Source organism: Streptomyces sp. NPDC005791 (genome assembly GCF_042871485.1).
In the GTDB taxonomy this organism is placed as follows: domain Bacteria; phylum Actinomycetota; class Actinomycetes; order Streptomycetales; family Streptomycetaceae; genus Streptomyces.
The window spans coordinates 1-54956 of record NZ_JBIAIP010000022.1; the positions used below are offsets into that span (position 1 = coordinate 1).

A 54956-nucleotide genomic window follows, 5' to 3' on the forward strand; every position below is an offset into this window, starting at 1 on the left:
GGCTGCACACCTACAATCACCACCGCGGACACACCGCGCTCGCAGGCAAACCACCCGCCAGCCGCGTCCCCAACCTCACAGGGCAATACACCTAGCCGTAGACGGGACCGGTGTACTTCTCGCCCGGGCCCTGACCGGGCTCGTCCGGTACGAGCGAGGCCTCGCGGAAGGCCAGCTGCAGCGACTTCAGGCCGTCGCGCAGCGGCGAGGCGTGGAACGTGCTGATCTCGGTGGCGCTCGCGTCGAGCAGCCCGGCCAGTGCCTGGACCAGCTTGCGGGCCTCGTCGAGGTCCTTGTGCTGCTCGCCCTCCTCGGTCAGGCCGAGCTTCACGGCTGCCGCGCTCATCAGGTTGACGGCGACGGTCACGATCACCTCGACCGCGGGAACCTCCGCGATGTCGCGGGCCATGTCGTCGAAGCCGGGGTTCTCGGTGCTGGGAGTGGTCGCGTCGCTCATGCCCCACACGATAAGGCCACGTCGGGGCGGCTCCGCCTGTGGGAGCCGCCCCGGCAGCGGGTTAGCCGTGGGCCCGGGGAGCTGCTAACCTTGTGTAACGACCGGCCGGACACCTATGTGCTCGGCCCACAAGTGGAGGCTCCGATCTCCCACCTGACCGTCCTCAGGGACGGCGGGTCACCGGTCAGGTGGCAGCCATCGTTCCGTACGGACGATGGGGCCGCCCGATTGCGCCCCGCGGTTGCACGCGGCGGTGCTCCGGTAGTTCCAGGAGCCCCGCCTGTGTCCCGTCCGGGGCATTTCTGCTTTCCCGGCACGGTTGGTCTCAAGAGAAGACGTTACGCGGCTGTCCGCCAGGCGGTCGCGTGGTGCTACCGAGGAGGATCCATCAGCGCCGAGCCCCGCATCAACGACCGGATTCGCGTTCCCGAGGTGCGACTTGTCGGTCCCAGCGGCGAGCAGGTCGGGATTGTTCCGCTTGCCAAGGCCCTGGAGCTCGCACAGGAGTACGACCTCGACCTGGTCGAGGTGGCGGCGACAGCCCGTCCCCCCGTGTGCAAGCTCATGGACTACGGGAAGTTCAAGTACGAGTCGGCCATGAAGGCCCGTGAGGCGCGCAAGAACCAGGCGCACACGGTCATCAAGGAAATGAAGCTCCGGCCGAAGATCGACCCGCACGACTACGACACCAAGAAGGGTCACGTCGTCCGGTTCCTCAAGCAGGGGGACAAGGTCAAGATCACGATCATGTTCCGCGGTCGTGAGCAGTCCCGTCCCGAGCTGGGCTTCCGACTGCTTCAGCGTCTCGCTTCGGACGTCGAGGACCTCGGCTTCATCGAGTCGAACCCGAAGCAGGACGGCCGGAACATGATCATGGTTCTGGGCCCGCACAAGAAGAAGACCGAAGCCATGGCCGAAGCCCGCGAGGCCCAGGCCGCCCGCAAGGCGGAGCGTCAGGGGTTCGCCCCCGACGCCGAGTCCGAGGGTGAGACCGCTGAGGCCCCCGCCGCAGCGGCCGAGGCTCCGGCCGAGACACCTTCCGAGGCGTGACCTCCGGGGGTCGCCATCCAGGCGCCCCCGGGTCCCCCGGAAGCCACCCAAAGATCTGACGCCCCTGCAGTCCGGTGCCCGCACCGTGAGGGGCGCCACTGACGAGGAGATAACGGCGCGATGCCGAAGAACAAGACGCACAGCGGTGCCAGCAAGCGCTTCAAGATCACCGGCTCCGGCAAGGTGCTGCGCGAGAAGGCCGGCAAGCGCCACCTGCTCGAGCACAAGTCGTCCAAGAAGACCCGCTCGCTGACCGGCACGGTCGTCGTGGCTCCGGCCGACGCCAAGAAGGTCAAGAAGCTTCTCGGCAAGTGAGGCGCCGCCTCCGGTGAACCCGGAGGCGCGACCTCGATCCGACCGGGACCAATTCGTTTCCGGGCCGGGTGCGTTCCACTGCGACCACCCGTCCCCGCTGCAAGGAGTTAAAAGTGGCACGCGTCAAGCGGGCAGTAAACGCCCACAAGAAGCGCCGGGCGATCCTCGAGGCCGCCAGCGGTTACCGCGGTCAGCGTTCGCGCCTGTACCGCAAGGCCAAGGAGCAGGTCACCCACTCCCTGGTCTACAACTACAACGACCGCAAGAAGCGCAAGGGCGACTTCCGTCAGCTCTGGATCCAGCGCATCAACGCGGCTGCCCGCCAGAACGGCATGACGTACAACCGCCTCATCCAGGGTCTGAAGGCCGCCAACATCGAGGTGGACCGCAAGATCCTGGCCGAGCTCGCGGTCAACGACGCCAACGCGTTCGCCGCCCTCGTCGAGGTTGCCCAGAAGGCCCTCCCGAGCGACGTCAACGCCCCGAAGGCCGCCTGATCCAGGCAGTACTTCCGTCGTTCCAGCGTTTCGAGCCGGACCCGCAGGCGTGTGCCGTCTGCGGGTCCGGTGCGTTGCACCACGTGTCGCGTACGTAGTCAGCCGTACGCGGAGAAACGTACGCAGAGAAGCTGACTTACGCAGAGAGGCTCGCCGCCGACCATGGGCACCCCCGAACTGATCTCCGCGCGGTCGCCGCGAATCGCCGCCGCACGGCGGCTGGCCAGGCGTAATTTCCGCGGCAAGGAGCGCAGGTTCATCGCCGAGGGGCCGCAGGCCGTGCGGGAGGCCGCCGCGCACCGGGGCGGCGACGGCGAACCCACGCTGACCGAGCTCTTCGCCACCGTCGAGGCGGCCGACCGGTACGCCGACATCATCGAGGCCGCCGGTGCCGCGGGCGCCCGCGTGCACCTCGCGGACGGCGACGTGCTCGCCGACGTCTCGCAGACCGTCACCCCCCAGGGACTGATCGGTGTCTGCCGCTTCCTGGACTCGCCCTTCGAGGACATCCTCGCGGCGAAACCCACCCTGGTCGCCGTCCTCGCCCATGTACGCGACCCGGGGAACGCGGGCACGGTGCTGCGCTGCGCGGACGCCGCGGGAGCGGACGCGGTCGTGCTCACCGACGCCTCCGTGGACCTCTACAACCCCAAGTCGGTCCGGGCATCCGTCGGCTCGCTCTTCCACCTGCCGGTGGCCGTCGGCGTACCCGTGGAGCAGGCCGTGCGGGGGCTGAGGGACGCCGGTGTGCGCATCCTGGCGGCCGACGGCGCCGGCGAGGACGACCTCGACGACGAACTCGACGCCGGCACCATGGGCGGTCCCACCGCCTGGGTGTTCGGCAACGAGGCATGGGGCCTCCCGGAGGAGACGCGTGCCCTGGCCGACGCCGTGGTCCGGGTCCCGATCCACGGCCGGGCCGAGAGCCTCAACCTCGCCACCGCCGCGGCCGTGTGCCTCTATGCCTCCGCGCGGGCCCAACGCCCGCGGCGCACCGGCTGATCCCGGCGACCGCCCCACCGATCGATACGCGCCACAGGCCGCCGGTGCCCGCCCGGAGGGTGTCGCCCGGCCTCCGGCGCCTAGTAGGGTGACGGACTCGGGGGCCCACTGCACCGGTGCGAGAGGTGGGGTACGGGAAGATGGCTGTCGGCATGAGCAGGCCGCGAGCGACAGACACGGCCGCCGTGCGCGCCCTTTCCGCCGGAGCCGGCGCGAGCCGCACCGTCGGGGACCCCGCGACGGGTATCGACCCGGACGATCTGCCCGACGGCCTCGTCGTCGCCGACGAGGACGGCACGGTCATCTGCTTCAACGCGGCCGCGGCCCGGATCACCGCTACGCCCGGGGCGGCCGCACTCGGCCACCCCCTGCACCAGGCACTGCCCCTCGAGGACCTCAAAGGGCGACGCTGGTGGGAGCTGACCGACCCCTACGGCGGGCTCGCCACCCGGGTCGGCCAGCCCGAGCGGAACCTGCTGCTGCCCGGCGGCCGTGAGGTCCTGGTCTCCGCCCGGTACGTTCGGGAGACCCCTACCGGGCCGGTCCGCCGGCTCGTCGTCTCGCTGCGCGGCACCGAGGCCCGCCGCCGCACCGAACTGAGCCACGCCGAACTGATCGCCACGGTCGCCCATGAGCTGCGCTCCCCGCTGACCTCGGTCAAGGGCTTCACCGCCACGCTCCTGGCGAAGTGGGAGAGGTTCACCGACGACCAGAAACGGCTGATGCTGGAGACCGTCGACGCCGACGCCAACCGCGTCAACCGGCTCATCGCCGAGCTGCTCGACATCTCCCGCATCGACTCGGGGCGGCTGGAGCTGCGGCGCCAGCCCGTGGACATCTCCGCCGCCGTCGAACGCCACGTCCAGGCCCTCACCGCGAACGGCCAGGCGCCCGACCGCTTCCTCGTCCGCACCCGGCAGCCACTGCCCGACCTCTGGGCCGACCCGGACAAGGTCGACCAGGTCCTCGGCAACCTCCTGGAAAACGCGGTGCGCCACGGCGAGGGAACCGTCACCATTGAGATCGGCCCCGCGCCCGCACCGGGCAAGAGCGACGAGATCGGAACGGCAGTCACCGTGAGCGACGAAGGTCCCGGCATCCCCGAGGAGTCGATGGCCCGCGTCTTCACCCGTTTCTGGCGGGGCAGCAAGCGCGGCGGGACCGGACTGGGCCTGTACATCGTCAAGGGCATCGTCGAGGCGCACGGCGGTACCATCACGGTCGACCGCGCATCGGGCGGCGGCGCCGAGTTCCGATTTATCCTGCCCGTGAGCGCGCCTGCCTATCTGGCCTAGGCGGCCCACGGGCTTCTTCGTCCACCGGCGGCCCGTAGACTCGACTTTTGGCACCTTTGCGTCCTCAGTCGTCGAACCAGGGTCGCCACCAGCCAATCGGAAGCACGGGAAGAGATGTCGGCACCGAACAAGTCGTACGACCCAGTCGAGGTCGAGGCACTGAAACCGGAAGAGATCGAGCGCATGCGGGACGAGGCGTTCGCCGCCTTCGCCGCCGCCGGCGACCTCGACGCGCTCGCCCAGGCGAAGACCGCGCACACCGGTGGTACCTCGCCCCTGTCGCTCGCCAACCGGGAGATCGGCGCACTGCCGCCGCAGGCCAAGGCCGAGGCGGGCAAGCGCGTGGGCCAGGCCCGCGGGGCCGTGTCCAAGGCGCTCGCCGCCCGGCAGGCCGAGCTGGAGGCCGAGCGTGACGCCCGGGTACTGGTCGAGGAGGCGGTGGACGTCACCCTGCCCTACGACCGCATCCCGGCCGGTGCGCGCCACCCCCTGACGACCATCATGGAGCGCGTCGCCGACGTCTTCGTCGCCATGGGTTACGAGATCGCCGAGGGCCCCGAGGTCGAGGCGGAGTGGTTCAACTTCGACGCCCTGAACTTCGTGCCCGACCACCCGGCGCGCCAGATGCAGGACACCTTCTTCGTCCAGGGCGCCGACGGCGCCAAGGGCGACGAGTCCGGTGTCGTGCTGCGGACGCACACCTCGCCGGTCCAGGCCCGCTCGCTGCTCAGCCGCAAGCCCCCCGTCTACGTGGTCTGCCCCGGCCGGGTCTACCGCACCGACGAGCTCGACGCCACGCACACCCCGGTCTTCCACCAGATCGAGCTGCTCGCCGTCGACGAGGGCCTCACCATGGCCGACCTCAAGGGCACCCTCGACCACATGGTCCAGGCGCTCTTCGGCCCGGACATGAAGACCCGGCTGCGGCCGAACTTCTTCCCGTTCACCGAGCCGTCCGCCGAGATGGACATGGTCTGCTACGTCTGCCGCGGCGCGTCCGTCGGCAACCCGGACCGCCCCTGCCGCACCTGCGGCAGCGAGGGCTGGATCGAACTCGGCGGCTGCGGCATGGTCAACCCGAAGGTGCTCGTCGCCTGCGGTGTGGACCCCGAGAAGTACAGCGGATTCGCCTTCGGATTCGGTATCGAGCGGATGCTGATGTTCCGCCACAACGTCGAGGACATGCGAGACATGGTCGAGGGCGACGTCCGGTTCACCCGGCCGTTCGGGATGGAGATCTGATGCGCGTCCCGCTTTCCTGGCTACGGGAATACGTCGACCTGCCGGCGACGGAGACCGGCCGTGACGTACAGGCCAAGCTCGTCTCCGTCGGCCTCGAGGTCGAGACCGTGGAGCAGACCGGCGCCGGCCTCAAGGGCCCGCTGGTCGTCGGACAGGTGCTGACCATCGAGGAGCTGGAGGGCTTCAAGAAGCCCATCCGCTTCTGCACCGTCGACGTCGGCTCCGCCAACGGCACCGGTGAGCCGCAGGAGATCGTCTGCGGCGCCCGTAACTTCGCCGTGGGCGACAAGGTCGTCGTGGTCCTCCCGGGCGCCGTGCTGCCCGGAGACTTCGCGATCGCCGCGCGCAAGACGTACGGCAAGACCTCGCACGGCATGATCTGCTCCACCGACGAGCTCGGCATGGGCGACGACGGCACGCACGGCATCATCGTGCTCCCGCCGGAGTTCGAGCCGGGCACCGACGCGATCGAGCTCCTGGAACTCGTCGACGAGGTCCTCGACATCGCCGTCACACCGGACCGGGGCTACTGCCTCTCGATGCGTGGCGTCGCCCGCGAGACCGCCATCGCGTACGGGCTGCCGCTGCGTGACCCGGCGCTCCTGGACGTGCCGCCGCCCAACGCGCACGGCTACCCGGTGAAGGTGTCCGACCCGATCGGATGCAGCAACTTCACCGCGCGTACGGTCACCGGCCTGCGGCCCGAGGCGCGCTCCCCGATCTGGATGCAGCGCAGGCTGCAGAAGGCCGGGATGCGCACCGTCTCGCTGGCCGTCGACATCACCAACTACGTGATGCTGGAGCTCGGGCAGCCGCTGCACGCCTACGACCGCACCCGAGTCACGGGGACGATCGGGGTGCGCCGCGCCGAGCAGGGTGAGAAGCTCACCACGCTCGACGGAGCCAAGCGGGTCCTGGACGCCCAGGACCTCGTCATCACCGACGACCGCGGGCCGATCGGCCTCGCGGGCGTCATGGGCGGCGCCGACACCGAGATCGCCGACCACGCCGAGGACGCCGGGACCACCGAGGTCGTCATCGAGGCCGCGCACTTCGACGCGATCGCCATCGCTCGGACAGCGCGCCGCCACAAGCTGAGCTCCGAGGCGTCCAAGCGCTTCGAGCGCGGTGTCGACCCGCAGGCCGCCGCTGCCGCAGCGCAGCGCACGGTCGACCTGCTGGTCCTCCTCGCGGGCGGCACGGCCGAGGCCGGCGTCACGGAGATCACCGCCCCGTCCGCACCCCGCAGCATCGCGATGCCCGCGAACCACCCGGACCGGGTGGCCGGTGTCGCGTACGGCCGCGAGACCGTCGTACGCCGCCTGCAGCAGGTCGGCTGCGACGTCTACGGGCAGGACGAGCTGATCGTCACGGTGCCGTCCTGGCGCCCCGACCTCGCCGAGCCGAACGACCTGGCCGAGGAGGTCATCCGGCTGGAGGGGTACGAGAACCTCCCCTCCACCCTGCCGACGCCGCCGTCCGGACGCGGGCTCACCGACCGTCAGCGGCTGCACCGCCGCATCGGCCGGACCCTCGCAGGCGCCGGTTACGTCGAGGCGCTCAGCTACCCGTTCATCGGTGACGCCGTCCTCGACCAGCTCGGCCTGGACAAGGACGACGCCCGCCGCCGTACGGTCACCCTCGTCAACCCGATCTCCGACGAGGAACCCGCACTGCGCACCACGCTGCTGCCGGGTCTGCTCGGCACGCTGCGGCGCAACGACGGCCGTGGCAGCCACGACCTGGCGCTCTTCGAGACCGGTCTGGTCTTCAGGCCGACCGGCGAGGAGACGAAGGCCGTGCGCCTGCCCGTCGACCGCCGGCCCACGGACGAGGAGATCGCCGCACTGGACGCGGCCCTCCCGCGCCAGCCGCGCCGCGCCGCCGTCGTCCTCGCGGGCGCCCGCGAGCAGGCCGGCTGGTGGGGCAAGGGCCGCCCCGCCGACTGGGCGGACTCCGTCGAGGCGGCACGCTCCATCGCCCGTGAGGCAGGCGTCGAGGTGACGGTCCGCGCCGACCGTCACGCCCCGTGGCACCCCGGACGGTGTGCGGCGCTCTACGTCACGGTCGCCGGCGAGGAGATCCTCTTCGGACACGCGGGCGAACTCCACCCGCGGGTGGTGAAGGAGCTCCACCTGCCCGAGCGGACCTGCGCCATGGAGGTCGAGCTCGACGTCCTGGAGCAGGCCGTCGACGGTGCGCTCCAGGCGCCCCGGATCTCCACCTTCCCGGTGGCGACCCAGGACGTCGCGCTCGTCGTGGCCTCGGACGTGTCCGCCGACGTGGTGGAGAAGGCGCTGCGCGAAGGCGCCGGCGACCTGCTCGAATCACTGCGGCTGTTCGACGTCTTCACCGGCGAGCAGGTCGGTGAGGGCAGCAAGTCCCTCGCGTACGCGCTGCGGTTCCGTGCCCCGGACCGCACGCTGACCGTCGAGGAGGCCTCCGCGGCCCGCGACACCGCGGTCGCCCTGGCCGCCGAGCGCACCGGCGCGGTGCTGCGCGGAGCGTAGTACCCGAGCGGTGGGAAGGGGCGTATCCGGCCACCGGATACGCCCCTTCCTGTGCTCGCCGGACGGCCCGGGGCCGCACACACGCCCTCCTGCCATCGGGGCAGCGGGCCGTGCGCGAGCCGGCGCCGCCCGCCCCGCCACGGAGTGTCGGGCAGGCCGGCGGGACGGACGGCGCGGGTGCGGGTCGTCGGACTGTTACGAGGGGGAGCCGACGACCCGGCCGCCTCTTGCGAGGCACTCATTCAACCGGGTGGTGCCCCGGCGCGGCAGCGCGCACAGCAGGATGGTTCGGGCATTCCGTTCACACCCCGTGTGAACCGTGCTCCACTAGGGTCATCGCGACGCGCACATGGGGGGGCAATGGAGCCCAACGTCCTGCTCGAATCCCTGATCGACGAGGCGGGTGTGTCCCGTGCGGGGCTCGCCGGCCACGTCAACCAGGCCGGCCGCGCCCGGGGACTGGGGCTGCGCTACGAACACACGGCGGTCGCCCGCTGGCTCAAGGGGCAGCGTCCGCGCGGGCAGGTCCCCGACCTGATCTGCGAAGTCCTCGGCGGCCGGCTGGGCCGGCCCGTCACCCTCGACGACATCGGCATGGGAATCCCCGGGATGACGCGCACAGCCGCCCCGGGCGCCGGCCTCTCCGGGTTCGTCGAGCACGCGACGGCCCTGTGGCGCTCCGACGAACAGCAGCGCCCGCACCTCGCCGCCGTGCCCGCTGTCACGGGCACGACAGCCGTGATGCCGGTCTGGGAGTGGGAGAACCCGCCCGAGGACGCCGATGTCTCCCGCGCCGGGCCGTCCCGCGTGAGCACGGCGGACATAGCGATGCTCCGCGCGGCCCGCGCGCACTACGAGCAGATGTACCGCAAGGCGGGCGGTGTCGCGACCAGGCCCCGCATCGTCGGCTTCCTCAACGCCGAGGCCGCGCCACTGCTGCGCGGCGGGTACGGCGACGCGACAGGGCGCAGGCTCCACCGCGCGACCGCCGGGCTGGTGGCCGTGGCGGGCATCTGCGCCTACGACTCCGACGCCCATGGACTGGCCCAGCGCTACTTCCACCAGGCACTGCGTCTGGCCAAGGCCAGCGGGGACCGGGGGCTCGGCGGCTATGTGATCGCGCTGCTCGTGAATCAGTCGCTGCACCTGGCCGAATTCCGTGCGGCCGTCGCCTTCGCCGAGGCGGCGCTGCGCGCGGCGGGCCCGCACATCACCCCGGCGCTGGCCACCGATCTGCACGCGATGCAGGCCAAGGCCTACGCCCAGCTCGGCGATCACCGTGGCGCACTGGACAGCATCGGCCGTGCCGAAGCCCAGGCCGGCCGCATCCGCAGCGGAGGCGAACCGGACGAGACGGGGTACGTCCAGCCGGGCCTGGTCAACGTGCAGGTGGCGGAGGCACTGCTGTGTCTGGGGGACCTGGCCGGCGCCCGGGAGCACGCGGCGGCGGCCGTACGCTCCCCGGCGCACGACCGTGGGACCGTGCACCGGCTCGCCATGCTCACCCACCTCGAACTGCTCCAGGGGGAGGCGGACAAGGCGGCCGGTACGGCCTCGGACATGGCGGAACGCGCCCGGGGCATGGAGTCACGACGGCTGAGGGACCGGCTGCGCGCCGTACGCGACCATCTCGCCACCAGCGGCAGCGCCGACGCCGCGGCGGCGGCCGGTGTCATCGACGGAGCGCTGCGCGTGCCCCTGTGAGCCTCGCCCCAGGAGCCTTCACGCGTTCCCCTGCTGGGCGGACCCTGTTCCGATGTTGCCTTCGACCAGTCGGAAGGTGGCAGAACTGTGCAGTGGACGAACCTGAGCGAACAGACTGTGTACGAGAATCACTGGTTCCGGGTCAACCTGGCGGATGTGGTGCTCCCCGACGGCCGGCATCTGGACCACTTCGTCATCCGCCTCAGGGCCGTCGCCGCGGCGACCGTCGTCAATGAGGCGAACGAGGTGCTGCTCCTGTGGCGGCACCGTTTCATCACCGACAGCTGGGGCTGGGAACTCGCCGCGGGCGTGGTCGAGGACGGCGAGGACGTCGCCGCCGCGGCGGCGCGGGAGATGGAGGAGGAGACCGGGTGGCGCCCCGGCGAGCTGCACCCGCTGATGACCGTGGAACCGGCCAACGGTCTCGTCGACGCCCGGCACCACCTCTTCTGGTCCCGCGAGGCCACGTACACCGGCCATCCGGCGGACGACTTCGAGTCCTCGCGCCGTGAGTGGGTCCCGCTGAAGCTCGTGCCGGACATGATCGCCCGTGGTGAGATCCCGGCGGCGAACATGGCGGCCGGTCTGCTGATGCTCCATCACATGCGGCTGGGCTGATCCCACGTGCCGGTGCGGCGGGCCGTCCGGGACCTCCCGGGCGTACCGCCGCGCAGGCGGGGACCGCTCACTCGTACGGGTAGAACCCCGAGCCCGTCCTGCGGCCGAGCCGGCCCGCGTCAGGCAGGAGTTTGGCCGCTGCCCGTCGACCAGGACGGTGCAGGCGCCGCAGGCACCGGCGTTGCAGCCCTTCTTGGACCCGGTGAGGCCGAGGTGCTCGCGCAGCAGGTCAAGGAGCGAGGTGCGGTTGTCGGCCGACACCGTGCGGCGGGTGCCGTTGACAGTCAGGGAGACGCGGCTGGAGGGCGCCGCGCCGACGGCGGCGGCCTCCCCGGGGCCGGCGAGGAAGGTCCCGCCGATCACGCCACCGGCGACGACGGTGCCTCCGGCCGCGGCGGTGGTGGCTATGAAGGTCCGTCGGCTTGGTGACGTGGAGGACGTGGTGGCTGAGGAAGGAGGCGGGACCGCAGGTTCAGGGGACATGTGTACGCCTTCGCATCGATGATGGATCAGGGCCACGCAAGGGAACAGCTGAGGCAGGTGGCTCCGGTCAGCGTTCGAGGAGCCGCATGCCGGCTTCTTTCAAGTCACCCAGCTCGGTGTGCTTCACGTTCGTCTCTCCGGTTGCCATCGCTGCCCGGTGTTCGCTGGGACACTGCTGCCGGGCCGCGCACCGCTGGAGACCGCTTCGTCAAGGTGGCGGGCAGGACCGGAGCCGCGGTCGCCGGCCTGTTCGCCTCCCGTGATCCCCGGCAGTCCCTCCCCGCCCAGGTAGCCGGCTGCCGGGGCGGGGAGGGAAGGCGCATGTGGATCAGAAGGTGAGGAGGACCTTGGTGGCGCGCCGCTCGTCCATCGCCTTGTAGCCCTCGGCCGCCTGTTCCAGGGGCAGGGTGAGGTCGAAGACCTTGCCGGGGTCGATCGTGCGGTCCCAGATGAGCTGGATCAGGTCGGGCAGGAACCGGCGTACGGGGGCGGGGCCGCCGAGGGTGTGGATACCTGCGAAGAACAGCTCGATGCCGGGAATCTTCACGTCGTAGTTCACGCCCACGTAGCCCAGGTGCCCGCCGCCGCGGGTGGCGCCGACGGCCTGCATGAACGACTCCTGGGTGCCGACCGCCTCGATGACCGAGTGCGCGCCGTACCCGCCGGTGAGGTCCTTGATCCTCGCGACGCCCTCGTCGCCGCGCTCCTCGACGATGTCGGTCGCGCCGTAGTAGCGGGCCAGCTCCTGCCGCTCGGGATGGCGGGACATGGCGATGATCCGCTCGGCGCCGAGCTGCTTGGCGGCCAGGACGGCCATCAGGCCGACCGCGCCGTCGCCGACGACCGCGACCGTCTTGCCGGGGCCGGCCTCGGCGGCGACTGCGGCGTACCAGCCGGTGCCCAGTACGTCGGAGGCGGCAAGAAGGGCGGGGATGAGCTCAGGGTCGGGCTGCCCCGGGGTGGCGACGAGAGTGCCGTCGGCCAGCGGGATGCGGGCCTTCTCGGCCTGGGTGCCGATCCCTGCGTGGACGAACTCGGCGTGCACGCACTTGGACTGGAAGCCGGCCTGGCAGATCTCGCAGGTGTTGTCGGAGATGACGAACGAACCGACGACGAAGTCTCCCGGCTTGACGGTCTTGACCGCGGAGCCGATCTCTTCGACGACGCCCACGTACTCATGGCCCATGAGCGTGTGGTCGGCGGGCTCGATCCCGCGGTACGGCCACAGGTCCGAGCCGCAGATGCAGGTCGCGGTCAGCTTCACGATCGCGTCGGTGGGTTCGATGATCTTCGGGTCGTCACGGTCCTCGACTCGGACGTCGCCGGCCGTGTGCATCACTACTCCACGCATGGGTGGATCTCCTTGATCTTTGCATATCAGGTATATCAGGTGGTTTTGTGCGTATTTGTGCGCTAGAGCCTATAGCGCCGTGCTGCGCCGCTGGGTGAGCGCAATGGTGATCGTGGGGATCAGCGTCAGTGCGGCGATGACGGTGCCGACCGCGGCCGGACCCGTCGTACCCAGCGACGATTCGAGGGCGATTCCGGCGATCCAGGAACCGACGGCGGTGCCAAGGTTGAACGCCGACACCGTCAGCACGGACCCCAGGGTGGGGGCCTTGCCCGCGAAGCGGACGCCCAGGGCGATGAGCACCGGGTTCGCGCCGAGTCCGAAAAGACCCAGCAGGACGACCAGCACGATCGTGGGCGCGGCCTGTCCTGACAGCAGGCAGAGCGCCAGCAGCAGGAGCGTGGTCACCGCGGGGGCCACGATCGTCGTCATGTACGGACGCCTGTCGCCGAGGCGGCCTCCCACCAGGAAGCCCGCCAGGGCGCCGACGCCGAAGCCGGCCAGGACCAACGGCACGATGCCGGCGGCCAAGTGGGCCCGGTCGGTCAGCAGCGGCGAGATGTAGGTGTACGTCGACATCACACCACCGGCCGTGGTCACACACGCGGCCAGCGCCAGCCACAGGCGGCCCGAGCGCACGGCGGACAGCTCGGAGCGGACCGAGACTGCCTGGCTGCCGTCGCCCGTGTCGCGCGGGACTTTTCTGGCGATGAGAACCGTGGCCGCCGCGCTGAGGACGGCGAGTGCCCAGAAGGGGCCCCGCCAGCCCATGAGCTGACCGGCGAAGGATCCCAGCGGTACGCCGACGACGTTGGCGAGCATCGCCCCCGCCCCCACGACGCCCAGCGCGCGGGAACTCGCGGCGGGACCGGCGGCACGCGCTGCCACCACGTTGGCCACCGCCCAGAACGCGCCGGTCGCCAGCGCGGTCACGAACCGCGCCACCAGCAGCAGCGCGAAGCTGGATCCGAGCGCGAGGATGACGTGCCCGACAGCGAAGATGCCCAGTGCGAGGACCAGCGTCCACCGCTTCGGCAGCCGCAGAGTGAGCATCGCCATCAGCGGCGCGCCGATGATCATTCCGACCGCGAAGACCGTGATCAGCAACCCGGCCCGGGCCACGCTCACCTGCACGTCGCTCGCGATCTCCGGGAGCAGACCCGCCACCACGAATTCGGTCGTGCCCATCAGGAACGTGCCCAGTGCGAGAACGTACACGACGGCCGGAAGCCGGGACGGTTTCGGTTGCCCAAGGGCATCGACGCGTACGTCGGCGGGGGCGTGGAGGGCTTCTCCTCGCGTGGTCATTGAAAGGCTCCGTGGGGGGTCGGGTTCGTGGTGCGTATCCCAGGAAACCGCCTTCGACGCGTGCGCGGGAGGCTGCGTTTATAGGGGGTACAAGCTCACCCCCCCAGCACCATGACCTGCGCCGTAACGTGGAAAACATGGAACGCAGCCCTGACAACCGTGCCGACATCCGCGACTTCCTCGCCCGTCGGCGCGCCCAGCTCACGCCCGAGCAGGTCGGCCTGCCCACCAGCGGGCGACGCCGGGTGCCGGGGCTGCGCCGCGAGGAGGTCGCCGTCCTCGCCGGCGTGAGCACCGAGTGGTACACGCGCCTCGAGAAGGGACACATCAGCGGCGTTTCCGAGGACGTCCTGGACGCGGTGGCCCGCACACTGCAGCTCAGTGAGGACGAACGCACCTACCTGTTCGACCTGGCCAGAGCCGCCCGCCCCAGCGCCGCGCCCCGGCGCCGCCGCAAGGCCACCGCCCTTCCGCCCCACGTCCAGTGGCTGCTCGACTCCATGACACTTTCCGCGGCCTTCGTCACCAACGGACGCCTGGACATCGTGGCCACCAACGCACTCACCAGAGCCCTCTTCTCCCCGCTGCTCGACAGCCACACCACCGACCAGCGCGGCCGCCCGAACTTCGCCCGGTACTGGTTCCTCGACGACACCTCAGCCGACTTCGCCGACGACTGGGACGGCGCCGCCACCATGACCACCGCGCTGCTGCGCGCCGAGGCCGGCCGGTACCCGGAGGACAAGGGGCTGCGCGAGCTGATCGGCGAACTGTCCACGGTCAGCGCCGATTTCCGCACCCGTTGGGCCGCCCACGACGTACGCATCCACCACGGCGGCGTCAAACGCTTCCACCACCCCGCCGCCGGCCCCCTGACCCTCACCTACCAGCCGCTCGACCTGCCTGTGTCCGTCCAGGAAGCGCACTCCCTCACCATCTACACCGCCGAACCGAACACCCCCGACGAGGACCGTCTCAAGCTCCTCGCCAGCTGGTCGGCGACTCGATCCCTGAAAACAGAGCCCACCAGCAAGGATTCCTGACCCGGGCCTCGATCCGAGCTTCTCGCCGCAATCAGCGTCAAAGGAGCGTCACGAGCATCGAGGTATCGCCCATAACGCACACACCGCACATGATGCGCATGCGCAATCTGCAGGCCAGGTCCCTTTGCGACAGGTGCAAGGATCGTGACGCACTCCACGTGGTGCGTCATCGGGAACACGCCAACGACGTGGAGGGGGAGCTTCAGCGGCATCTCGCAGGCCCCCTGTGCCCAGCCGTACATGAGGGAAAGCCCTTCAGAGCCTCTACGATGACCAGAGCGAATGCGGTGGATGGAGAGTGGCGCGAGCCATGCGACGGCTGGGGGATCTCGAGGCCGAGATCATGGACTGCCTGTGGACATGGGGCAGACCGGCCACGGTTCGCGACGTCGTCGATGACATCAACATCCGCCGTCCTGCGGCGTACACCACGGTCATGACGGTGGCCACGATCCTGTTCAACAAAGGGTGGCTGACCCGGGAGAAGCAGGGGCAGGCATGGCTCTACACGCCGGTGCGCAGCCGCGAGGCGTACGCGGCGGCCTTGATGGAGGACGCCCTCGGGGTCAGGGAGGACCGTCCGGCGGCTCTGGCTCATTTCATCGAGCGGATGAATGGGGACGAGGTGGCCGCGTTGCACGAGGCGCTGCGGGCCGTAGGACGGCGTACGGCGCCGTGAACGCGGCTCCTGCTCTGCTGGAGTATGCGGCCACTGTGGGAATGGTTGCGCCGCCGATCTTGGCCCGGGCCCGTTGGCCGCACCGGTCACCGCGCCTGGCTGCGGCTGTGTGGTCGGCCCTGGCCGTGTCGTTTTCCTTGTGCGTTGCGCTGGCCGTCGTCCATGCGCTGACTCCCGACGCACACGTCGGTGTGCTGTATTCCTGTCAGGTTGCGCTTGGTATCAGTCCTGGTCAGGGGGCGGTGGCCAGGTGGGGGATCACCGCACTTGCTGTCGTGGCCGGAGCGCACGTCGGTGTGTTCGCCTTCCACGCACTGCGGGCCCGTGGCGCGCGCAACCGCCACCGCACTGTGCTGGACATGATCGGGCGCCGAACGCCTGCCCTGCGGGCCATCGTGCTCGAACACCCGGGGAGTCCTGCAGGTCGGCTACCTGCTTCTTGCGCTTGTCCGCGCTCTCTTTGGCCCGTTGTACTTCTCGGTCGCCTGGGTCGCCTCCTCGTAGAGGCGGTCGACCTGCGCCTGCACGCCCTTCTTGGTCGGGTCCGGCAGCGGGTCGGCGGACGCCGACTGCGTCGAAATCGCCACTGCCGCAGCGGTGGCGGCCGTGAGCACAGTGGCGTATGCGGCATTCGACTGCTTGGGACGACGGTGGGACGCCACTGAGGCGAGCTCCTTCTCCTAGGCCGTCGCACCCCAGACGCACCCGGTCTGGTTTCGCGCAGGCGGCGCGATGCGACGCGTCCTGGCTGCCGCCCCCGGTGGGCGGTCGACCATGCGAAGACTCGACGCTCGACCTCGTTCCAAGCCTGGGCGTTGCTGAGCCGTTTGGTGTGGCACGCGCTGGGTCCCCCGAGGGCGATGCGTGCCTCATAGAGAGTGTGCGTTGTCGGTTGCGTCAGACGAGAGCCGCGATGACCCGGTCCATCTGGCTCGCCGGTTCGGGAGCGCCTGGCCAACTGGCCATCAGTAGATGGTGAGCGGTGGCGACCAGGGCGAGAGCGCAGGCCCTGGCGTCCGTGGTGGCGGCTACCCGGCCCAGGTGCTGCTCGGCTTCCAGGTAGGAGGCGATTGCTGTCTCGATGGTGGTGAAACCGGGTGCGCCGGCGGTCAGCGCCTCACGAAAGCGCGTGGCCGCCCCAGGGCGTGTGAGGGCCAGGCCGGCCATCGCCGGGCCGGCTGAGGTGAGCAGCGCTCTGGCCACCACGGAAAGGTTCTCCGTCACGGTGTCCTGCCCCACTCGGTCCGGCAGGCCGGTGGCCAGTTCGGCTGTGCGGGCGAAGCGGTCAAGCACGAGTTCGGCGACGAACTCGTCCAGGCCGCCCGCGAAGTGCGCATGCAGCATCCCCTTCGCGCAGCCAGCCTCGGTCGTGACTGCACGGCTGGTCAGGGCGCCGGGGCCGTCATGTGCGACGACGCGTTCGGCGGCAGTGAAAAGCAGTTCGCGGACGTCGGGGACGGCTACTCCACGGGGGGACATCAAACACCTTCCGGTCGCGGGTGGGTACGGGTAGACAGTATGGGCAAGTGCCCATACTGTTTGGGCGTACGCCCATTCTAGGCGAGGAGGCCCGTCATGCGGCAGAGCGTCAACGTCCAGCAGGAGCAGGCGTGGAACGGCTACGAGGGTGCGCACTGGGCCCGTAATCAGGACCGCTGGGACGCTGTCAACGAAGGCTTCAACGCGCCCTTGCTCGACGTCGCCTCGATCCAGTCCGCCGACGCGGTCCTGGACATCGGCTGCGGGGCGGGAGCCACCACTCGCCTCGCCGCCCGCAGAGCTGCCGAGGGGCGGGCCACGGGAGTCGACCTGTCAGGGCCCATGCTGGATCGCGCCCGAGCCACAACGCACGCCGAGCGCCTCGGAAACGTGACGTTCGAGCAGGGTGACGCCCAGGTGCATCCGTTGTTCGGGCGGAACTTCGACGTGGCGATCAGCCGCTACGGCGTCATGTTCTTCGCCGACCCCGTGGCCGCCTTCACCAATATCGGCGGCGGTCTGCGTCCTGGGGGCCGGATCGCGTTCATCTGCGCAGCCGGCGCCGAAGGCAACGAATGGCTCCACGCGCTCGCCACACTGCGGGACTGGCTTCCAGTCGGCGAATTCGGGGCGACCGGCGGGCCGGGCATGTTCTCGCTCGCCGATCCTGACCGGGTGGAAGAGGTGCTCGAGGCGGCTGCATTCACTCGCATACGCACACGGCACGTAGAAGCACACGGCAGGTGGGGAGAAGGCGCAAGGGATGCTGCGGACTTCCTGCTCGGCTCAGGTCCCGGCCGCCACCTGCTGCAGCAGGTCGACGCAGAGACCGGCGACCGAGCGCGGCGTCGACTCACTGAAGAGCTACGCCCCTACGAAGACGCCCAAGGAGTGGTCCGAATGCGCAGCTCGGCTTGGTTGGTCACAGCCGAACGGCCGTAACCAAGCCACGATACTCACACCCGCCGGCGGCGCCACGCCGCATGGCAGAGTCCAGGTCGCGGGCTTCACGGCTGCTTCATGGACGCGGACAGTGGCGGTGAGCCAGCGGTCGATGTGCGGGGGAGCCCGTACGATGGGCCGCATGACCAGGAGTACGCTCACAAGCCACCGCCCTGCAGGGCGGTGGCTTGTGCTGCTGGTGATGGCGGTCCTGGCCGGCGTGCTGGGCATGCACGCTCTGGCTCCCGGCGGAGCGCCCGCGGTACACGCGAAAGCCGGCCACGAGATGGTTCAGGCGGTGAACGCTTCGCACGCGAGTGCGGGCTGCTCGCACGCACACCACGAACCAGGTCACCTCGACCACGCCGACGGGACATGTTCCGCAGCTGGCGTCGGCTCCCCGTACGCCCCGCCCGCGCTGACCGTCGCCGCAGTCGACGCACCCGCCGCGTCCCCGCTCTCGGAGACAGCACCGGTGTCGGCCGAGGCCGGCCGGGCACCGCCAGATCTGTCCGAACTGCAACTCCTTCGGATTTAGAGCGCCCCGCACGGCACCCCCTTGTCCCGGCCCGGCCGGGAACTGGTGCCGCGCTTCGGCATACCTCATTTCCGTGAATTCAGCGCGCGTCGTCGCGCTCGAAGGAGTTGCGCCACCATGAACAGCAAGCGTTCCCTCGTCCGCCGTACCGTTGCCGTGGCAGCCGCCGGTGCGGCCGCTGTCGTCCTCGCCGCCTGTGGCGGCAACGGCGACAGCACCGCGTCCGGGCACGACGGCCACAACAGCACGAAGTCGCCGTCGGCCTCGGCTTCCCAGACACCGCAAAACGCCGCGGACGTGATGTTCGCCCATGGCATGATCCCGCACCACCGCCAGGCGGTCGAGATGGCCGATCTGGCACCCACTCGTGCCCAGTCGGCGCAGGTCAAGACACTCGCCGAAGACATCAAGAAGGCCCAGGATCCGGAGATCAAGACGCTGTCCGGCTGGCTCACCTCCTGGGGCGAGGAAGTGCCCGCCGAGGGCGCCATGGACCACTCCATGCACGAGTCGGGCGGGATGATGACCGCCGAGGACATGGACAAGCTGGAAAATGCTTCAGGTAAGGCGTTCGACACCGCCTTCCTGGAGATGATGATCAAGCATCACGAGGGTGCGGTGGCCATGGCCAAGAGCGAGCAGGCCGACGGTGCCTATGGGCCTGCCAAGAAGATGGCCGATGCCATCGTCACCTCGCAGAGCGCCGAGATCACCCAGATGGACACCTTGCTCGCCAAGAGCTGACCGGTTGCCGGTGCGGGGGCGTGCGCTGCGCGCCCCCGCACCGGACGCCGGCCTCCTTCGTCCAGAGACCCTTCGGTCCCGACGTGATGGCTCCGACCCGCAGATTTCGGCGCCACGGGGGCGCCGTTGTTCGCCTGGCAGTCGATGGGCCCCGGCCGTAACGCAATCCCCGACACCGACCGGTGCATCTCCGCCTGGCCCCATGACGGCCATCTGCATCAAGTCGGCGTGATGCTGAATCGCCGTCCACCTCACGAGCGGTTCGTCGGCGGGATCAACACACTCAGTGAGATCGCCCGCGCCGCCGGGGTCGGCCGGGTGACTCTGTACGCACACTTCGCGTCCCGTGCCGAGGTTGTCGACGCGGCGATGACACTGGTCGTTGACCAGGGCAACCGGGCGCTGGACTCGGTTGATCTGGTGGGTGATCCGTCTCTGGCCCGCGGCGGCATGGAGCGGCCGCCAGAACTTCAGACGCGCGACGACGCCGGCCGCTGAGCGCCGGCATGGTCTTCCGAATCGTCCGGGCCGCGCCTGGGCAGTGCCGCGCCGACCTTGTCGGAGCGGACACCTCTTGAGGGGTACCCCTGGGGGGTATATGGTTTGCTATGTAGGGAAGAGCAGGGACGGGATCCGCGTGCACTGAACGGAAACGGGGATGAAGATCATGGACCACACCGCTCACCACACCAGCGGAGATGCGCACGACCACACCGGCCACGGCGGACACGTGGGAGCGTCCTGGGGTACGGCGGCGAAGGCGACCCTGCACTGCCTGACCGGGTGCGCCATCGGCGAGATCCTCGGCATGGTGATCGGCACGGCCCTGATGTGGGGCAACGTCCAGACAATGGTCCTGGCCATCGCCCTGGCATTCGTCTTCGGCTACTCGTTCACGCTGTTCGCCGTACGACGGGCCGGTCTGAGCTTGAGGGCCGCGATCAAGGTTGCGCTGGCCGCCGACACGGTCTCGATCGCCGTGATGGAACTGGTCGACAACGGCATCATCGCCGCGGTCCCGGGCGCGATGGACGCCCACCTGAGCGACGGCCTGTTCTGGGGCGCACTGCTGGGCGGGTTCGCGGTCGCTTTCCTGATCACCACCCCGATCAACAAGTGGATGATCGGCCGTGGCAAGGGCCACGCCGTCGTCCACGCATACCACTGAACCCTTTGTGGTTATGACCTGGGGTTTCGTGGTGGTCAGGTAGCAGAAGAAGAGGCTCTTCGCGGCCGCACACGGTCCTGACCTCGGAGAACGTGCCCCCGCGGGCCCGGCGGCGTGCGCGCCGGGCCCGCCGGTCGGCGGTCAGTCGTACGGGTAGAACCCCGACCCCGTCTTGCGGCCGAGCCGGCCCGCGTCGACCATCCGCTGGAGCAGCGGGGGAGCGGCGTACAGCGGCTCCTTGTACTCGGCGTACATCGAGTCGGCGACCGAGGCCACGGTGTCCAGGCCGATCAGGTCGGCGAGCTTGAGCGGACCCATCGGGTGGGCGCAGCCCATCTCCATGCCGTTGTCGATGTCCTCGCGGCTGGCGATGCCCGACTCGAACATCCGGATCGCCGAGAGCAGATACGGGATCAGCAGGGCGTTGACGACGAACCCCGAGCGGTCCTGGGCGCGGATCGCGTGCTTGTCGAGCACGTTCTGCACGACGGCTTCGGCACGCTTTATGGTCTCGTCGGACGTCGTCAGCGCGGGGATCAGCTCGACGAGCCGCTGTACCGGGGCCGGGTTGAAGAAGTGGATCCCGATGACCTGGTCCGGCCGGGAGGTCGCCACGGCCAGCTTCACCAGCGGGATGGAGGAGGTGTTCGAGGCGAGGATCGCGTCCGGCCGCGTCACCACCTGATCGAGCACCTGGAAGATCTCGGTCTTGACCTGCTCGTTCTCCACGACGGCCTCGATCACGAGATCGCGGTCGGCGAACTCACCGAGGTCGGTGGTGAAGCTGAGGCGGCCGAGGGTCTCGTCGCGCTCCTCCGCGGTGATCTTGCCGCGCTCGGCGGCCTTGGAGAGGGAGTTGTGGAGCCGGGTACGCCCTATCTCCAGCGCCTCGCCCGTGGTCTCGGCCACCCTGACATCGAGGCCGCTGCGAGCGCACACCTCCGCGATGCCTGCGCCCATCTGGCCACAGCCCACCACTCCGACGCGTGCAATGTCGGCCATAGAGTCCGTCACCTCGTGCCTTTCGCTGATCCCGTGCGGCAGTTCCCGTTTGATTCCGGTGGCCGCCTCGACCCCACGACGTTACTCCGCGATCCGGCTTCGGTGAGCTGCGGGTCGTGCGGTGCGCAGGGGGCATGATCTGCGTCACGCACTGCCGTCGTGACGTACGGAACAGCGAAACGAAAGGTGCACAGATGCGTCGTATGAGCCGGAGGTCGCTGGTGATGGGCGCGGCGAGCACGGTCGCCGCTCTGCTGACGGCGGGTGATGCCGTCGCCGTGCGTGGACCGGGTCACGCCCGGCACGGAAGCCGGGGCCGCAGAGCGGGCACGGGCGAGCTGAGGGGTGTGTGGATCGCCACGGTCGCCAACCTGGACTGGCCCTCGAAGCCGGGCCTGAGCGCCGCGGCCCAGGAGGCCGAGCTGATCGCACACCTCGACCGCGCGGTCGCCCTGCGGCTGAACGCCGTGGTTCTCCAGGTCCGGCCGAGCGCCGACGCCTTGTGGCCCTCGCCGCACGAGCCGTGGGCCCAGTGCCTCACCGGTGTCCAGGGCAAGGACCCGGGCTGGGACCCGCTGGGCACCGCCGTGCGCGAGGCCCACGCGCGCGGTCTGGAACTGCACGCCTGGTTCAACCCGTACCGGGTGGCGAACCACACGGACCCCTCCCGCCTCAGTGCCTCCCACCCCGCCCGGCTGCACCCGGACTGGATCCTGCCGTACGGCGGGAAGCTCTACTACAACCCGGGTCTGCCCGAGGTCAGGAAGTTCGTCCAGGACGCCATGCTGGACGCGGTGAGCCGGTACGCCGTCGACGCGGTGCACTGGGACGACTACTTCTACCCCTACCCGGTGGCGGGCCAGGTCTTCGACGACGACGCCGCGTACGAGCGTCACGGCGGGGCATTCGCGGACAAGGCGGCCTGGCGCCGTGACAACATCGACCGGCTGGTGCGTGAGACGGCCGCGCGGGTCAAGGAGGTCAGGAGCGGCGTCCGGTTCGGGATCAGCCCCTTCGCGGTGTGGCGCAACAAGGCGACCGACGCCCTGGGGTCGGACACCAGGGCCGGCGTACAGACCTACGACGACCTGCACGCCGATACCCGTACGTGGGTGAAGGAGGGCTGGATCGACTACATCTGTCCTCAGATCTACTGGAACATCGGCTTCTCCGCCGCCGACTACGCGAAGCTGCTGCCGTGGTGGGCCGAGACGGTCCGTGGCACCGGTGTGGACCTGTACGTGGGCGAGGCCCTCTACAAGGCCGGTGATCCCGCGCAACCCGCCGCCTGGCAGGACCCGGCCGAACTCTCCCGGCACCTCGATCTCGCCGCGGACCATCCTGAGGTGGGCGGCCACGTCTACTTCTCCGCGAAGCACGTGAAGTCCGATCCCGTCGGGGCGATGGCCCGGGTGGTGGCCGACCACTACCGGACCCGGGCCCGCGCACCCCGCTGACCGGACCGGCCGCGTGTGCCGGGGGCCACTCGTGTCCCCGGCACACGCGCGCTCTACCGCTTCCGGTCCTCCGGGGCGGTGTGCTGGACGACGCTGTCGGGGCCCGGGGACCTGATCGATTCGTGCCCGTCCTCGAAGCGCAGGCGGTACGGGGGACTGCCCCCGTCGCCGAGCACCTCGATGATCTCTGCGACCCGGTCGTGCTGTCCCACGGTCCTGCCGTGCGTCAGCAGCCGGTCGCCCGTGTGTGCCTCCATCGGGGTGACCTCCTCACGGATGGCGGTCCATGTCGACAAGTCTATGACCGGACCGGCGCGTCGGCTCTCGTACGTCCGCTCTAGCGGCTCCCCGCGCGCTGGGTGACGGCGATGCAGACCAGCACGGCCACCGCCGCCACCGGGGCGGCGGCGGACACCTCCTCGCCGAGGGCGAGGAACGACCAGACCAGGGTGAGCAACGGCTGGGCCAGCTGGAGCTGACTGGCCCGGGGGACGCCGATCTCCGCCATGCCCCGGTACCAGACGTACAGCCCGAGGAAGGTGGACACGGCGGCGACCCAGACGAGTCCGATCACCCCGCGCGCCGTCAGGTGCACCGGTTCGAAGGCCAGTCCCACGGCCGCGCCCGCCACAGCGAGTGGCAGGGAGAAGACGAGAGCCCAGCCGATCACCTGCCAGCCCGGCATCACCTTGGCCAGCCTGCCGCCCTCCGTGTAACCCGCCGCGCAGACCAGCAGCGCCCCGAACAGATACAGATCGCCGCCGGACAGCTTCCCGCCGCTCTGCTGGACCGTGAAGGCGATCACCACGGCCGCCCCGGCCAGCGCCGCGGCCCAGAAGGCGCGCGGCGGACGCGAGCCGGTGCGCACGGTCGCCAGGAGCGCGGTCGTCAGCGGCAGCAGCCCCACCACCACCGCCGCGTGCGAACTCGTGGAGGTCTGCAGAGCCAGCGAGGTCAGCAACGGGAATCCCACCACCACGCCGCCGGCCACGACCGCGAGACCGGCCCGATGGCGGCGCGCGGGCAACGGCACCCGGCCCGCCAGCAGGGCGCATCCCGCGATCAGTGCCGCGAGCATGCTGCGCAGGGCGACGAGGGACCAGGGGCCGAAACTCTCCAGACCCCAGACCGTCGAGGGAAAGGTCAGCGAGAAGGCGAGGACGCCGAGCCCCGCGAGCAGGAGGCCGCCTCCGGGGCTGCGGCGCACCGTCGGGTCCTCGTGTCCGGCGTCAACCGCTATCGCTGTCTCTCCGATAGCGCTATTCTGTGCTGTCATGCATGAGCGTAGCAGTGTGTCGGAACTGGTGACATGCCTGAAAGGTGAGCTTGACCGCTACTCTCCGGGTGGAAAGCTGCCGTCCAGTCGGGCACTCGTCGAGCGGTTCAAGGTCAGTCCGGTCACCGTCTCCCGGGCCGTCGCCCAGCTCGCCGCCGAGGGGCTGGTCGTCACCCGCCCCGGCTCCGGAGCCTTCCGCGCCGAGGCCCGCGTCGCCGTGCCCGTTCCTGGCGACACCTCCTGGCAGGAGGTGTCGCTCAGCGGGGCCGGCGGGCCCGAGGTCGTGCCGCGTACCGTCGACGCCTCGGGTGTCCTCGTCACGCTCGCCGCACCTCCGTCCGGTGTCATCGAATTCAACGGCGGCTACCTTCATTCCGGCCTCCAGCCCGAGCGGGCCCTCGCCGCCGCACTGGCCCGGGCAGGCCGCAGGCCGGGCGCCTGGGGCAGGCCGCCCACCTGCGGGCTGGCCGACCTGCGGGCCTGGTTCGCCCGGGAGATCGGCGGCACGCTCACCGGGCCCGACGTCCTGGTCACGGCGGGCGGGCAGAGTGCCCTGGCCACCGCGTTGCGTGCCCTCGCCCCGCCCGGCGCCCCGGTCCTCGTCGAATCGCCCACCTACCCGGGCATGCTGGCGGCCGCCCGCGCCACCGGTCTGCGGCCGGTGCCTGTGCCGATGGACGCCGACGGGGTGCGGCCCGATCTGCTGGAAGCCGCGTTCCGTGCCACCGGGGCCAAGGTCTTCGTCTGTCAGCCGCTCTTCCACAACCCGACAGGTGTGGTCCTGGCCCCCGAACGGCGTGAGCGCGTCGTGCGGGCGGCCCGGCAGGCGGGTGCTTTCGTCGTCGAGGACGATTTCGCCCGCCACCTCGCCCACGACGACGCCGGCCCGCTGCCCGAGCCCCTGGCCGCCGACGACCCGGACGGCGTCGTGATCCATGTGCGCTCCCTCACCAAGATCACGTCACCCAGTCTCCGTGTCGGGGCGCTGGCCGCCCGTGGGCCCGTGAGGGAGCGACTGCGCGCGATCCAGGTCGTCGACAGCTTCTTCGTGCCGCGCCCGCTCCAGGAGGCCGCGCTCGAACTCGTCGGCTCCCCGGCCTGGGAGCGCCACCGGCGTACCGTGGCCGCCGAACTCGGCAGCCGCCGTACCGCGATGACGGCCGCCGTGCGCAGTCGGCTGCCCGGACTCGTCCTGGCGCACGTGCCGTCGGGCGGAGGCAGCATCTGGCTCCGGCTCCCGGGGCCGGGAGCCGAGGAGCCCGCCCTGGTCGCCGCCGCCCTGCGGGCCGGCGTCGCCGTCGCGCCCGGGCGCCCCTACCACTGCGCCGAACCGCCCGCCGGACACATCAGGCTGAGCTTCGCAGCGGTCTCGGGCTCCACCGAGATCGCCGAGGGGGTGGGAAGGCTGCGCACCGCCGTGGACGAGGTGGGAACGATGGGCGGGTAACCTCCCCGGATGAACGACCACGACACCTCCGCCGCACAGCGCTACGAGATCTCCGACGACCCCACGCGGCTGGATGCGGCCCGCATCCACCACTGGTTGTCCACGGACGCCTACTGGGCCCTGGGGCGCACCCGTGAACAGCAGGACCGGATGATCGCGGGATCGCTCAACTTCGGGGTCTACGACCTGTCTTCGGGCAGGCAGGACGCCTATGCGCGCGTGGTCACCGACCGCGCCTCATTCGCGTGGATATGCGATGTCTACGTCGATCGCGCGGCCCGAGGCCAGGGACTCGGCACCCGGCTCGTCACCACCGTCCGCGACGAGCTGGCCCCTTCGGGGGTGCGCAGGTTCCTGCTCGCCACCAAGGACGCCCACGGGGTGTACGCGAGACTCGGATTCGCCCCGCTCACCGAACCGGACATGTGGATGTGCCTCCAGGCGGGCTGAGCGAGGTGTACGCGTGCGGCTGTCATGCCTCTTGACCGGCAGGGCGCCCGGCCCCACGATCGCGCCCATGAGTGTTCGGGTGTCCCTGGTCGCCGCAGCACGCAGCTCCGCCCTTCTCGCCGAGCGTTTCGACGACGACCGGCCGCTCGACCACGACGGCTGGCGCGAGGTCGAGCTCGCCGCGCACGCACTGGTGCCGCTCGGCGCCGCCGAGCTGCGCTACTGCTCGCCCACGCCGCGCAGCCGTGCCACCGGTGACGCCCTCGGCTTCGCCCCTCTCGTCCAGCCCGCGCTGCGCGACTGCGACATGGGCCGCTGGCGGGGCCTGACCCTGTCCGAGGTGGCCGCCCACGAGCCGGCCGGTGTCGACGCCTGGCTCGCCGATCCGCGATCGGCCCCGCACGGCGGCGAATCCCTGCTCGCTTTCATATCCCGGGTAGGGGGCTGGCTCGACACCCGACCGGTCCGCGAGGGCGCCGTCGTCGCCGTCGCCGAACCCGCCGTCGTCCGCGCGGCGCTGGTGTACGCCCTCAAGGCGCCGCCGTCGACGTACTGGAACGTCGACGTCCGTCCACTGTCCACGGTGACGATCACCGGACTGCCCGGCCGCTGGAGCCTCAGCCTGGGAGCGCTTCCGCGCTGACCGGATCACCTGGTCGCAGTAACTGTGCGCACGGCGTCTTCACGCCAGTCCGACCAGTCGGTATGGTGCGTGGCACCGAGACGAGGAGAGACCTGTGCCGCAGATCCAAGGCCACTGTGACGACCGGTTCGCCGCGGTACGCGACGCGTTCGCGGCGAACTTCGCCGAGCGCGACGAACTGGGCGCGGCGGTCACCGTCCTGCTCGACGGCCACCCCGTGGTCGACCTCTGGGGCGGCTGGGCCGACGGGGAGCGGACCCGCCCGTGGGAGCGGGACACCGTGGTCAACGTCTGGTCCACGACGAAGGGCCCGACCGCGCTCTGCGCCCACATCCTGGTGGACCGCGGTCTTCTGGACCTGGACGCCCCGGTGGCGGCGTACTGGCCCGAATTCGCCGCCGCGGGCAAGGAAGCCGTCCGCGTACGCCACCTCCTCTCGCACCGCTCCGGGGTCGCGGGCCTGCGCGACCCGCACACGCTGGCCGAACTCTACGACTGGGAACTGACCACGGCCCGCCTCGCGGCCACCGAGCCCTGGTGGGAACCGGGCACCCGCTCCGGCTACCACGCGATCTCGTACGGCTTCCTCGTCGGTGAGGTCATCCGCAGGGTTACCGGCCTGCTGCCCGGGGAGTTCCTGCGGAAGGAGATCACCGGACCGCTCTCCATCGACTTCCATGTGGGCCTCCCGGAGAAGGACGCCGGCCGGGTGGCCGAACTGGTCCAGTCGAAGGCCGTCTCCCGTGAACAGGCCGCCCTGTTCGCCGCGATGGAGCCGGTGGCCATCGCCTCGCTGCTCAACCCCGGCACGGGCATCGCCGCCGCCAACACCCCTCAGTGGCGCGCCGCGGAGATTCCCGCCGCCAACGGCCACGGCACCGCCCGCGCGATCGCCTCCCTCTACGGCATCCTCGCCGGGCGGGGCACCCTCGACGGCCGGCGGATCCTGTCGGAGGAAGCGGCCGAGCGCGTCCGCGAGGGCCAGGGCAGCTGCCGCGACCTGGTGCTCGGAGCGGGCTTCGCCCACGAGACCGAGCTGGGCCTCGGCCTCTGGCTGAGCGGCCCCAACTCCTCCTACGGCCCCAACCCGCGTGCCGTGGGCCACGACGGGGCGGGCGGCTCCTGCGGTCTCGCCGACCCGGAGGCCGGGATCGCGCTCGGCTACGTGATGAACCGTATGGGCCCGCACATCGCCGACGACCCCCGCAAGATGGCGCTGATCGGCGCGGTGTACGGGGCCCTGTGAGCCGCGCTCAGTAGCCTGCCGGGCGCACCAGTCCCGACTCGTACGCGTACACCGCGGCCTGGGTCCGGTCGCGCAGGCCCAGCTTCACCAGGATCCGGCTCACATGGGTCTTCACGGTCTGCTCCGCCACCACCAGGCGCACCGCGATCTCGGCGTTCGACAGACCCTGTGCGACGAGGGACAGGACCTCCGTCTCGCGTTCGGTGAGAGCGCCGACACGCTCCCGGCTGGGAGCGCGGGGGCCGGTGCTCACCCGGGAGAACTCGGCGATCAGGCGCTTGGTGATGTTGGGGGCGAGCAGGGCGTCACCGGCCGCCACCACACGTACCGCCTGGGCGAGTTCGTCGGCCGAGGCGTCCTTCAGCAGGAAGCCGGAGGCCCCTGAGCGCAGCGCCTCGTACACGTACTCGTCGAGGTCGAAGGTGGTCAGGACGAGGACCCGGACGGTGGGGCCGGGCGCCTCGGTGAGGCGTCGCGTCGCGTCGATTCCGCCGAGGCGGGGCATCCGTATGTCCATCAGCACGACGTCCGGGGCGAGTCGGGCCGCCTTCTCCAGTGCGTCCAGGCCGTCCACCGCCTGTCCGACGACCTCGATGCCGGGCTCGGCGTTCAGCAGCACCGTGAAGCCCTGGCGGACCATCATCTGGTCGTCGGCGATCAGTACGCGGATGGTCATGCGGGGTCCTCCAGGGGGAGCGTCGCCACTACTTCGAAACCCCCGCCGGGGGTCCGGCCATGGGTGAGGTCGCCGCCCAGCATGGCGGCGCGTTCGCGCATGCCGAGCAGCCCGTGCCCGACGCCCCGGGCGGGTGTCGCGGGTGTGTCGGGGGCGGTGTTGGTGATCCGGACGAAGACGGCGGCGGAGTGGTAGCCGACCTCCACGCGGGCCCGCGCCCCCGGGGCGTGCCGCAGTACGTTGCTCAGCGCCTCCTGCACGATGCGGTAGGCCGTCAGTTCGACCCCTGGCGGCAGCGGGCGGCGGTTGCCGGTGCTCTCCGCCGTGACGGTGAGGCCCGCGCCCCTGACCTTGCCGATCAGTTCGTCCAAGCGGTCCAGGGTGGGCTGCGGGGCGTGCCGCAGCCCGTCCGCCACGGCGTCCTCCGAGCGCAGCACGCCGAGCACCCGGCGCAGCTCGGCCAGCGCCTCCACGGCGTTCTCCCGTATGCCGGCGAGGTTCTCCCGGAGTTCGTCCGACGGATCGTCGACCAGGTGCGGGGCGACCTGCGCCTGGATGGAGATCACCGACATGTGGTGGGCGACCACGTCGTGCAGCTCGCGCGCGATACGGTTGCGTTCCTCCAGGAGGGTGCGCCGGGACCGCTCCTCCTCGGTCAGCCCGGACTGTACGACGAGCTGGGTGCGGGCCACCCGCAGGGCGCGCAGCGCGGCCCCGATGACCACGGCCGCGAGCAGGACCGGCGCGGCGATGCCCAGCGAGTAGTGGTGGGGCCTGGTGGTGACGCCGGCCGCCAGCCCCGCCAGCAGGCTCAGCGCGAGCGCGAGTGCTGCCCGGCGCGGACGCACCCGAAGCGTCAGCAGGTACAGCGCCCCGCTCTGCAGCACCATCTCGGGGCCGGTCCAGGGGAACAGCTCGCCGGGCGTCATCACGGACGCCGTGATGCGCACGCTGACGACCATCAGGACCAGCGAGCCCCACCACGCGTACAGGGGCTGCCACAACCCGGCGAGCAGAGCCAGGGCCTGGCCCGTGACGAGCAGCACCGCGTACTCGGGGACGGCGGCGCCGTGCGGGACCAGATCGGGTACGTGCCACACGGCGACGACCGTCACCCCGAGCGTCAGCAGCATCCCGAACACCGGCTGCCAGACCGGCGATCCGGGCGCACCCATGGGCGGCACCGGATCGACGGGGGACGTCCACAGGTCCTCGCGCAACCTGTGCGGCAGCCCGCGCAGCGCCGCCGTGATCCGCCCCCCAGCCCCCGTCATGCCGCTCAGCTTAGACATGGCGCGACTCCGGGGCAGGGGGAGGGGAACCCGGCCGTACGACGGTCGAACGGCCGCCGCCCCGCTGCTCGTACGCCCCGAACGCGGCCCGGCACACCAGCAGCACCAGGGCGAACACCGGGAGCCAGGCCGGCCGGGCGAGCACCCAGCCGGGGCCGTCGGGGACCGTATGCAGCCCGGGAAGAGGGCCGCGCAGGAACAGGGCGGTCGACGTGACCACGATCATCGCGGTCTGGTGCCACAGGAAGACGGTCATCGCGGAGAGATTCAGCAGAGCCACCGCGGCCCACGGCGCGGGCCGCGCGAGCACCCGCCGCAGACGCCCGAGCAGCAGCAGGGCCGCACCGCACTGGGCGAGCCCGAACGTGACGACGGCGAGCGTCGGCGGGTCGAGGTTGGAGAGCGTGCCGCCCGGTACGCCGACCATGGCGGCGGGGTATCCGGCGAACAGCACCAGACCCGCCGTGGCCACCACGCCTCCGAGCAGCAGGACCCATCCGGTCCGGCGGTCGCTCAGCCCGCCCCGCGCCCAGGCCGCCCCCAGGCAGTAGGGGACCAGCCAGCCCGCGACGACGTTGATCCAGCCCAGGGCGGCCGGACCGTCGAACCCCAGCCGGAACAGGTCGACGTGCAGGACGACGGCGAGCGGCCACAGCGGGTGCAGCCGCGCCACCAGCGGGGTCGCCGCCGTCAGCGCCGCGAACACCAGCAGGAACCACAAAGGCGACCACACGAGCTTGCCCAGCGTGCGTACCGTCCCCTCGTCCACCCCCGAGGCCAGCATCACGCCGGCCGCCGCCGCCCACACGACGGTCACGACGGCGACCGGCCGGAACAGGCGGCCCAGCCGGGCCCCCAGCCACTGCCCGTAGGACTCGCCCCTGGCCCGGGCCGAGGCGTACCCCTTCGCGCCCACCTGGCCGCCCACCAGGAAGAAGACGGCGAGTGTCTGGAACAGCCAGGAGACGGGGGCGAGCCGGGGCATGTGCTGGAGCGGGCTCGCGCCGTGCAGGGTGCCGCTGTCCGCGACCAGCGCCGTCACCAACCAGTGGCCGCACACCACGCCGAGGATGGCGAAGGCGCGCAGCGCGTCGACGGCGCGGTCGCGCTCCCGGGGGGTCGCCGCGTCGATCCGCCGTACGAGGGCACGTGTGCCGGGGAGCCGCGCGTCACGCATGACGGCCCCCGGCCGTGCCCGCGACGATGGCGGCCAGGCTGCGCAGCGAGACGGAGCCGGGCCGCAGATAGTCGCTGTGGCCGGCGTCACCCGCGTCGAAGACCTCGGCGCCGAATTCCGGTGCCACCGGGTCCGTCCCGAACCCGACGGTGACGAACGGCAGCCGCAGCTCGAGATGTGGAACCCGGGCGATCCAGTCGTCACCGCCCCGGCCCGCCCGCACCGTGGCCCGGGTGCCCAGTGCGGCGGCGCTGTCTGCCCCGGTGCCGGGACTTCCGTACAGCACGAGGTCCGTGGCATCGAGCCCGGGTGCGGCCCGGGCACAGACCACCGAACCGTAGGAGTGGCAGAGGAGGGACACCCGGGCGGAGGGTGCGGCCTCGCCCAACTCCCGTACGAAGGCCCGCAGACGGGGGGCCGTCTCCTCGGCCAGGCCCGATGTGAGGGAGGAGGGGCCCATCGTGGCAGGCGTCCGGTAGCCGAGCCACGCGACGACGGCGGACCTGTCGCCCAGTTCGCCCAGGAGCGCCTCGGCACCACGCCGTAAGCGCCCGTAATGATCGAGGTCGACGCCCGCTCCCGGCACCAGCACGGCGATGCGTTCCGCCCCCGACAGGTCCCCGAAGACCTCCGCGCTCCGGCCGCCGTCCCGCCCGTCGAACATCAGGAAGGTGCGCCCCGGGGCCGCCATGCCTGTGAGCGTGGTGGCCCGTCGCCGGTCACCGTGACGGGCGGCCATGTCCCGTGCCGCCCGGATCTCCTCCCGCCCGGCCGCATACCTGGCCTCCAGCACCGAGGGCTCCGCGGTGCCCAGCGGGCGCGGCGCGGCGGGGGCGGGTGCCGGAACCGCGGCGGGGCGGGCCGCCCCCGACACCGGGAGCGCCACCGAGCGGTGACGAGTGCGGCGAGCAGGGCACGCCGCGTGCGGCTGCTCCGTGGGCGGGACGCCATGGGGAAGTCCTTCCGTACCGGATGGTTCTCGTTGAATCCGGTACCGAAGTTATGGAGCGACCCGTGTCGACGGCGTCACGCCTGGGAGCGCACCTGACGCGTAGCTCCGAAGTACTACGGGTAGGGGGCGCCCCACCCCCTACGGCCTGCGGCGGGGCTTTCCGCGCTTGACGCCGCCCTTGGACTGCTTGGCGCCCGAGCCGCCCCGGGAGGTCTTGTTGCCCGCCGCGGGTTTGTGCGGGGCGCCGTTCTTCCTGGCGGCGCGCGTGGCCTTGGGCTGCGGCGGCGTCGGCGGACGGCCGCGGGTGCTGTTGACGGTCCGCCCACGGACGATCCCGATGAACTCCTCCACCAGGTCGGTGGTCTTCTCCTCCGGCCACGACAGGGCGATCCGCGACTCGGGGACGCCGGTCAGCGGCCGGTAGGTGAGGTCCTTGCGGTGGTGCAGCCGGGCCAGCGACTGCGGAACGACGAGCAGCCCGACCCCCGCCGCCACCAGCTCGACGGCGTCCGCGGTCGTGGCGGGCCGCTCGAACGCGGGTCGGCCCGGCGGACGCTCCCAGTCGAGGGGGTCGTCGAGGGGATGCAGCACGATCTCCTCGGCGAGGTCCTCGGCCGCCATCTCCTCGACGGCGGTCGCCGCATGGTCCTTGGGGATGACGACCACGGTCGTCTCCGTGTAGAGGGGGATCGCGCTGAGGTCCGTACGGTCGACGGGCAGCCGCACGAAGCCGGCGTCCGCGCCGCCGTCGCGCAGCAGACCGGCTGCCTCGGCGGCGGGTACGCCGACGAGGGCCAGCGGGGTACCGGGCAGCCGCTCGTTCCAGATCCGCACCCACTTGGTCGGGGTCACGCCCGGGACGTAGGCGAGCCGGAACGCAGGGGGTACTTCCGAGCCTGTCACCCCGCCAGGTTACCGGCCGTGGTCGGAGGTGGCGCACATGCTCGATACCCTGGACACCATGACGTCGCACCAGACCACCCAGACGATGAAGCCCGCCACCGCGGCGAAGAAGCTGGGTGTGTACCTCGAAGCCACCCCCGCCGAGTTCCAGGAGGGCGTCGTCTCGCGCGCCGAGCTGAACGCGCTGCAGTCCGACCCGCCCCAGTGGCTGCAGGAGCTGCGCCGCAACGGTCCCCACCCCCGACCGGTCGTCGCCTCCAAGCTGGGGGTCTCCATCGCCGGCCTCGCGCGTGGCGGTGTCACGGAGCCCCTCACCACCGAGCAGATCGACGCCCTGAAGGAAGACGGCCCGGAGTGGCTGCAGAAGGAGCGCGCCACCCAGGCGGAGGTCCGTAAGGAAGCGGTGCGGATCAAGGAGCGCGACGCTGCCCGGGCCGCCGAGCGGGACGACCGCGACTGACGTGCCGTGCGGCGACGGCCGGCTCGTCGCCGCACGTGCGCGAGCGGGACGTCCAGGCGGTGGAGGAACTCCTCGCCGCCGGCGACCGGACGCGCGTACCTATTCGCCCGTGTAGAAGGCGACGGTCGCCACCGTCGTCGCGGTCACGGTCTCGGGGTCCGCGCCGGCGGCCGCGAACGCGCGTCCCCATGCTTCACCCGAGCGCCCCACGAAAGCCTTGGCCTCGGGTGAGGTCTGCCACTCCACGGCTTCCTCCGGACCGAGTCCGCCGCCCGTCAGGTGCCACCCGAGGCCCAGGAGAGCCAGGTCCCAGCCGATACCGACGGCCCCGGGCCCGTACTGGCTCCGGAACTCCTCCGGGATGACCGACACGTGCTCCAGCTCGAACACCGTCCGGTTGCCGTGTTCCGGTGCGAGCCTCACCTCGACCTCGCTGAAGCCGGGGTCGGGGCCGAACAGCCAGGACACCCGCAGCCGCTCCGGGGGTACGCACTCGAGGATCTCCCCGCCGGCGTTCCCCTCCAGCTGGTAGTTCCCGCCGGCCCGGAGGTCGCCGGTCACCGGGAGGAACCACCGGGCGATCCGCTCCTGCGAGGTCACCGCCTCCCAGACGTCGGCGGGCGCCGCGTCGAAGACGCGTCGCAACAGCACCGTGCCCGCCTCGTCCGACCCCACACGTCGTGTGCCGACCTCCCGGTGCACCCGACCGATCTCGTCGACGATCTCGTCCATGACCGCTCACTTCCCATCCGTGTGTCCGCGCTCGCGCCGTCCAGGCAGGTCCTCAGGCCATGTAACCGAAATTCCGCCGCGCTCGCCTCACCACGCGGGACGCCCGCCCGGGTCCGCCCGGGGCGTCGCAGGCGCGCCATGGTGCCGCCGTAGCCACGGTTCGATCGTGGGCACGTTCATGCCCTGAGGCTCCGGATCGTGAACGGCGGCGGAGGCGTCAGCGGGCTGGCGGAGTCGCAGCGGTGCTCTTTGCATAAACCTGCATTGCTGCGTATAGTCATGCCATCGATGAGGAGGATGTCCGATGGTGGTACGTGCGGCAGTGGCAGGAGCGAGTGGATACGCCGGCGGGGAGCTGCTCCGCCTGCTCCTCACCCACCCCCAGATCGAGATCGGGGCCCTCACCGGCCACTCCAACGCCGGTGAGCGGCTCGGCGCGCTGCAGCCGCACCTGAGGCCGCTCGCGGACCGCGTTCTCCAGCCGACCACGGCAGAGGGGCTCGCCGGGCACGACGTCGTCTTCCTCGCCCTGCCGCACGGACAGTCCGCCGCCGTGGCCGAGCAGCTCGGTGACGAGGTGCTCGTCGTCGACATGGGCGCCGACTTCCGGCTCGAGAGCCCTGCCGACTGGGAGAAATTCTACGGCTCGCCGCATGCCGGCACCTGGCCCTACGGGCTGCCCGAGCTGCCAGGGGCCCGCGCGGCACTCGAGGGAGCCAAGCGCATCGCCGTGCCCGGCTGCTACCCGACGGCCGTCTCCCTCGCACTCTTCCCGGCGTACGCGTCCGGTCTCGCCGAACCCGAGGCCGTCGTCGTCGCCGCGTCCGGCACCTCCGGCGCGGGCAAGGCGGCCAAGCCGCACCTGCTCGGCTCCGAAGTCATGGGCAACATGTCCCCGTACGGCGTCGGCGGGGTCCACCGGCACACCCCCGAGATGATCCAGAACCTCGGCGCCGCGGCCGGCGAGCCCGTGTCCGTGTCGTTCACGCCGACCCTCGCGCCCATGCCCCGTGGCATCCTCGCCACCTGCAGCGCGAAGGCGAAACCCGGGGTGAGCGCCGAGTCGCTCCGCGCGGCGTACGAGAAGGCCTTCGCCGACGAGCCGTTCGTCGACCTGCTGCCCGAGGGGCAGTGGCCCGCCACCGCGGCCGTGTACGGGTCCAACGCCGTGCAGATCCAGGTCGCCCACGATGTGGCGGCCGGGCGGATCATCGTGATCAGCGCCATCGACAACCTCGCCAAGGGCACCGCCGGAGGCGCCCTGCAGAGCATGAACATCGCCCTCGGACTTCCCGAGGACACAGGCCTTTCCACGATCGGAGTCGCACCGTGAGCGTCACGGCAGCACAGGGATTCTCGGCGGCGGGCATCGCCGCCGGAATCAAGGAGAGCGGTAGCTTGGACCTGGCCGTCGTGGTCAACCAGGGGCCGCGATGCGCCGCCGCGGGAGTCTTCACCTCCAACCGCGTCAAGGCCGCACCGGTCCTCTGGTCGGAGCAGGTCCTCAAGGGCGGCGAAGTGACCGCGGTCGTCCTCAACTCCGGTGGCGCCAACGCCTGTACGGGACCCCAGGGCTTCCAGGACACCCACGCCACCGCCGAGAAGACCGCCGAGTCCCTGAACAGCGCCGGGTACGACGGGACGGGCGGACACGGCGCCGGCACGGTTGCCGTCGCTTCCACCGGTCTGATCGGCCTGCTGCTGCCCATGGACAAGCTCCTCCCCGGCATCGACAAGGCGGTCGCCCACCTCACCCCGCACGGCGGTGAGAAGGCCGCCATCGCCATCAAGACCACGGACACCGTCCACAAGACCGCCGTCGCGAGCGGCGACGGCTGGACCGTCGGCGGCATGGCCAAGGGGGCGGGCATGCTCGCCCCCGGCCTCGCCACCATGCTGGTCGTCCTCACCACCGACGCCGACGTCGACGCATCCGTCCTCGACACCGCGCTGCGCGCCGCGACCCGCACCACCTTCGACCGGGTCGACTCCGACGGCTGCATGTCGACCAACGACACCGTGTTGCTGCTCGCCTCCGGCGCGAGCGGAGTCACCCCCGCGCAGGCCGAGTTCGACCAGGCCGTGCAGAGCGTCTGCGCCGACCTCGCCCGGCAGCTGATCGGCGATGCCGAGGGTGCCTCCAAGGACATCCGGATCGAGGTGGTCAACGCGGCCACCGAGGACGACGCCGTCGAGGTCGGCCGGAGCATCGCCCGTAACAACCTCCTCAAGTGCGCCATCCACGGCGAGGACCCCAACTGGGGCCGCGTCCTCTCCGCGATCGGCACCACGAAGGCCGCCTTCGAGCCCGACCGGCTGAACGTCGCCATCAACGACGTCTGGGTGTGCAGGAACGGCAGTGTCGGCGAGGACCGCGAGCTGGTCGACATGCGCTACCGGGAGGTCCGGATCACCGCTGACCTCGCGGCGGGGGACGCGTCCGCCGTCATCTGGGCCAACGACCTGACCGCCGAGTACGTCCACGAGAACAGCGCGTACAGCTCATGAGCGCCGCGAGGAAGCACACCGCGCTGCCCAAGGCGCAGATCCTCATCGAGGCGCTGCCCTGGCTCACCCGGCACAACGGCAAGACCGTCGTCATCAAGTTCGGCGGCAACGCCATGATCGACGAGGACCTCAAGGCAGCCTTCGCCCAGGACGTCGTCTTCCTGCGGCACGCCGGCCTCAAGCCCGTCGTCGTGCACGGCGGCGGCCCGCAGATCAGCGCCCAGCTCGACAAGCAGGGCCTGGTCAGCGAATTCAAGGCCGGGCTGCGCGTCACCACGCCCGAGGCCATGGACGTCGTGCGCATGGTGCTGGCCGGGCAGGTCCAGCGTGAGCTGGTCGGACTGCTCAACCAGCACGGCCCGTTCGCGGTCGGCATGACCGGTGAGGACGCCTGCACGATCACCGCCGTCCAGCACCGGCCCGTGATCGACGGCGAGCTCGTCGACATCGGCCGGGTCGGCGAGATCACCGAGATCGACACCGGGGCGATCCAGGCGCTGCTGGACGACGGCCGGATCCCGGTCGTCTCCTCCATCGCGCGCTCCGCCGAGGACAACCACGTCTACAACGTCAACGCCGACACCGCGGCCGCCGCACTCGCCGCCGCGCTGGACGCCGAGACGCTGATGGTCCTCACCGATGTCGAGGGCCTCTACGAGGACTGGCCGAGCAGCGACGACGTCATCAGCCGCCTCACCGCCACCGAGTTGGAGAAGCTGCTGCCCGACCTCTCGAGCGGCATGGTGCCGAAGATGCGGGGCTGTCTCCACGCCGTACGCAACGGCGTCGAGACCGCGCGTGTCATCGACGGCAGGGTCCAGCACTCGATCCTGCTGGAGATCTTCACCGACGAGGGCATCGGCACGATGGTCGTGCCGGACGCACCGGACGTACCGCAGGGGGAGTCATGAGCAACGAAGAGACCGCACAGCGGTGGCGGAACGCCCTGATGGACAACTACGGCACCCCGCAGCTGGCCCTGGCACGCGGCGCCGGGGCCAGGGTGTGGGACGCCGACGGCACCGAGTACCTCGACTTCGTCGGCGGCATCGCGGTCAACGCGCTCGGTCACGCCCACCCCGCGGTGGTCGAGGCCGTCTCCACGCAGATCGCCTCCCTCGGCCATGTCTCCAACCTCTACACCGCCGAGCCGCCCGTCGCGCTCGCCGAGCGGCTGCTCCAGCTCTCCGGGCGTACGGGCAAGGTCTTCTTCTGCAACTCCGGGGCCGAGGCCAACGAGGCGGCGTTCAAGATCGGCCGGCTGACCGGGCGCACGCACATGGTGGCCACCGACGGCGGCTTCCACGGCCGGACCATGGGCAGCCTCGCGCTGACCGGCCAGCCCGGCAAGCGCGAGCCGTTCCTGCCACTGCCCGGCGACGTCACGCACGTGCCCTACGGCGATGTCGAGGCGCTCCGGGCCGCGGTGACGACCGACACGGCCCTGCTGGTCATCGAGCCGATCCAGGGTGAGATCGGCGTCGCCGTCCCGCCCAAGGGCTATCTGGAGGCGGCCAGGGAGATCACGCGGGCCACCGGCACACTGCTCGTCCTGGACGAGGTGCAGACCGGGATCGGCCGCTGCGGTCACTGGTTCGAGTACCAGGCCCACCAAGGCGTGGAGCCCGACGTGGTCACCCTGGCCAAGGGGCTCGGCGGCGGACTGCCGATCGGCGCCACCGTCGCGTTCGGCGCCGCGGCCGACCTGCTGAAGCCCGGTCAGCACGGCACGACGTTCGGCGGCAACCCCGTCGCCTGCGCCGCCGGTCTCGCCGTGCTGGACACCCTGGCCGCCGACGCCACCCTGGACGAGGTGAAGCGGCTCGGCGAGCGGATCAGGGACGGCGTCGAGGGCCTCGGCCACCCGCTGGTCTCCCACGTCCGCGGCTCCGGACTGCTGCTGGGTATCGTGCTCACCGGGCCCCTCGCACCGAAGGTGCAGCAGGCGGCTCAGGGAGCCGGACTCCTGGTGAACGCGCCCGCCCCCGACGTCGTACGGCTCATGCCGCCGCTGATCATCGGTGACGCCGAGGTGGACGCGTTCCTGCGGATCCTGCCGGGAGCTCTCGACGCGGCTTACGGGGACGGACGATCCGGAGAGTGACGATCCGGAGAATGAGGCGACGACGATGACCGAGGCGCAGGAAACCGACCACGGCGGGCCGTCGGTACCGCAGACCCGCACGGCACGCCACCGCAGGATCGTGGACATCCTGAACCGCCGGCCGGTGCGCTCCCAGAGCCAGCTGGCCAGGCTCCTGTCCGACGACGGGCTGAGCGTCACCCAGGCGACGCTCTCCCGCGACCTGGACGAGCTCGGTGCGGTGAAGATCCGCAACACCGGCGGCGAGCTGATCTACGCGGTGCCGAGCGAGGGCGGTTTCCGCACCCCGCAGGCGCCGCTCGGAGGGTCGGCCAAGGAGGAGCGGATGCGCAGGCTCTCGGCCGAGCTGCTCATCTCCGCGGAGGCCTCGGCCAACCTGGTGGTGCTGCGCACGCCTCCGGGCGCCGCGCAGTTCCTCGCCTCGGCCATCGACCAGGCCGAACTCCAGGCGATCCTCGGCACGATCGCCGGGGACGACACGCTGATGCTGATCAGCCGCGACCCCAACGGCGGACAGGCGCTGGCCGACCACCTGCTGCGGCTGGCGCAGAACGACCGCTGACCCGGTCCTCAGTAGCGTGTGATCGCGGTCGGGCCGGATGCCGTCCCGACCGCGATGTGCGGACGGCGGGCCGGTTCTGCCCAGGCCAGGATCCGGTCCATGGCGGCCGCCGGTACGGACACACAGCCGGCGGTCGCGCCCTTCCCGTCGACGTGCAGGAAGATTCCGGCGCCCCTGCCGCGTACCGGCCGGTGGTAGTTGAAGCCGATGACGAGCGCACGGGCGTACTGGGTGGCATAGCTGACCAGGTGTTCGGCCTCGGCTGCGCGGCAGTCGGCGGGCCGCGGCTCCACCCAGCGGTTGTACGCACGGGACGCGTTGTCCTGGCACCACCACGAGTCCTCGACGACCCGACGGTAGGGGTGGCGGGTCCCTGGCGGGGCGGCCCCGATCCCGAAGGCGTACGGCAGGTCGTACAGCCCGGTGGGCGTGGTGTTCGTGCCCTGGGCGCGGGTGGCGCCCTCGGTCAGGCCGTTCGCCCCGAAGCGGGCCGGTGCCGAACCCGCCGCCACCCATCCACCACCGCGCAGGTCCCACCAGGTGACCGTGCCCGTGGTGGAGGCCGTTCCGGGTGCCTCGGCGGTGATCAGCTGCGTACCGCCGCCCGTGTCGGCCAGCCGGTGCGGAAGGGGCGGCGGTCCGGCGGGCCGCGCCGCGAGTGAGCCGGCCAGCGCCAGCAGGACCGACGCGGTCACCAGGAATCTGCGCATGCCCCGGACCGTACGGGGCGCGGCGGCCCGCCCCCACCGCGCCTGCTCCGTACGGCCCAGTGGCTCACCCCGCAGCCGGCGTGGGCATCGCGGGCAGCGGCAGAGGGAGTCCCGGCAGTCCGTCGATGCTGGTGGCGATGTCGGGCTTCTTCTCGAAATACCTGTTCAGGCTGGCGTCGTCCTCGCGCCGGAAGCGGTCGGAGTGCAGGGAGCGGTCCTCGTCGTACGACATGAAGGGCACCCCGTAACCACAGGAGTCCCGGATCAGGTCGGCCGTCACCACGATGATGGCGCGCAGCCCGTGCGGGGTGGGGTCGATGTCCGGGAAGTGGCCGAGCAGCCCGGGGAAGCGCGGGTCGTCACGGAAGACCGGCTCACCGCGGCCGTGCACGCGGACGATGTCGGGAGGGCCCTGGAAGGCGCACCACATCAGAGTGATGCGCCCGTTCTCCCGCAGGTGGGCGACGGTCTCGGCGGTGCTGCCGGCGAAGTCGAGGTAGGCCACGGTCTGTTCGTCGACGACGGCGAACGAGCCGCTGATCCCCTTGGGCGAGAGATTGACCGTGCCGTCACCGTCCAGGGGCGCCGTGGCGGTGAAGAAGAGCGGCTGTGCCTCGATGAAGGTCCTGAGCCGTCCGTCTATGCGGTCGTATGTTTTTCCCATGGGGGCATTGTCGCGTGCAGCACCCCTGTCGGCGGGACATTTCGCGGTCCGGGTCAGGTGCACGGATACCGAGGGTGAACGGCCCTCGGCGCCCGAGGAGGCGTGAATCCGCCGCCCTGACCGGCGACTTTGACAATACATACGGTGCATTGCATAGTTATGCTATTCGTGATCGCGCCGTGAGGCGGACGCACACCCCTTGTACTCCCGAGGAGCACGCAGTGAGCAACGGCACCGGCAACAGCGACGTACGCCTCTGGGGCGGCCGTTTCGCCGACGGCCCGGCCGAGGCGCTGGCCAAGCTGTCCGCCTCCGTCCACTTCGACTGGCGGCTCGCGCCGTACGACATCGCGGGCTCCCGTGCCCACGCGCGCGTGCTCAACAAGGCGGGGCTGCTGACCGCCGACGAGCTGGCCCGCATGATCGAGGGCCTGGACGCCCTCGAAACCGCCGTCGCCGACGGGTCGTTCACCGGCACCATCGCGGACGAAGACGTCCACACCGCACTGGAGCGCGGCCTCCTGGAGCGCCTCGGCCCCGACCTCGGCGGCAAGCTGCGAGCCGGCCGGTCCCGCAACGACCAGGTCGCCACGCTCTTCCGGATGTATCTGCGCGACCACGCCCGGATCATCGGCGGGCTGATCGCCGAGCTCCAGGACGCGCTGGTCGGCCTGGCGGAGGCGCACTCCGACGTGGCCATGCCCGGCCGTACGCACCTCCAGCACGCCCAGCCCGTCCTCTTCGCCCACCACGTCCTGGCCCATGTGCAGCCCCTGTCCCGGGACGCCGAGCGGCTTCGCCAGTGGGACGAGCGGACCGCCGTGTCCCCCTACGGCTCCGGCGCGCTGGCCGGGTCGTCCCTCGGGCTGGACCCGGAGGCGGTCGCCGCGGACCTCGGCTTCGAGCGCGGCTCCGTGGCCAACTCGATCGACGGCACCGCGTCCCGCGACTTCGTCGCCGAGTTCGCCTTCATCACCGCGATGATCGGTGTGAACCTCTCCCGCATCGCGGAGGAGATCATCATCTGGAACACGAAGGAGTTCTCCTTCGTCACCCTCCACGACGCCTTCTCCACCGGCTCCTCGATCATGCCGCAGAAGAAGAACCCGGACGTCGCCGAGCTGGCCCGAGGCAAGTCCGGCCGCCTCGTCGGCAACCTGACCGGCCTGATGGCGACCCTGAAGGCCCTCCCGCTCGCGTACAACCGCGACCTCCAGGAGGACAAGGAGCCGGTCTTCGACTCCTGCGACCAGCTGGAGGTCCTGCTGCCCGCCTTCACCGGCATGATGGCCACGCTCACCGTCAACCGGGAGCGCATGGAAGAGCTGGCCCCGGCCGGCTTCTCGCTCGCCACGGACATCGCCGAGTGGCTGGTCAAGCAGGGTGTCCCCTTCCGGGTGGCGCACGAGGTCGCGGGCGAGTGCGTGAAGGTGTGCGAACACGAGGGCATCGAGCTCGACGAGCTGACGGACGAGCAGTTCGCGAAGATCTCCGAGCACCTCACCCCGGAGGTGCGTACCGTCCTGAACGTGCCCGGCGCGCTCGCCTCCCGCGACGGGCGTGGCGGTACGGCCCCCTCGGCCGTCGCCGTCCAGCTGGCCGAGGTGAAGGCCGACCTGGTGACGCAGCACGCCTGGGCGACCGCGCGCGGCTGATGCACAGGCATCGCGGGCTACGTTGACGGGAAGGCGTTCGGAACCGACCCAGAGGAGCCCGCGATGCCCTTCGCCCGCCTGAACCGAGCGACCACCCCGACCCACCGCATCGGGCTCGGCCTGGCAGCCGTCGGCAGGCCCGGCTACATCACCCCGCACCGTGACCGCGATCTGCCCGGTGACCGCGGCGTGGACGCTCTGCGTGCCCGCACCCATGAACTCCTGGACGCGGCTTACGCCCAGGGCGTGCGCTATTTCGACGCGGCCCGCTCCTACGGCCGTGCCGAGGAGTTCCTCGCCGAGTGGCTGACCGTCCGGCCCGAGGCGACCGACGTGGTCATCGGCAGCAAATGGGGTTACACCTACACCGCCGACTGGCGCGTCGACGCCGAGGTGCACGAGGTGAAGGACCACGGACTCGCCACCTTCGAACGCCAGTACGCCGAGACGTCCGGACTGCTCGGTGACCGGCTCGACCTCTATCAGATCCACTCCGTGACCGTCGACAGTCCGGTGCTGGGCGACAAGGACCTGCACGCGCGCCTCGCCGGGCTGGCCGCCGGCGGCACCACGGTCGGCTTCTCCACGAGTGGACCCGGCCAGGCCGACGCCATCCGGGGCGCCCTCGCCGTCACCGTGGAGGGCGAACCCCTCTTCCGTACCGTCCAGGCCACCTACAACGCCCTGGAGAACTCCGCCGGAGCGGCCCTCGCCGAGGCGCACGACGCGGGACTCACCGTGATCGTCAAGGAGGCCATGGCCAACGGCCGGCTCGCCGGGACCGAAGCGCCCGCCGTCCTCCAGGAGATCGGCGCCGAAGCCGGACTGGCCGCGGACGCCGTCGCGCTGGCGCTGGTGCTCCACCAGCCGTGGGCCGGACTCGTCCTGTCCGGTGCGGCCACCGCCACCCAGCTCGCGGCCAATCTGCACGCGCCGCTGCTCGACCTCGACCCGGGCCGGCTGGACCGGCTGGCGGCCCTGGTGGAGGAGCCGGAGGCGTACTGGCGCCATCGGGCGTCACTGCCCTGGAGCTGAGCCGGTACGCGGCCACTCGGCGAGCGCGTCGAAGTCCGCCCGCACCAGCCCCACCCAGGGGTCGATCCGCCGTAGCAGGGCCCGACCGGGGTGGTGCGCGGCGGCCCAGGCCCTGTCGCGCTCGGAGATCTCGTCGTCGACCCATGCGAACGGCCTGCCGTCGGCGTAGTCGACGACGTGACGCGTCTTCCAGTAGGTCCCGCTGCCGGTGAGCCCGTGCATGTCCGGCCAGTCGATGTACGGCAGGGGCGGCAGCCCGAGACGCGGGGCGATCCACTCGTTCGCCTCGTTCTTCCAGGTGCTGGCCCAGACGAGCTCGTACCGGTCCGTGAGTGACAGCAGCTCGTCACCGTGGTCCGGACTGAGCAGGACGGGCAGCGCCGGTCCCACCGTCCACCCGGTCGGCCGCATCAGGTGCCGCTGATAACCCTGGGGGACCTCGCGGCGGGACAGAGCCGCGTACGGGTTGAGCGGACCGTCGATGTCGATCAGCAGGAGCGGCTTCATCTCGTCATGGTGCCCGGCGGACACGGCCCGGGGCGACGCGATCCCCGCATGAGACGACAGTGTCTCATGTGACCTATTCTCGTCTCATGACTCTTGATCGTGAGCAGGTACTGCGGAGCGCCGCCGCCCTGCTGTCCCACAGATCCACCGCGACCATGGACGAGGTCGCCCGGGCTGCCGGGATCGGCCGCGCCACCCTGCACCGGCACTTCGCCGGGCGGGACGCCCTGGTCGGCGCGCTGGAGGACCTCGGTATCCAGGAATTCGAAGCCGCCCTGGACGCCGCCGGGCTCGACGAGGGCAGCGCCGAGGACGGGCTGCGGCGGCTGATCACGGCCGTTCAGCCCAGTGCGGGGCTGCTGTCCTTCCTCGTCACCGAGAACCAGCTCTTCGAGGGCGACGACGTCAACGAGGGATGGAGCCGCCTGGACGCCCGGGTCTCCGCCTTCTTCCGACGGGGCCAGGAGCGCGGCGAATTCCGGATCGACCTCACCCCGGCCTGGCTGACCGAGGCCCTGTACGGCCTGATCGGGAGTGGCGCGTGGTCCGTGCAGGCCGGCCGGGTCGCCGCGAAGGACTTCACCCACATGATCGTCGAGTTGCTCCTGGGCGGAGCACGCCGGAGCGTGGAGAAATGAGCAGCACCTTTTCGAGGGCGGGCGTCACGGGCGACCTGCGCCATCCGGGCCGGTGGGTCGCCCTCACCGTCCTCGTCCTGGCCGTGCTGCTGGTCGCCGTCGACGCCACCGTGCTCGGCCTGGCCACCCCGTTCCTCAGCGAGGACCTCGAACCGACCGGCACCCAACTGCTCTGGATCGGCGACGTCTACTCCTTCGTGATCGCCGGACTCCTGGTCTCCATGGGCAGCCTCGGTGACCGCATCGGCCGGAAGAAGCTGCTGCTGACAGGCGCCGCCGCCTTCGGTGCGGTCTCCCTGCTCAACGCCTACGCGACGAGCCCCGAGATGATGATCCTGGCCCGGGCGCTGCTCGGCGTCGCGGGCGCCACCCTGATGCCGTCCACGCTCGCCCTGATCCGCAATCTCTTCCACGACCCACGCGAACGCAGTCTCGCCGTCGGTATCTGGGGCGCGATGGCATCGGCCGGCGCCGCCGTCGGACCGGTCGTGGGCGGGCTCCTGCTGGAGCACTTCTGGTGGGGATCGGTCTTCCTGATCAACCTGCCCGTGATGGCGGTCCTCGTCGCCGTGGGCATGAGGATGATCCCCGAGTCGAAGAACCCGGCGCCGGGCCCCTGGGACCTGCCCAGTGTGGGGCTCTCCCTGGTCGGCATGATCGGTGTCGTGTACGCCATCAAGGAGGCCGCCGCACACGGCCTGAGCTGGGAGGTGTGTGCCGCGGCCGTCGGCGGGGCACTGGCACTCGCCTGGTTCGTACGCCGGCAGCTGAAGCTGCCCGCCCCGCTGCTGGACATGCGGCTCTTCCACCACCGGGGGTTCTCCGGCGCGGTCCTCGCGGACCTGCTGACCATCCTCGGCCTGTCCGGGATCGTCTTCTTCCTCTCCCAGTTCCTGCAGCTGGTCCAGGGCAGGGGCCCGCTCGAGGCCGGGCTCGCCGAACTGCCCGCCGCCGTCGGCGCGGTGACCGCCGGGCTGCTCGCGGGAAGGGTCGCACGCCGCTATTCCGTGCGCTCCGTGGTCGGCCTCGGGCTCGGGGCCATCGGCGTGTCGCTCGCGGTGGTCACGGTGATCCACAAGGAGACCGGCTATCCGCTGATCGGGGTTCTGCTCCTGGTGGTGGGCATCGGCGCGGGCTTCGCCTTCACCGTCACGTCCGACGTCATCCTCTCCAGCGTCCCGAAGGAACAGGCGGGCTCGGCCTCCGCGGTGTCCGAGACCGCGTACGAACTCGGTGCCGCCCTCGGTATCGCGCTGCTCGGATCCATCGTCACGGGTGTCTACCAGGGCTTCGGTACGCCCGAAGGAGTCCCGGCCGCCGCCGCGTCCGCGGCCCACGAGTCGCTGGGGGGTGCCGTGGAGACGGCGGAGCATCTCCCGGCCCAGCTGGGGAGTGATCTCGTCGTCGCGGCCCAGGAGGCCTTCGTCAACGGGCTGCGGGTATCAGCCGCGGTCGGTGCCGTCGTGCTGCTCGCGACCGCTGTCGCCGCGTGGTTCCTGCTGCGTGACCAGAAGCTGGAAGACGGCATCATCCCCGACGAGTGAGTGGCCCGGCGCAGGCGCGCCGGGCCACTCGAACGCACGCGTCCGGCTCAGGCGGCCTTCGCCTTGGTGGCGTACATGTCGACGTACTCCTGACCGGACAGCCTCATCACCTCGGTCATCACGGAGTCCGTCACCGCCCGCAGGACGTAGCGGTCGCGGTCCATGCCCTCGTAGCGGGAGAACTCCATCGGCTCACCGAAGCGCACCGTGACCTTGCCCGGGCGGGGCAGACCGGCGCCGCCGGGCTGCAGCTTGTCCGTGCCGATCATCGCGAACGGCACGACCGGCGCACCGGTCATCAAGGTGAGTCGCGCGATACCGGTACGGCCTCGGTAGAGCCGGCCGTCGGGGGAGCGGGTGCCCTCGGGGTAGATGGCGAAGGCATGGCCCTCCTCCAGCACCCGGCGGCCCGTCATCAGCGCCGCGACACCGCCGCGGCCGCCGTCCCGGTCCACCGGGATCATGCCGCAACCCGTGAAGAACCAGGCCATCAGCCGGCCCTTGAGGCCCTTGCCGGTGACGTACTCGTCCTTGCCGATGTAGAACACCGGGCGGTCGCAGCAGATCGGCATGATCATCGAGTCGATGAACGTCAGGTGGTTCCCCGCGAGGATCACCGGTCCGTCACCAGGGATGTTCTCGACGCCTTCCACCTGGGGCCGGAAGAGCAGGCGCAGGATCGGTCCGAGCACTGCCTTGATGACCGTGAGTCGGGACAACGCATCCTCCGGTGACGTGGCCGGGCGGCCGGGGCGGGTATTCGCGAGGGTCTGTGCAGGTGAGGACGATACTCGCGGGTACCGCCTTTCCGCACATCGGGTTCATCGAGCCGATACACAGTGTTGACGTGTGTTTCCGCCATGTTCGTCCACGGGCCGCCCCACCGATGGCGTAGCTGCCTACGATCAAGCCTTCCCCGAAGGTGCCGGACATCACATGCGAGGAGCATTCATGACAGAGCGTACGCAGGCAGCACCCGGCCGGCGGAGTCTCCTGGGGGCGGCCGTCCTCAGCACGGCCGCCCTCGGCCTGTCCGGCACCGCGTACGCCGCCGGGCAGGGCGCCCCGGACGCACAGGGCAAGGGGAACGCCTCCTACCGGGACCTTCCCGTGCCCACCGTCATCGGCCACCGCGGGGCCAGCGGCTACCGGCCCGAGCACACCCTCGGTGCCTACCAGCTGGCCCTGGACATGGGTGCGCACATCGTCGAGCAGGACCTCGTGCCGACCAAGGACGGCCACCTGGTCTGCCGGCACGAGAACGACATCACCGGCACCACGGACGTCGCCGAGCACCCCGAGTTCGCGAGCCGCAAGGCCACCAAGCAGGTCGACGGGGTGTCGCTCACCGGATGGTTCACGGAGGACTTCACTCTCGCCGAGCTGAAGACCCTCCGGGCCAAGGAGCGCATCCCCAACAACCGTCAGGAGAACACGCTCTACGACGGACGCTGGGAGATCCCGGCCTTCGAAGAAGTCCTGCGCTGGGCGGACAAGGAGGGCCGCAGGCGCGGCACACCCGTCTGGCTCTATGTGGAGACCAAGCACCCTTCCTACTTCCGGGGCCTCGGGCTCGGCCTGGAGGAGCCGCTCGCCAGGCTGCTGCGCCGCCACGGCCGGCACAAGGCGAACTCCGCACTGATTCTCCAGTCCTTCGAGCCGAGCTCGATGCAGCGGCTGTCGAAGCTCGTCTCCACCCCGCGTGTCGTCCTGCTGTCCGGGCCGAAGGAGCGGCCCTGGGACTTCGTGGAGGCCGGTGACCCCCGCACGGTGGCCGATCTGGTGAAGCCCGCGGGTCTGAAGTGGATCGCGTCCTTCGCCCAGGGCATCGGGCCCACACTGGACCTGGTCATCCCCAGGGACGGCGCCGGACGGCTCACCACCCCCACCGCGCTGGTCGAGGACGCGCACGCGCGGGGCCTGATCCTGCACCCGTACACGATGCGCAACGAGAACACGTTCCTGCCCGCGGACTTCCGGCGCGGCACGGACCCGAACGCGTACGGCGACGTGTTCGGCGCTCTGCGCGCGTACTTCGAGGCGGGTATCGACGGCATCTTCTCCGACAACCCCGACACCGCCCTGCTCGCGGCCGCCGACTTCGCGCGGGACTGAGGTCCACAACCCCCAGGACGGGGACGCGTCAGCCGCCGGGCGCGCATGCCCCGGTCGGGTGGAGCTCCTCGTATGCGGCAACTCGCCGCGCACGAGGAGCGTTGAGGGGGCATGACTCTCCTTGATCATGTTCCCGTGACCCCCTCCGAGGGGGCGGGCGACCGTGGGCGTGCCGTCGTGCGCGCCCTGCACGCGCTGGTGCGTGCGGAGGCGGGCGCCGAGGCCCAGGGCGCCGGGATCGAGGCCGCGGACCTGGAACAGACGGTGTGGCTGCGGCTGCTGGAGCGGTGGCCCGGCTCGGAAGGACCCGCCGACCCCGCCCGCTGGGTCCGCACCGTCATGCGGGCGGAGACACGGGTGGCCCGCCGCAGGGCGCGGCGTGAGCGGGTCTACACCGCCGGCGGGCCACCGGACCCAGCAACCGGCTGCCCCGAGCGGATCGTGGTGGGAGCGGACGAACGCCGTACGCTGCGTGCCGCGGTGGGTCGGCTGCCGGGAAGATGCCCACGCCTGCTCGAGGCGATGCTGGCTCCTCACGATCCGACCTACCGGGAGATCGCGGGGGAGTTGGGTATGTCACAGGGCAGTTTGGGCCCTATGCGTTCCCGATGCCTCGGATGTCTGCGCAGAATGCTCGCGGCGGAGGTTGTAGCTCCTGAACTGCGGGGAAGGGAGCGGTAGACAACCGGCGGATCAGGTGAGCGGGAGGCATGCACACATGGGCATGAGTGTGACCATCTCGGCGGCGACGGCACAGGACGTCGAGCAGATCTTCAGACTCCAGTACCTCTGTTTCCAGAGCGAGGCGGAGCTCTACGGCAACTACCGGATCGAACCACTCGTCCAGACCTTCGACTCCGTCCGGGAGGAAGTCGCCGCGGACCTGGTGTTCGTGGCCCGGCTCGGCGACGAAGTCGTCGGCTCGGTACGCGGTTTCACCGACGCGGACGGCACCGGCGGGATCGGCAAGCTCTGCGTCCATCCCCGGCTCCGTCACCACGGCCTCGGCACCCGTCTTCTGCGCGCCGCGGAATCCGCCCTGGCGGACGGGCGTTCGGCCACTCGCTTCCGCCTGCACACGGGGGAGCGCAGTGAAGGAAATCTGCGGCTCTACCGCAAGGCGGGCTACGCCCAGGTGGGTAACACCACCGGGGGCGACGGCGTCCGGATGGTCCTGCTGGAGAAGGACGCCACTGCGGCGGCCTACGCGACCAGCGCCTGAACGACTCCCCTGACGCCCGGTGTTCAGACGTTCCGTGCGTGGCGCAGCCAGATCATCCCGGTGACCGGCAGGATCACCGGGATGAACAGGTAGCCCATGCCGAATTCCGACCACACCGTGCTGTCCGGGAAGGCGGACGGCTCCAACCGCGTCCAGGTGCCGACGATCAGTACGCCCGCGAGCTCGGCGGCGCAGCACACCAGCGCCGCCCTGCGCGCTGTCTCCCCGCCCCGCACCAGCGAGTACGTGATGAACCCGTACACGACGGCGGCGACGGCCGAGAGGACGTACGCGAGCGGCGCCTTGCCGAAGTCCAGGATCATCTCGACGATCGAGCGCGACGCGGCGGCCACGGTGAACACCCCGTAGAACCAGACCAGGACCCGCCCGGGTCCGGTGCCGAGCTCGAACCGCTGCTTCTGCCGTGGGGCGTCCGGCTGCGGGGCCGGGGAGGCGGGCGCGCCGGTGCGGTCGGTGTCGCGCATGGTCAGTCTCCCCAGATGTCGTAGAGCCGTACTTCGAGGACGGCGAGAACGACCGCGCCGGCCGCCACCGTCACCGAGCCCCAGCGGGTCCGCTCCGACAGCGACAGGAAACCCGCCGCGGGCACAGCCGAGAAGGCGCCGATCAGATAGGCGATGAAGATCGTCATGCCCTGGTCGGGCCGCTCGCCGCGTGCCAGCTGCACGATTCCCACGATCAGCTGCGCCAGCGCCAGCACGGAGACGACCGCCATGCCGATGAAGTGCCAGTCCTTCGTGGGCTGGTCCCGGTAGGCGGCGAATCCGCACCAGGCGGCGAGGGCGAGCGCGGTCACGGCGACCGCGACCGTCAGGGCGTCGAGCATGAGGCGAGGGTATTACGGACCGGGGAGCCGGCCGCGTGCGGCCCCGGGCCGACGGATGGCGCGGGTGGTGTCCAGGAATCGTGGCCTTTGCCACAGCGCGCCCCCGCAAGACCGCTTCACTGCCGTCGCGACGGTCGGCACTGCTCACGTTTGCGCAGGTCGCGGCGGTGTGCACAGCGCCCTCGGTGCGAAGGGCGTGTGTCCACGGCCGTCCGCTATACGGACGCGGTGGGTCGCCGGAACGTTACGTCTGTTTTACTTGGGCCATGACCACGACGAGCTACCGCAGCCCTGCGACCGAGGCGTACCCGACGCCCGGTGCTCGTTGTATGTGTCGAATGCGCGCCTTCTGAGGGCCCCCGCCTGAGCCTCGCGCCCCGAAGCGAGACCGGGTCCGTGCAGTCCGTACCCAACGGACCGAGCCGGCCCGGGTACGCCCGCGCCCGGCCGCCCCGTCGAGCCCGGCCGTGCCGGGACTCCCACCGGTCGACCACCGAGAACAGTCTCACCAGACGAATGCCCCGTGCCCGGCGGACACCGCGCCGCGCACTCGACAGTGACGGAAACCCTGTGATCACCACTTCGGGCCTCACGAAGGTCTACCAGTCACGCGGCCGTGAGGTCACCGCCCTGGACGGCGTGGACCTGCACGTCCGCGAGGGCGAGGTCTACGGCGTCATCGGACAGAGCGGCGCCGGCAAGTCCTCCCTCATCCGCTGCGTCAATCTCCTCGAACGCCCCACCTCGGGCACCGTGACGGTCGCCGGGCAGGACCTCACGGCCCTCGCGGGCCGCGGCCGCCGTGCCGGCAAGGAGCTGCGCCGGGCGCGCAGCCGCATCGGCATGGTCTTCCAGCACTTCAACCTGCTGGACTCGCGCACCGTCCGGGACAACGTCGAGCTCCCCCTGGAGATCCTCGGGCTCTCCGGACAGGCACGTACCCGCAAGGCGCTCGAACTCCTCGACCTCGTCGGTCTCGCCGACAAGGCGAAGGCCTATCCGGGCCAGCTGTCCGGAGGCCAGAAGCAGCGCGTCGGCATCGCCCGCGCCCTCGCGGGGGACCCGAAGGTGCTCCTCTCCGACGAGGCGACCTCCGCGCTGGACCCCGAGACCACCCGCTCCGTCCTCCAGCTGCTGCGCGACCTGAACCAGGAGCTCGGCCTCACCGTCCTGCTCATCACGCACGAGATGGACGTGGTCAAGACGGTCTGCGACTCCGCCGCGCTGATGAAGAAGGGCCGCATCGTCGAGTCGGGCACCGTCGGCTCCCTGCTGGCCACCCCCGGCTCCGAACTGGCCCACGAGCTGTTCCCCGTCGGCGGCACCCCCGCCGGCCCCGGCTCCACCGTCGTCGACGTCACCTTCCACGGTGAGGCCGCGGCCCAGCCGGTGATCTCCCAGCTCTCCCGTACGTACAACATCGACATCTCGATCCTCGGCGCCGCCATGGACACCGTCGGCGGCAAGCAGATCGGCCGCATGCGGATCGAGCTGCCCGGCCGCTTCGAGGAGAACGTCGTACCCATCGGCTTCCTGCGCGAGCAGGGCCTCCAGGCCGAGGTCGTCGACGGCGGCCCCGCCGGCAGCACGGACATCCCCGCCCAGACCCCCGCACCGCTCACCAAGGAGGTGGCGAAGTGACCTGGTCCGAAATGCAGCCACTGCTCACGCAGGGAACCATCGACACCCTCTACATGGTGCTCTGGTCCACCCTCGTCACCGTCGTCGGCGGGCTGCCGCTCGGCATCCTGCTCGTCCTCACCGACAAGGGCGGACTGCTGCAGAACACCGTGGTGAACAAGGTCATCGGCGTGATCGTGAACATCGGCCGCTCCCTGCCGTTCATCATCCTGCTGATCGCCCTGATCCCCTTCACCACCTGGATCGTCGGCACCTTCATCGGCCCGTCCGCCATGATCGTGCCGCTCGCCATCGGCGCCATCCCGTTCTTCGCGCGGCTCGTCGAGACAGCGGTGCGTGAGGTCGACCACGGGCTCGTCGAGGCCGTCCAGTCGATGGGCGGGTCCGTCCCGACGATCGTCCGCAAGGTCCTGCTGCCTCAGGCGCTTCCCTCGCTCGTCTCCGGCGTCACCACCACCGTCATCGTGCTCATCGGCTACTCCGCCATGGCCGGAGCGGTCGGCGGCGAAGGGCTCGGCTCCAAGGCCATCACGTACGGATTCCAGCGCTTCGACGACCAGTTCATGCTCATCACCGTCGCGCTGCTCATCGTCATCGTGACCGTGGTCCAGCTGATCGGCGACGGAGCCGGGCGCCTGCTGGCACGCCGGGGCCGCACCACCTCCTGAACCTCACCTCCCCCCGAAGCCCGAACTCCTTGTCCGGGCGCACCACCTTCACCACCGGAAAGAGGCACTCTTCGTGCGTAAGAACATCAAGATCACCGCTGCCGCGGCCGCCACCGCCGCCCTGGCCCTCGGGCTCAGCGCCTGCGGTACGGACTCCGACCCGGCCGCCAAGGGTGAGACCGGGGCCGGCGCGGACACCTCCAAGGCCCTCGTCGTCGCCGCGTCCCCCACGCCGCACGCCGACATCCTGAACTACGTCAAGAAGAACCTGGCGGACAAGGCCGGCCTCGAGCTGGAGGTCAAGGAGTTCACGGACTACGTCCTGCCGAACACCGCCACCGAGAACGGCCAGGTCGACGCCAACTTCTTCCAGCACAAGCCCTACCTGGACGACTTCAACCAGAAGAACAAGACCCACATCGTCCCGGTCGTCGACGTCCACCTCGAGCCCCTCGGCCTCTACTCCAAGAAGGTCAAGGACATCAAGGACATCAAGGCCGGCCAGACCGTCGCCGTCCCGAACGACACCACCAACGAGGGCCGCGCGCTCCAGCTGCTCGCGGAGAACGGCCTGATCACCGTCAAGGACGGCGTCGGCACCAACGCCAAGCTCAGCGACATCACGGACAAGAAGGGCCTGGAGTTCAAGGAGATCGAGGCCGCCACCGTGCCCCGCGCCCTGGACGACGTCGACGCCGCCGTCATCAACGGCAACTACGCCATCGAGGCCGGCCTGAAGCCGGGTCAGGACTCCCTGGCACTGGAGAAGGCCGACGGCAACCCCTACGCCAACTTCCTGGCCGTCAAGGAAGGCAACGAGGAGGACCCCCGGGTCCAGAAGCTCGCGAAGCTCCTCAACTCCGACGAGGTCGAGAAGTTCATCGAGGACACCTACAAGGGCTCGATCATCCCCGCCTTCGGCGAGCCCGCCAAGTCCTGACATCCCGGCATCACTTGCCCACGAGCCCCGCACACCCGTCCCAGGGTGTGCGGGGTTCCGCCGTGCGGACCCGCCCATGCGCATCCATGGCCCGATGCTGCATGCTGGTGCCTCTACACGGTCTTCGGCATGGAGCTGCGCATGACTACCACCTTCCCGTCCATCTCCATCAGCACGGACAGGTTGGTGCTGCGCCCCTTCGACATGGCGGACGTTCCGGCGTACATCGAGATGATGAACGACGAGCTGGTCACCGCCTGGACCGACGCACCACACCCCTACACCCAGGTCGACGCCGAACGGTGGGTCCGCAGGATCGCGCCCGCCGAACGAACCCAGGGCAACGGCATCGTCTTCGCCGTCACCGAATTCCTCACCCAGCGCCTCGTCGGCTCCGTGCGACTCCTGAACACCGACCGGCGCACCCTGGCCACCGAGGTCCGCTACATCACCGCCCCCTGGGCGCGCGGAGAGGGATACGCCACCGAGTCCGTGCTGGCCCTCGCCGAGTGGCTCTTCCGCGACCAGGGCTTCGAGCGGATCGAGCTGCGCACCCCCGCCGGGAACACCGCCTCCCAGCAGGTCGCCCAGAAGCTGGGCTGCATCAGCGAAGGTGTTCTGCGCAACGCCCGCATAGCCAGGACCGCGACCGAGGACGGGGGCTGGACCGACATCAGGACCGACCTCATCGTGTGGGGACTCCTGCCGGAGGACCTGGAGGGGGTCGCCGAGCAGCTGGCCGACGCGGGCGGCTACGGCGCGTACAACGACTGGGACTGACGGCCTCCCGCGGCTTCGGGAGCCCCCGGACAGGGCGTTGGTACGGACCGGATACGCTCACCCTTGCTCCGCCCATCCCGCGGAGAGTTCCCGCCTGCTCGCACCCCAGGAGATGGACCACGATGGCCGACCGGGTCACGGTGATCGGCTGGGACGGCTCGCCACTGACCAGGGCGGCCACCGCCGCGCTCTCGGCCGCCACGCTCGTCGCCGGTGCGGCCCACCATCTCGCGCTCCCCGAAGTCCCGGGGTCCGCGGAACGCATCCGCCTCGGCAGCGTCGATCTGGCCGCCCGCAGGATCGCCGGCCACCGCGGGAGCGCCGTGGTCCTCGCCGACGGCGACCCCGGTTTCTTCGGCGTCGTACGAACCCTGCGCAAGCCCGAACACGGCCTCGAGGTCGAGGTCGTCCCCGCCGTCTCGTCCGTCGCCACCGCCTTCGCACGCGCCGGAATGCCCTGGGACGACGCGCAGATCGTCGTCGCCCACCCGCGCACCCTGCGCCGTGCGGTCAACATCATCCGCGCCCACCACAAGGTGGCCGTGCTCACCTCGCCCGGCGCGGGCCCCGCCGAGCTCGCCCTCCTGCTCGAAGGCGTCCACCGCACCTTCGTGATCTGCGAGGAGCTCGGCACCGAACGCGAACGGGTCACCGTCCTCACCTCCGACAAGACGGCCG

Annotated in this window: 58 protein-coding genes and 2 pseudogenes (1 of these 60 running past the window's edge); 39 read left to right on the top strand and 21 right to left on the bottom strand. The window is 70.9% G+C overall.

Annotated features, from left to right (window positions below; translation table 11 throughout):
* Positions 1–91 precede the first annotated feature (91 nt).
* Positions 92–457, bottom strand: a complete 366-nt coding sequence (locus tag ACFYSH_RS30985; RefSeq protein ID WP_031097477.1) for a DUF1844 domain-containing protein — start codon at positions 455–457, stop codon at positions 92–94.
* Between the two features lie 387 nt (positions 458–844).
* Here ACFYSH_RS30985 and infC point away from each other — a divergent pair, with 387 nt between their 5' ends.
* The 9 genes from infC (at position 845) to ACFYSH_RS31030 (ending at position 10690) form a co-directional block, all read left to right on the top strand.
* Positions 845–1507 (top strand): translation initiation factor IF-3, encoded by a 663-nt coding sequence (gene infC, locus ACFYSH_RS30990; protein ID WP_359470085.1) that lies wholly within the window; start codon positions 845–847, stop codon positions 1505–1507.
* A 120-nt stretch (positions 1508–1627) separates the two neighbouring features.
* A complete protein-coding gene (gene rpmI / locus ACFYSH_RS30995) occupies positions 1628–1822 on the top strand; it encodes a 50S ribosomal protein L35 (RefSeq protein WP_099176763.1) in 195 nt (64 codons plus the stop codon).
* A gap of 113 nt (positions 1823–1935) precedes the next feature.
* Positions 1936–2319: a 50S ribosomal protein L20 gene (gene rplT, locus ACFYSH_RS31000; RefSeq protein ID WP_003970214.1), complete on the top strand. Its 384-nt coding sequence runs from the start codon at positions 1936–1938 to the stop codon at positions 2317–2319.
* 162 nt (positions 2320–2481) lie between these two features.
* Positions 2482–3321, top strand: coding sequence for an RNA methyltransferase (locus tag ACFYSH_RS31005; RefSeq protein ID WP_359469733.1), 840 nt, complete (start codon positions 2482–2484; stop codon positions 3319–3321).
* Between the two features lie 140 nt (positions 3322–3461).
* Positions 3462–4616 carry a PAS domain-containing sensor histidine kinase gene (locus ACFYSH_RS31010; RefSeq protein WP_359469735.1) on the top strand — a complete coding sequence of 385 codons (1155 nt, stop codon included), beginning with the start codon at positions 3462–3464 and terminating at the stop codon, positions 4614–4616.
* Between the two features lie 114 nt (positions 4617–4730).
* A complete protein-coding gene (gene pheS, locus ACFYSH_RS31015; protein WP_359469737.1) occupies positions 4731–5858 on the top strand; it encodes a phenylalanine--tRNA ligase subunit alpha in 1128 nt (375 codons plus the stop codon).
* Positions 5858–8368, top strand: a complete 2511-nt coding sequence (gene pheT, locus ACFYSH_RS31020) for a phenylalanine--tRNA ligase subunit beta (protein ID WP_359469740.1) — start codon at positions 5858–5860, stop codon at positions 8366–8368. The genes pheS and pheT overlap by 1 nt, the downstream gene beginning before the upstream one ends.
* Before the next feature lie 360 nt (positions 8369–8728).
* Positions 8729–10072: a transcriptional regulator gene (locus ACFYSH_RS31025; protein ID WP_359469743.1), complete on the top strand. Its 1344-nt coding sequence runs from the start codon at positions 8729–8731 to the stop codon at positions 10070–10072.
* An 87-nt stretch (positions 10073–10159) separates the two neighbouring features.
* Positions 10160–10690 (top strand): NUDIX domain-containing protein, encoded by a 531-nt coding sequence (locus tag ACFYSH_RS31030; protein WP_359469746.1) that lies wholly within the window; start codon positions 10160–10162, stop codon positions 10688–10690.
* A gap of 111 nt (positions 10691–10801) precedes the next feature.
* Here ACFYSH_RS31030 and ACFYSH_RS31035 read toward each other — a convergent pair.
* The 3 genes and pseudogenes from ACFYSH_RS31035 to ACFYSH_RS31045 all read right to left on the bottom strand — a co-directional run.
* Positions 10802–11173, bottom strand: a pseudogene (locus ACFYSH_RS31035) (2Fe-2S iron-sulfur cluster-binding protein); the annotation flags it as partial.
* A gap of 328 nt (positions 11174–11501) precedes the next feature.
* On the bottom strand, positions 11502–12524 hold the full coding sequence (locus ACFYSH_RS31040) for a zinc-dependent alcohol dehydrogenase family protein (protein WP_359469749.1): 1023 nt from the start codon (positions 12522–12524) through the stop codon (positions 11502–11504).
* 69 nt (positions 12525–12593) lie between these two features.
* Positions 12594–13832, bottom strand: coding sequence for an MFS transporter (locus tag ACFYSH_RS31045; protein ID WP_388756867.1), 1239 nt, complete (start codon positions 13830–13832; stop codon positions 12594–12596).
* Positions 13833–13969: 137 nt separating this feature from the next.
* Here ACFYSH_RS31045 and ACFYSH_RS31050 point away from each other — a divergent pair, with 137 nt between their 5' ends.
* Entirely contained in the window at positions 13970–14875 is a 906-nt protein-coding gene (locus tag ACFYSH_RS31050) for a helix-turn-helix transcriptional regulator (RefSeq protein ID WP_359469755.1), read from the top strand.
* A 310-nt stretch (positions 14876–15185) separates the two neighbouring features.
* The gene (locus ACFYSH_RS31055; protein WP_388756872.1) at positions 15186–15554 is read left to right on the top strand and encodes a BlaI/MecI/CopY family transcriptional regulator; all 369 of its coding nucleotides are present in this window, start codon (positions 15186–15188) and stop codon (positions 15552–15554) included.
* Between the two features lie 428 nt (positions 15555–15982).
* On the opposite strand, the gene ACFYSH_RS31060 is transcribed toward ACFYSH_RS31055, so the two are convergent.
* Both ACFYSH_RS31060 and ACFYSH_RS31065 read right to left on the bottom strand, forming a co-directional pair.
* The gene (locus ACFYSH_RS31060; RefSeq protein ID WP_388756876.1) at positions 15983–16141 is read right to left on the bottom strand and encodes a hypothetical protein; all 159 of its coding nucleotides are present in this window, start codon (positions 16139–16141) and stop codon (positions 15983–15985) included.
* Between the two features lie 310 nt (positions 16142–16451).
* On the bottom strand, positions 16452–17033 hold the full coding sequence (locus ACFYSH_RS31065) for a TetR/AcrR family transcriptional regulator (RefSeq protein ID WP_388756879.1): 582 nt from the start codon (positions 17031–17033) through the stop codon (positions 16452–16454).
* A gap of 96 nt (positions 17034–17129) precedes the next feature.
* On the opposite strand from ACFYSH_RS31065, the gene ACFYSH_RS31070 reads away from it, so the two are divergent.
* The 5 genes from ACFYSH_RS31070 (at position 17130) to ACFYSH_RS31090 (ending at position 20425) form a co-directional block, all read left to right on the top strand.
* Positions 17130–17975, top strand: coding sequence for a class I SAM-dependent methyltransferase (locus ACFYSH_RS31070; RefSeq protein WP_388756882.1), 846 nt, complete (start codon positions 17130–17132; stop codon positions 17973–17975).
* A 142-nt stretch (positions 17976–18117) separates the two neighbouring features.
* A complete protein-coding gene (locus ACFYSH_RS31075) occupies positions 18118–18513 on the top strand; it encodes a DUF6153 family protein (protein ID WP_388756884.1) in 396 nt (131 codons plus the stop codon).
* A 117-nt stretch (positions 18514–18630) separates the two neighbouring features.
* Positions 18631–19257: a DUF305 domain-containing protein gene (locus tag ACFYSH_RS31080; RefSeq protein WP_388756887.1), complete on the top strand. Its 627-nt coding sequence runs from the start codon at positions 18631–18633 to the stop codon at positions 19255–19257.
* Positions 19258–19383: 126 nt separating this feature from the next.
* Complete coding sequence (locus tag ACFYSH_RS31085; protein ID WP_359469772.1) at positions 19384–19755, top strand: helix-turn-helix domain-containing protein; 372 nt, start codon at positions 19384–19386, stop codon at positions 19753–19755.
* Positions 19756–19924: 169 nt separating this feature from the next.
* On the top strand, positions 19925–20425 hold the full coding sequence (locus ACFYSH_RS31090; protein WP_359469776.1) for a DUF4396 domain-containing protein: 501 nt from the start codon (positions 19925–19927) through the stop codon (positions 20423–20425).
* Between the two features lie 141 nt (positions 20426–20566).
* Here the strand turns inward: ACFYSH_RS31090 and ACFYSH_RS31095 are convergent, their stop codons facing one another.
* On the bottom strand, positions 20567–21427 hold the full coding sequence (locus ACFYSH_RS31095; RefSeq protein ID WP_388756890.1) for a 3-hydroxybutyryl-CoA dehydrogenase: 861 nt from the start codon (positions 21425–21427) through the stop codon (positions 20567–20569).
* A 194-nt stretch (positions 21428–21621) separates the two neighbouring features.
* Here ACFYSH_RS31095 and ACFYSH_RS31100 point away from each other — a divergent pair, with 194 nt between their 5' ends.
* Positions 21622–22884: a glycoside hydrolase family 10 protein gene (locus ACFYSH_RS31100; protein ID WP_388756893.1), complete on the top strand. Its 1263-nt coding sequence runs from the start codon at positions 21622–21624 to the stop codon at positions 22882–22884.
* A 53-nt stretch (positions 22885–22937) separates the two neighbouring features.
* On the opposite strand, the gene ACFYSH_RS31105 is transcribed toward ACFYSH_RS31100, so the two are convergent.
* Entirely contained in the window at positions 22938–23141 is a 204-nt protein-coding gene (locus tag ACFYSH_RS31105; protein WP_325746537.1) for a DUF1918 domain-containing protein, read from the bottom strand.
* Positions 23142–23221: 80 nt separating this feature from the next.
* Positions 23222–24160 carry a DMT family transporter gene (locus tag ACFYSH_RS31110; protein ID WP_388756896.1) on the bottom strand — a complete coding sequence of 313 codons (939 nt, stop codon included), beginning with the start codon at positions 24158–24160 and terminating at the stop codon, positions 23222–23224.
* Between ACFYSH_RS31110 and ACFYSH_RS31115 the strand changes: the two genes are divergently transcribed.
* From ACFYSH_RS31115 to ACFYSH_RS31130, 4 genes are all read left to right on the top strand, one after another.
* Positions 24159–25607, top strand: a complete 1449-nt coding sequence (locus ACFYSH_RS31115; protein WP_388756899.1) for a PLP-dependent aminotransferase family protein — start codon at positions 24159–24161, stop codon at positions 25605–25607. The two genes, ACFYSH_RS31110 and ACFYSH_RS31115, sit on opposite strands and share 2 nt — an antisense overlap.
* A gap of 9 nt (positions 25608–25616) precedes the next feature.
* A complete protein-coding gene (locus ACFYSH_RS31120; protein WP_359469791.1) occupies positions 25617–26057 on the top strand; it encodes a GNAT family N-acetyltransferase in 441 nt (146 codons plus the stop codon).
* 67 nt (positions 26058–26124) lie between these two features.
* Complete coding sequence (locus ACFYSH_RS31125) at positions 26125–26700, top strand: histidine phosphatase family protein (RefSeq protein WP_388756902.1); 576 nt, start codon at positions 26125–26127, stop codon at positions 26698–26700.
* A gap of 94 nt (positions 26701–26794) precedes the next feature.
* Positions 26795–27946, top strand: coding sequence for a serine hydrolase domain-containing protein (locus ACFYSH_RS31130; protein WP_388756906.1), 1152 nt, complete (start codon positions 26795–26797; stop codon positions 27944–27946).
* 7 nt (positions 27947–27953) lie between these two features.
* On the opposite strand, the gene ACFYSH_RS31135 is transcribed toward ACFYSH_RS31130, so the two are convergent.
* The 5 genes and pseudogenes from ACFYSH_RS31135 to ACFYSH_RS31155 form a co-directional block, all read right to left on the bottom strand.
* Positions 27954–28622 (bottom strand): response regulator transcription factor, encoded by a 669-nt coding sequence (locus ACFYSH_RS31135; RefSeq protein ID WP_359469801.1) that lies wholly within the window; start codon positions 28620–28622, stop codon positions 27954–27956.
* The gene (locus tag ACFYSH_RS31140) at positions 28619–29914 is read right to left on the bottom strand and encodes a sensor histidine kinase (protein ID WP_359469805.1); all 1296 of its coding nucleotides are present in this window, start codon (positions 29912–29914) and stop codon (positions 28619–28621) included. The genes ACFYSH_RS31135 and ACFYSH_RS31140 overlap by 4 nt, the downstream gene beginning before the upstream one ends.
* A complete protein-coding gene (locus ACFYSH_RS31145) occupies positions 29907–31091 on the bottom strand; it encodes an acyltransferase (RefSeq protein ID WP_359469807.1) in 1185 nt (394 codons plus the stop codon). The genes ACFYSH_RS31140 and ACFYSH_RS31145 overlap by 8 nt, the downstream gene beginning before the upstream one ends.
* A pseudogene (locus tag ACFYSH_RS31150) lies at positions 31084–32042 on the bottom strand (alpha/beta hydrolase). Before ACFYSH_RS31150 ends, ACFYSH_RS31145 begins: the two are co-directional and overlap by 8 nt.
* Before the next feature lie 139 nt (positions 32043–32181).
* Positions 32182–32946, bottom strand: a complete 765-nt coding sequence (locus ACFYSH_RS31155; RefSeq protein ID WP_388756912.1) for a LysR family substrate-binding domain-containing protein — start codon at positions 32944–32946, stop codon at positions 32182–32184.
* 58 nt (positions 32947–33004) lie between these two features.
* Here ACFYSH_RS31155 and ACFYSH_RS31160 point away from each other — a divergent pair, with 58 nt between their 5' ends.
* A complete protein-coding gene (locus ACFYSH_RS31160) occupies positions 33005–33406 on the top strand; it encodes a DUF5997 family protein (protein ID WP_359470089.1) in 402 nt (133 codons plus the stop codon).
* A 99-nt stretch (positions 33407–33505) separates the two neighbouring features.
* On the opposite strand, the gene ACFYSH_RS31165 is transcribed toward ACFYSH_RS31160, so the two are convergent.
* Positions 33506–34138 carry an SRPBCC family protein gene (locus ACFYSH_RS31165; RefSeq protein WP_359469815.1) on the bottom strand — a complete coding sequence of 211 codons (633 nt, stop codon included), beginning with the start codon at positions 34136–34138 and terminating at the stop codon, positions 33506–33508.
* A 304-nt stretch (positions 34139–34442) separates the two neighbouring features.
* On the opposite strand from ACFYSH_RS31165, the gene argC reads away from it, so the two are divergent.
* The 5 genes from argC to ACFYSH_RS31190 are packed head-to-tail and all read left to right on the top strand — an operon-like array spanning position 34443 to position 39312.
* A complete protein-coding gene (gene argC, locus ACFYSH_RS31170) occupies positions 34443–35471 on the top strand; it encodes an N-acetyl-gamma-glutamyl-phosphate reductase (protein ID WP_359469818.1) in 1029 nt (342 codons plus the stop codon).
* Complete coding sequence (gene argJ / locus ACFYSH_RS31175; RefSeq protein WP_359469821.1) at positions 35468–36646, top strand: bifunctional glutamate N-acetyltransferase/amino-acid acetyltransferase ArgJ; 1179 nt, start codon at positions 35468–35470, stop codon at positions 36644–36646. The genes argC and argJ overlap by 4 nt, the downstream gene beginning before the upstream one ends.
* Positions 36643–37557, top strand: a complete 915-nt coding sequence (argB, locus tag ACFYSH_RS31180) for an acetylglutamate kinase (protein WP_359469824.1) — start codon at positions 36643–36645, stop codon at positions 37555–37557. The genes argJ and argB overlap by 4 nt, the downstream gene beginning before the upstream one ends.
* Positions 37554–38750: an acetylornithine transaminase gene (locus tag ACFYSH_RS31185; RefSeq protein WP_359469827.1), complete on the top strand. Its 1197-nt coding sequence runs from the start codon at positions 37554–37556 to the stop codon at positions 38748–38750. Before argB ends, ACFYSH_RS31185 begins: the two co-directional genes overlap by 4 nt.
* Before the next feature lie 25 nt (positions 38751–38775).
* Positions 38776–39312 (top strand): arginine repressor, encoded by a 537-nt coding sequence (locus tag ACFYSH_RS31190; RefSeq protein WP_359469830.1) that lies wholly within the window; start codon positions 38776–38778, stop codon positions 39310–39312.
* Between the two features lie 8 nt (positions 39313–39320).
* On the opposite strand, the gene ACFYSH_RS31195 is transcribed toward ACFYSH_RS31190, so the two are convergent.
* Together ACFYSH_RS31195 and ACFYSH_RS31200 are read right to left on the bottom strand one after the other, a co-directional pair.
* Positions 39321–40022, bottom strand: coding sequence for a L,D-transpeptidase (locus ACFYSH_RS31195; protein WP_388756917.1), 702 nt, complete (start codon positions 40020–40022; stop codon positions 39321–39323).
* 64 nt (positions 40023–40086) lie between these two features.
* Positions 40087–40686: a pyridoxamine 5'-phosphate oxidase family protein gene (locus ACFYSH_RS31200; RefSeq protein ID WP_359469836.1), complete on the bottom strand. Its 600-nt coding sequence runs from the start codon at positions 40684–40686 to the stop codon at positions 40087–40089.
* A gap of 221 nt (positions 40687–40907) precedes the next feature.
* Between ACFYSH_RS31200 and argH the strand changes: the two genes are divergently transcribed.
* Positions 40908–42341 carry an argininosuccinate lyase gene (gene argH / locus ACFYSH_RS31205; RefSeq protein ID WP_359469839.1) on the top strand — a complete coding sequence of 478 codons (1434 nt, stop codon included), beginning with the start codon at positions 40908–40910 and terminating at the stop codon, positions 42339–42341.
* 63 nt (positions 42342–42404) lie between these two features.
* The gene (locus ACFYSH_RS31210) at positions 42405–43376 is read left to right on the top strand and encodes an aldo/keto reductase (RefSeq protein ID WP_359469842.1); all 972 of its coding nucleotides are present in this window, start codon (positions 42405–42407) and stop codon (positions 43374–43376) included.
* On the opposite strand, the gene ACFYSH_RS31215 is transcribed toward ACFYSH_RS31210, so the two are convergent.
* The gene (locus ACFYSH_RS31215; RefSeq protein ID WP_359469845.1) at positions 43359–43883 is read right to left on the bottom strand and encodes an HAD domain-containing protein; all 525 of its coding nucleotides are present in this window, start codon (positions 43881–43883) and stop codon (positions 43359–43361) included. The genes ACFYSH_RS31210 and ACFYSH_RS31215 overlap by 18 nt on opposite strands.
* 86 nt (positions 43884–43969) lie before the next feature.
* On the opposite strand from ACFYSH_RS31215, the gene ACFYSH_RS31220 reads away from it, so the two are divergent.
* Entirely contained in the window at positions 43970–44521 is a 552-nt protein-coding gene (locus ACFYSH_RS31220) for a helix-turn-helix domain-containing protein (RefSeq protein ID WP_359469848.1), read from the top strand.
* Complete coding sequence (locus ACFYSH_RS31225) at positions 44518–46065, top strand: MFS transporter (RefSeq protein ID WP_359469851.1); 1548 nt, start codon at positions 44518–44520, stop codon at positions 46063–46065. Before ACFYSH_RS31220 ends, ACFYSH_RS31225 begins: the two co-directional genes overlap by 4 nt.
* A 47-nt stretch (positions 46066–46112) precedes the next feature.
* Here the strand turns inward: ACFYSH_RS31225 and ACFYSH_RS31230 are convergent, their stop codons facing one another.
* A complete protein-coding gene (locus ACFYSH_RS31230; protein ID WP_359469854.1) occupies positions 46113–46784 on the bottom strand; it encodes a lysophospholipid acyltransferase family protein in 672 nt (223 codons plus the stop codon).
* A gap of 232 nt (positions 46785–47016) precedes the next feature.
* Between ACFYSH_RS31230 and ACFYSH_RS31235 the strand changes: the two genes are divergently transcribed.
* The 3 genes from ACFYSH_RS31235 to ACFYSH_RS31245 all read left to right on the top strand — a co-directional run bounded on the left by ACFYSH_RS31235 (position 47017) and on the right by ACFYSH_RS31245 (position 49402).
* Positions 47017–48180: a glycerophosphodiester phosphodiesterase gene (locus ACFYSH_RS31235; protein ID WP_359469857.1), complete on the top strand. Its 1164-nt coding sequence runs from the start codon at positions 47017–47019 to the stop codon at positions 48178–48180.
* Between the two features lie 111 nt (positions 48181–48291).
* Complete coding sequence (locus tag ACFYSH_RS31240) at positions 48292–48861, top strand: sigma-70 family RNA polymerase sigma factor (RefSeq protein WP_388756924.1); 570 nt, start codon at positions 48292–48294, stop codon at positions 48859–48861.
* Positions 48862–48898: 37 nt separating this feature from the next.
* Positions 48899–49402: a GNAT family N-acetyltransferase gene (locus ACFYSH_RS31245; protein WP_359469863.1), complete on the top strand. Its 504-nt coding sequence runs from the start codon at positions 48899–48901 to the stop codon at positions 49400–49402.
* Between the two features lie 23 nt (positions 49403–49425).
* On the opposite strand, the gene ACFYSH_RS31250 is transcribed toward ACFYSH_RS31245, so the two are convergent.
* Complete coding sequence (locus ACFYSH_RS31250) at positions 49426–49887, bottom strand: hypothetical protein (protein ID WP_388756927.1); 462 nt, start codon at positions 49885–49887, stop codon at positions 49426–49428.
* Positions 49888–49889: 2 nt separating this feature from the next.
* A complete protein-coding gene (locus ACFYSH_RS31255) occupies positions 49890–50249 on the bottom strand; it encodes a hypothetical protein (protein ID WP_359469869.1) in 360 nt (119 codons plus the stop codon).
* A 570-nt stretch (positions 50250–50819) separates the two neighbouring features.
* Here ACFYSH_RS31255 and ACFYSH_RS31260 point away from each other — a divergent pair.
* From ACFYSH_RS31260 to cbiE, 5 genes are all read left to right on the top strand, one after another.
* Positions 50820–51890 (top strand): ATP-binding cassette domain-containing protein, encoded by a 1071-nt coding sequence (locus ACFYSH_RS31260; RefSeq protein ID WP_359469871.1) that lies wholly within the window; start codon positions 50820–50822, stop codon positions 51888–51890.
* A complete protein-coding gene (locus ACFYSH_RS31265; protein ID WP_388756930.1) occupies positions 51887–52558 on the top strand; it encodes a methionine ABC transporter permease in 672 nt (223 codons plus the stop codon). The genes ACFYSH_RS31260 and ACFYSH_RS31265 overlap by 4 nt, the downstream gene beginning before the upstream one ends.
* A gap of 73 nt (positions 52559–52631) precedes the next feature.
* Positions 52632–53498 carry a MetQ/NlpA family ABC transporter substrate-binding protein gene (locus ACFYSH_RS31270; protein WP_388756933.1) on the top strand — a complete coding sequence of 289 codons (867 nt, stop codon included), beginning with the start codon at positions 52632–52634 and terminating at the stop codon, positions 53496–53498.
* A gap of 141 nt (positions 53499–53639) precedes the next feature.
* Positions 53640–54278 carry a GNAT family N-acetyltransferase gene (locus ACFYSH_RS31275; RefSeq protein WP_359469879.1) on the top strand — a complete coding sequence of 213 codons (639 nt, stop codon included), beginning with the start codon at positions 53640–53642 and terminating at the stop codon, positions 54276–54278.
* A gap of 122 nt (positions 54279–54400) precedes the next feature.
* Positions 54401–54956, top strand: the 5' end (the start) of a protein-coding gene (cbiE, locus tag ACFYSH_RS31280; RefSeq protein WP_388756937.1) for a precorrin-6y C5,15-methyltransferase (decarboxylating) subunit CbiE. 665 nt of this gene lie beyond the right edge of the window; only the first 556 of its 1221 coding nucleotides appear in the window; the start codon lies at positions 54401–54403; the stop codon falls past the right edge of the window.

Coding starts and splice junctions, on each gene's coding strand:
- ACFYSH_RS31185 (WP_359469827.1), top strand. CDS start 37,554: ATGAGCAACGAAGAGACCGCACAGCGGTGGCGGAACGCCCTGATGGAC.
- ACFYSH_RS31065 (WP_388756879.1), bottom strand. CDS start 17,033: ATGTCCCCCCGTGGAGTAGCCGTCCCCGACGTCCGCGAACTGCTTTTC.
- ACFYSH_RS30985 (WP_031097477.1), bottom strand. CDS start 457: ATGAGCGACGCGACCACTCCCAGCACCGAGAACCCCGGCTTCGACGAC.
- rpmI (WP_099176763.1), top strand. CDS start 1,628: ATGCCGAAGAACAAGACGCACAGCGGTGCCAGCAAGCGCTTCAAGATC.
- ACFYSH_RS31255 (WP_359469869.1), bottom strand. CDS start 50,249: ATGCTCGACGCCCTGACGGTCGCGGTCGCCGTGACCGCGCTCGCCCTC.
- ACFYSH_RS31055 (WP_388756872.1), top strand. CDS start 15,186: ATGCGACGGCTGGGGGATCTCGAGGCCGAGATCATGGACTGCCTGTGG.
- ACFYSH_RS31220 (WP_359469848.1), top strand. CDS start 43,970: ATGACTCTTGATCGTGAGCAGGTACTGCGGAGCGCCGCCGCCCTGCTG.
- ACFYSH_RS31225 (WP_359469851.1), top strand. CDS start 44,518: ATGAGCAGCACCTTTTCGAGGGCGGGCGTCACGGGCGACCTGCGCCAT.
- ACFYSH_RS31160 (WP_359470089.1), top strand. CDS start 33,005: ATGACGTCGCACCAGACCACCCAGACGATGAAGCCCGCCACCGCGGCG.
- ACFYSH_RS31140 (WP_359469805.1), bottom strand. CDS start 29,914: ATGTCTAAGCTGAGCGGCATGACGGGGGCTGGGGGGCGGATCACGGCG.
- ACFYSH_RS31025 (WP_359469743.1), top strand. CDS start 8,729: ATGGAGCCCAACGTCCTGCTCGAATCCCTGATCGACGAGGCGGGTGTG.
- ACFYSH_RS31240 (WP_388756924.1), top strand. CDS start 48,292: ATGACTCTCCTTGATCATGTTCCCGTGACCCCCTCCGAGGGGGCGGGC.
- ACFYSH_RS31195 (WP_388756917.1), bottom strand. CDS start 40,022: ATGCGCAGATTCCTGGTGACCGCGTCGGTCCTGCTGGCGCTGGCCGGC.
- ACFYSH_RS31080 (WP_388756887.1), top strand. CDS start 18,631: ATGAACAGCAAGCGTTCCCTCGTCCGCCGTACCGTTGCCGTGGCAGCC.
- ACFYSH_RS31040 (WP_359469749.1), bottom strand. CDS start 12,524: ATGCGTGGAGTAGTGATGCACACGGCCGGCGACGTCCGAGTCGAGGAC.
- ACFYSH_RS31010 (WP_359469735.1), top strand. CDS start 3,462: ATGGCTGTCGGCATGAGCAGGCCGCGAGCGACAGACACGGCCGCCGTG.
- ACFYSH_RS31245 (WP_359469863.1), top strand. CDS start 48,899: ATGGGCATGAGTGTGACCATCTCGGCGGCGACGGCACAGGACGTCGAG.
- ACFYSH_RS31090 (WP_359469776.1), top strand. CDS start 19,925: ATGGACCACACCGCTCACCACACCAGCGGAGATGCGCACGACCACACC.
- ACFYSH_RS31005 (WP_359469733.1), top strand. CDS start 2,482: ATGGGCACCCCCGAACTGATCTCCGCGCGGTCGCCGCGAATCGCCGCC.
- ACFYSH_RS31215 (WP_359469845.1), bottom strand. CDS start 43,883: ATGAAGCCGCTCCTGCTGATCGACATCGACGGTCCGCTCAACCCGTAC.
- ACFYSH_RS31095 (WP_388756890.1), bottom strand. CDS start 21,427: ATGGCCGACATTGCACGCGTCGGAGTGGTGGGCTGTGGCCAGATGGGC.
- ACFYSH_RS31190 (WP_359469830.1), top strand. CDS start 38,776: ATGACCGAGGCGCAGGAAACCGACCACGGCGGGCCGTCGGTACCGCAG.
- ACFYSH_RS31250 (WP_388756927.1), bottom strand. CDS start 49,887: ATGCGCGACACCGACCGCACCGGCGCGCCCGCCTCCCCGGCCCCGCAG.
- ACFYSH_RS31275 (WP_359469879.1), top strand. CDS start 53,640: ATGACTACCACCTTCCCGTCCATCTCCATCAGCACGGACAGGTTGGTG.
- ACFYSH_RS31050 (WP_359469755.1), top strand. CDS start 13,970: ATGGAACGCAGCCCTGACAACCGTGCCGACATCCGCGACTTCCTCGCC.
- pheS (WP_359469737.1), top strand. CDS start 4,731: ATGTCGGCACCGAACAAGTCGTACGACCCAGTCGAGGTCGAGGCACTG.
- ACFYSH_RS31200 (WP_359469836.1), bottom strand. CDS start 40,686: ATGGGAAAAACATACGACCGCATAGACGGACGGCTCAGGACCTTCATC.
- ACFYSH_RS31235 (WP_359469857.1), top strand. CDS start 47,017: ATGACAGAGCGTACGCAGGCAGCACCCGGCCGGCGGAGTCTCCTGGGG.
- ACFYSH_RS31120 (WP_359469791.1), top strand. CDS start 25,617: ATGAACGACCACGACACCTCCGCCGCACAGCGCTACGAGATCTCCGAC.
- ACFYSH_RS31210 (WP_359469842.1), top strand. CDS start 42,405: ATGCCCTTCGCCCGCCTGAACCGAGCGACCACCCCGACCCACCGCATC.
- argB (WP_359469824.1), top strand. CDS start 36,643: ATGAGCGCCGCGAGGAAGCACACCGCGCTGCCCAAGGCGCAGATCCTC.
- ACFYSH_RS31100 (WP_388756893.1), top strand. CDS start 21,622: ATGCGTCGTATGAGCCGGAGGTCGCTGGTGATGGGCGCGGCGAGCACG.
- pheT (WP_359469740.1), top strand. CDS start 5,858: ATGCGCGTCCCGCTTTCCTGGCTACGGGAATACGTCGACCTGCCGGCG.
- ACFYSH_RS31110 (WP_388756896.1), bottom strand. CDS start 24,160: ATGACAGCACAGAATAGCGCTATCGGAGAGACAGCGATAGCGGTTGAC.
- ACFYSH_RS31165 (WP_359469815.1), bottom strand. CDS start 34,138: ATGGACGAGATCGTCGACGAGATCGGTCGGGTGCACCGGGAGGTCGGC.
- argC (WP_359469818.1), top strand. CDS start 34,443: ATGGTGGTACGTGCGGCAGTGGCAGGAGCGAGTGGATACGCCGGCGGG.
- ACFYSH_RS31145 (WP_359469807.1), bottom strand. CDS start 31,091: ATGCGTGACGCGCGGCTCCCCGGCACACGTGCCCTCGTACGGCGGATC.
- ACFYSH_RS31125 (WP_388756902.1), top strand. CDS start 26,125: ATGAGTGTTCGGGTGTCCCTGGTCGCCGCAGCACGCAGCTCCGCCCTT.
- ACFYSH_RS31045 (WP_388756867.1), bottom strand. CDS start 13,832: ATGACCACGCGAGGAGAAGCCCTCCACGCCCCCGCCGACGTACGCGTC.
- ACFYSH_RS31105 (WP_325746537.1), bottom strand. CDS start 23,141: ATGGAGGCACACACGGGCGACCGGCTGCTGACGCACGGCAGGACCGTG.
- ACFYSH_RS31075 (WP_388756884.1), top strand. CDS start 18,118: ATGACCAGGAGTACGCTCACAAGCCACCGCCCTGCAGGGCGGTGGCTT.
- ACFYSH_RS31115 (WP_388756899.1), top strand. CDS start 24,159: ATGCATGAGCGTAGCAGTGTGTCGGAACTGGTGACATGCCTGAAAGGT.
- ACFYSH_RS31135 (WP_359469801.1), bottom strand. CDS start 28,622: ATGACCATCCGCGTACTGATCGCCGACGACCAGATGATGGTCCGCCAG.
- ACFYSH_RS31070 (WP_388756882.1), top strand. CDS start 17,130: ATGCGGCAGAGCGTCAACGTCCAGCAGGAGCAGGCGTGGAACGGCTAC.